The sequence below is a fragment of the Coprobacillus sp. genome (genome assembly GCF_984815275.1).
The window spans coordinates 1-57671 of record NZ_CFJNYH010000010.1; the positions used below are offsets into that span (position 1 = coordinate 1).

Sequence of the window (57671 nt, forward strand, 5' to 3'; positions counted from 1 at the left end):
TAAACACCCTCTTTTTCAAATGTACCATCTTGTTTTTGAGTCTCTTTATATGTATACAAATCAAAACCATACTCTTTAAATAAGTTTATTAATCTATCTTGTTTATCAAAAATAGTAACATATACTTCATAAATATTTTTTCTTATAGCATAATCTATAGCAATCTTAATAAAAGCCTCACCTATTGATTTCCCATTATCTTCAACCTTGAATGTAGATATCTTAACTCTTTTTCCTTTTTGAAATGGTGTATCAAAGCTACTATAGTCTTCCTTTTCATCTTCTGTTTTAAGCATTAAAAACGCTCCTAGTTTACCATTATCCTTATAAGTCACTCTAGCAATTTCATGTTTTAACTTTTTTTTAGTTAGCCAATCATTAAACCCTTTATAATCCTGTCTTAATGAATCGAAAAATGAATCTTCATTATCAATGTTATATAGATATTCTTTTTTGATTATTGCTGGTGTTTTCAATAAAATAGAATCATACTTATTTGATAACAAGCTTAGTGCCTTAGATATTGTAAGTACTTTGTCTGATAAACCTAACTTTTCTGACTTTTTTAAAATTCCTTTATCATTCGTTATTAAATAACTAACACAGTTTCTATACACTGTATATAATAAATTATTATCTATGTATTCATGCTCATTACCATTTTTTTCACATTTTGTAATAAACTCTTGTGTAACAATTGGAATATCCTCTAATTTTTTATATATCCCTACTTTAGATAAAATAACTTGTCTTTGACGTTCATCCTTATGCTTAGATAACTCATCAATAGACATTGGATGAACACATAATTTATAATCCATTGAATCCATAAGTAATCTAGAAAGTAATTGAACATCTGGTTCTAAAATCTTTTCCCCTTCTCGATATATTAAGATATTAGTATCTAATAGAATATACTCCATATCTAATTCACCCCTTCAAGTATATTATCAAAAATAAGTAATATTTTTTTCAAATCTTCTCCATCATATTTCATTCTATAAAAATATAATGGAACATTATAAGTTTTAGAAACATAAATAGCTTGGTTTTTCTCGCTTAAAAGTAGTTTATCTATAAATTCATTATTATATTTTTTTTGATCTCTATTATATAGATTTTGCAATATTAATTCAGAGCTAGATTCAATTAATACTATTGCCTCTAAGGATAATTGTTTAAAAATATCCTTATCCAATAAAATGATATTATTATTTGGTGCTTTTAAGCAAAAATGACCATTTACTATAAATATTTCATCTTTAATTTGTGAAACCTGTTCTACTAAAATATTTTGATTTAAGTTACTATCTTTCACATATTTATTTTTACCATATGATTCTTTATTCTGTTTAGAAATTAAATCACTTGCTGAATATGAAGGAATTTTTAAAATATTAGCTAATTGATTACATATAGTTGTCTTCCCCACACCATAACTTCCTGCAATAAAAATAATCTTTTTATCCATACCCTCACCCCTCTATGTTTATAATTATATCTTTTAAATCAACATTTTCCAATTATTTTAGCCTCTAAAAAAAATAATTATTGATGACTCATTTATCTCAATTTTTTCTATATATTTATCAATTAAATATTTAATGTTTTCATCCTTCACACTCTTTTCTTCATATACTACCTTACAATTTTTATTTTTTAGAAACTCTATAATTTTATCAATAATATACGCTTCATGAAAGGACATAGATTTTTCACATTGTTTTTTATTTGCTTTTGAGCATTTCCACATATAAGTTCGTACACTTTTATCTCTATTCAAATAAGGCTTTCTTATATAAAAAGCACCACATTCACCACAAATAATTTTTCTTGCTAAAGCTGTTTCATCTTTTCTTTTACGATAACCATTTGTTTTATTGTCTTTTATTTTTCTTTGAACTTCATCAAATATTGTTTTAGAAATAATTTGTGGATGACTTCCTTCAAGCAAGTATTGATTAAAACAATCATTTACATATCTTTTCCCTGTAATTATATCCTTGCAATATGTTTTAGGACCAATAGTTTGTCCTATATACTTTTCATTGGTCAACATATCTCTTATTTTTAAATAAGACCAACTTGTTTTTCCTGATTTATTTATATATCCTCTATTTTCAAAACTTTTTGCTATTTCATACTCAGACATCCCTTCTAAGTAAAGGCTAAAAGCCTCTTTAACAATATTAGCTTGATATTCAATTATCTTAATATTATTATTTTTACTACTATATCCATATAAATTCGTCATATATACACTCCCATTTTCAAATCCTCTTTTATATGCCCATTTAATTGCATCACTCTTAATTTGAGATTCCCATTGATATATGACTGCATATATCTCATAATTAAACATTTTATCTTTAAGATCATAAATCATTTTCCCTCCTTCATTTACTACTACATCATTTTCAATTAACAACCTAATAAACTTAATTAACTCTAAACTATCTCTAGAAATTCTTGCTAATGATTTGCAAAACAATATATCTATTCCATTATTTTCTATAATGTTCTTTAACTTTAAATAATTCTTTCTATTCTTTGTTCTTAATCCACTTCCAACATCATAAAAAATTCCAATAACTATATAATCATCATTATTATAAAGCAAATTAATATAATACATTACTTGTGCATCTCCACTTGTTTGTTGTTCTTTGGAATTACTACTTATTCTACAATACGCTGCTACTCTCTTCTTCATAATAACCACCTCACATTCCAACAAAAAAAGATACAACAAATACTCTTGTTGTATCAAATTATAACACCTATATAAAAATGACTCGCACAATTGTGAGTCACAAAATTAGATTTATTGGAGCACTGTGCCAGAACGGATGTCCAGAAATCACAGTTATCCCTCCAATTAAGTAATCACTAATTTTATTTGAAAATTTCGCCAATTATTTCATCTGACATTTTCATAATATAATTAGGAACCACATCAAATTTCTTTTCATCTAAAGATGTCATTTCGTTATTTTCAACATGATAATATTCAGTTAAATAATCCCAAAAGACTTGATTCTCAACTTTTCTCCCTGTAAGATTCACTATCATTCTTAATATTTGTAATTTACTTATAGACGAGTCAGTACTGTCATATAATTTTTTTAATTCATCCTTATTTTGAATGCGTAAAAGATATGTATCATAATCAAAATCTTTTATTCTTTCTTTTATGCAAATCATACCTTTATCTAGTTTGATTTTATTAGCTATTTCTTGCTTTTTACCGCTTATCTTTTCCATAGGTTTTACATCATTGTGCTCCAGTGAAGACAAAATATTTATTGCCTCAGTTTCACTAGGCTGAGTATATTGTAGGTATTTTCTTAGATTAACAATCCTTAATAATGGATGTAAGCTTTCTTTTTCAGCGTTTTTCCTCCAGTGTCTTATTGTATAACTTACACTATCCTTAGCAATTTTCTTTTCGACTAAATTCCCACCTGTATTTTTAACAAAATAGCATTTATTCTCTACTTTTTTAAACTCATCTTTATAAATGAAATCAACAATTATATCAAAATCATGAGTAAATAACAAAATTGATTTATTTTCAAATACTGCATCTTCTTTTGTAAATAAATAATATAAAATAGCAAACTTTTTATTGTTGTCAAATGAAGATACTGGGTCATCCAATATAATTAAATCATAGTCTTTGCTTGCCTCAAGTGAAAATAACATTAATGAAATAGCGTTTTTCTCACCAAAACTTAGACTCTTTTGTGTTATTAACTCACTAGAATTTAAAGGGTTTAGGACAGTTTTAAATTTAGCATCATCACTTTCAACAATATCAATTAAATAAGGTATACCTGATATACTCAAAAAATTATTAATATATTCTTTTTTGCTTTTTACTAATAAATTCAATTTATCAGAAAAATCTTTTGTTATTGATTCTAATTCCTTTGATTTAGCCATAATTTTACTTATAGCTTCATTTATATTTTCTACATCCGCTTTTACTTCATCAGATAATTTTTCAAAGAAGTTTGGATTAAGAATATTACTCTTTAAAAAATCAATCAAAGTATTATTTTCATATTTCTTTTTTACTCCTGATATATTAATTGACCTTAAATTACACAACTTAGTTAATTCTATATCACACACTGTAATAATCTCATATATTTTTTTCAACTCTTGTTCGCTTAAATCCTCATTATTGTTAATAACCGAATTCATAATATCTATATTCTCTTCTGTCATATACTTTTCAGTTTTAGATATTACCTCTTTAATTTCGATATTTTGTTTCAATCCCGTTGCATTTACTGAATTTTTAATACTTTCACTTGTATCAATGAAATCTGTCGGTAAATCATTTAAACAAAAAGGACATTTTTGGTTTTCTTCAATAAAATCTTTTCCAGCTTGAAACCATTTTAACCACATATGATTATTATTGCTTTCCAATCTTTCTTTATACTTCATTGCTTGTTCATCCAATAATTCATCTAAATCAGCAAGTTTTCTAGCTTTAACAAACTTAGAAGTACCTTTCATTATGTATTGAATACCGTTTGCTTTTGTCTTTTTTTTCTCGATAGGTACATTAATTTTTAATGCTTCTAATTCTTCAATGATTGTTTTTGTGTTCGTGTTATTTATACTAGCAATCAAGTCCACAAACATAGTATCTATTTTCTTTTTCCCAAATTTGTATTCGTCAGTATTAATCATTATTTCAAAACTATTATTTGCTAAATCATCTTTAAATAGATAATCATCTACATAGTCCTGATTAAATACAATTACACTTGAAATATCTTCACTGATAGAAACAGTAGGTTCAATTTCACTTCCATATGTTCTCAATTTATTCAAATCTTCACCTTTAACAGAAAGTTCAATACCTTTAGAAATTGTGCTTTTTCCTGAACCATTGATTCCATACTTAATATTTACAACATTTTTCTTTAGTTCAATTTTACCCTCAGTAATAACACCTAAATTTTCTACTTTAATCTCCATAATTTCCTCCACAGTTATTCTTATATAAACATTATAACGCTGAATTACAAATATTACTATTTTATTTGAATTATCTTGCGACAAAGATCAAGATTAATTAATTATTCTAAAAGCTTTGTTTATTACGCAATGCCTTTTTATATTAGTTCAATTTTGTAAAAGTTCTTTATTTGTTTATAGTAAGTTTTATCCTCATTTTTTTGTGATATACTTTAAAATCTCTAATTATTACAGAATACTAGAGGTTTTTTATTAAAAAAGGAGGACAAAATTATGTCAATTAAAGAAAACATCAAACTGGAAATTTTAAAGCGTTTGGAAGGAGGTGAACCCATTGATAATTTGACCAAAGAATATGGTGTAAGCAGAAGCTCTATTTATCAGTGGAGAAGTGATAATGCACCTAAATCTGTAGATAATTTCAACATATCTGCAAGAGAAATTTATCTACTTCGAAAAGAAGTAGAATCTCTTCGTCAAACTATAAAAATTTATGATGCAACACAATGTGTAAAATCAATGCCATTATCACAGAAGTTAGAAGCTATGAAAAAGGTAGAAAAGCAATTTACTCATGCTTCCCTGTGCAAAACACTGGATGTAAAAAAAGGGACTTTTTTAAATCATCTCTATAGAAAAGTTGAAATTTCGCAAATCCAGCAAACTGATGAAATATATAAAATAAAATTGCTAGAATTATTTAGCTTAACAGAAGGAAAACTTGGCGCTAAAAAGTTATCTGCATTAATGAAAAATGAAGGCTATTTATGTTGTGAAAAGCGAGTATCAAGATTAATGAAGGAATTAGATATCAAATGCACCAGAACAAAACGAGCTAATAGAATTACAATTCCACGAAAAGGCTCAAATCCTGCCCTTAAAGATTTATTAAAAAGGGATTTTTATCCTGAACATCCAAATAGAGTATGGGTTAGTGATTTTTCACAGTTCAATGTTGATTATGAGCAAAAATATTATATATGTGTTATTATCGACTTGTTCTCAAGAAAAGTCATTAGTTATTCTATCGCAAACCATTTAAGAACTGAACTCTTGGTACATACATTTGATCAAGCAATTGAAATAAGACAGCCCTATTATGAAGAACTGATTTTCCACAGTGATCAAGGTTGTCAACTCACTGAATTTGATTTTAGGAAAAAACTTGAATTAATAAAAGTAAAACAATCCTTTTCAAAACCCGGCACTCCATATGATAACGCAGTCATTGAATCCTTTTTTTCTTGTTTAAAAAGAGAACAGCTATATGTAGAAGAAATCAGTAACTTTGAAGATTTACTATATCATGTTGGATATTATATTGATTTTTATAATAATAGACGTCCACATCAAACTTTGGGGTACAAAACACCTGCACAAGTAGAGTCAGATTACGCTTCAAATCATGATTAACAATCAAAAAAAGGGGAGAATAAAATCTCCTTTTAAAAAATGGCAAATAAAAAACAATATTTTGAGTTGTCCAGTTTTTAGGTTCAAAATATCGTTGGTATCTCATTTGGTGGAGGCGGCGGGAATCGAACCCGCGTCCAAAAGCCGTCCCATATGAAGCGTCTACAGCTTATCTTGTGGAATGAATTTAACTAAGCTACGATCCACAAGCAGTCCTTCACTTAGCGATTCTGTAAATTTTCATGACATAAGTCCAGACTCCTTATATCCTTATCCTATGAGTTATGTTACCAGTTAAATAGCTATAGGCACGCTAAATAATGGCAGCTTTCTCGTCTATGTCGACTAAGCGAAAGCGTAATTAGTTTGTCTGTTTCCAGATATTTTTTTGTGCATGTAACGTGTGCCCACGGCTGCAACTTCATTCAAACTGACCCCTGTCGAATCCAAGACGCCCCCATTAATAAGCATGTTTCAATGCTTTTTCAATATCGCGTTTAGAATCTTTTTCTTTAAGATCCTGACGTTTGTCATATAATTTCTTACCTCTTGCTAAAGCAATTTCTACTTTCAGTTTAGATGTATTGAAATATAACTTTGTAGGTACAATCGTTAAACCATTTTCCTTAAGCTCTTTTTGCAATTTTTTAATTTCTTTTTTATGCAATAAGAGTTTTCTTTGACGAAGTGGTTCATGGTTAAAACGATTTCCTTGCTCATAAGGAGCGATATGCATGTTATCAATAAAAGCTTCATCATTTCTAATACGAATAAATGAATCTTTTAAATTTACACTTCCCTTACGAATAGATTTAATTTCTGTTCCTTGTAATTCTATACCAGCTTCATAAGTATCTAATATAAAATAATCATGATAAGCTTTCTTATTTTGTGCAACGATTTTCATACATATCAACCCCTTTCTATCTTCTTTTTCTTGGAAATCTCTTTGACTTATTTATTTTACCCTTTTTTCTAGGATTTGTCTTTACTTTTTTGTCGTTTATCTGAATTGTTTTCTTCTTTTTAATTCTAGCTTTCTGACCTACCAATTCAAAATCAATCGTACGGTCTTTTTTACTACAAGAAATAACTTTGACTTTCACTTTGTCAGATAATTTGTATGTCTTTCCTGTCATTTCTCCAACTAGCATTAAATTCTTTTCATCATAATGATAATAATCATCAGTCAATTCAGTCATATGAACCAAACCATCTATTGTATTTGGTAATTCAACAAAGAATCCAAACTGTGTAACAGAAGAAATCATTCCTTCAAATTCTTCACCTATATGATAAGACATGTATTCAGCCATCTTCATATCAGTCACTTCACGCTCAATATCAATAGCTTCTCTTTCTCTAAAAGAAGATTGTTCAGCCAATAAAGGTATAACTTCTTCAAAATGGGCAGTTGCTTCATAGTTTTGATCAAATAAGAAGTTTCTAATACATCTATGTACCAATAAATCCGGATAACGACGGATTGGTGATGTAAAATGTGTATAATACTCATCCGCTAACCCAAAATGTCCTAAACATTGTCTATCATATCTTGCTTTTTGCATACAACGTAACAATAAAGTAGATATAATTGTATGTTCTTCTGTTCCCTTAGAAGCATCAACAATTGCACTTAATTCATTAGGATAAACATGTTCCAATGAACCTTTTATAGTATAACCTAATGGCTTAACAATAGAAACAAACTGTTGAAGTTTCTTCAATTTAGGATGCTCATGAACACGATAAATAAAAGGTAAATCCATCCATTTAAAATGTTGAGCGACAGTTTCGTTAGCACGTAGCATAAACTCTTCAATGATTTTATCTGATGCGCCACGAGTTCTTGGAACAATATCTATAGGTTTCCCTTTATCATCAACAAGCACTTTAGCTTCATTAACATCAAAATCAATGGCACCACGCTCATCCCTTTTGCTTCTTAATAGTAGTGCAAGTTCCTGCATTAAGAAAAATAATGGAACAACCTCTTGATATTGTTGTTGAACATGAACATCACCATCTAAAATCTTATTCACATTATTATATGTCATGCGATATGAAGAGTGAATAACTGTTGGTTGTATATCATGATTCACAACTTCACCATTGTTATCAATCTCCATAATACAACTTATTGTATAACGATCAGTATTTGGATTTAATGAACAGATCCCATTAGATAACTTATGTGGTAACATTGGAATAACTCTATCAACCAAATAAATCGAAGTTCCACGTTTAACAGCTTCTTTATCTAAAGGCGAACCCTCTGTTACATAGTATGAAACATCTGCAATATGTACACCTAACTGATAATGACCATTAGCTAGTTTCTTTAACGAAATTGCATCATCTAAATCTTTAGCATCATCACCATCAATAGTTACAATCATTTCACTTCTTAAGTCTACACGATTTTGAATATCTGTGGGATCAATTTCATCATTAATTGCCTCAATCTGTTCATACACTTCTTTTGGAAACTCAATATCAACATCATGAGCATGAACAATAGATAAAATATCTACTCCTGGATCATTACGATGCCCAATAACTTTAACAATATTCCCTTTAATCTGTGGCTTATATGTTTTAATTTCCACTACAACCTTATGTCCTGGAACTGCCCCATGAAGATGGGCAGAATCTACGAATATTGGTTGATTAAATTTTGCATCATCAACATCTACATAACAATCCCTTTTACCTCTTTTCACTTCACCAACATAACGCATTTGTCCACGCTTAATCACACGAACAACACGACCTTCTTCACGACTCCCATGTGAAGGTATTTTTTCAATTAATACCGTGTCTTTATCAAAAGCATCTTTCATGTTGTTTTCATGAATATAGAATTCTCTTTCTTCATCTACTTTGACAAAAGCAAATCCTTTCTTATTCATTTGGACTGTACCACTATAAAAATGTAACTGATTAATTAAATAATAATCATTCAATCGACTTCTCATAATAAGACCTTCATCTTCCATACTATTGATTAATTTAATAAAAGTAATATAGTCTTCTGTAGAAGTCATACCAAAATGTTCAGCTAATTCATCCATTTTTCTTCTTGTATATGTTTGATCTTCTAATAATTGTAAAATTTCTTCTTTCATAAATTCACCTCCTTAGTTAGTTTACCCAAATCAAATAAAAATAGGACACATAGTGCCCTATTGATTTAACCCATTCTAATTAAAATTGCAAGCACGAAGAACGCAACTGCAAGTCCAACTGTCATTCTAGAAAGTACCAAATCAGCTCCTCTTTCTTTCTGTTGAGCAAAAAGATTAGAACTTTGTCCTGTTAAGGCATTGACGATACCATCAGATTTACCACTTTGTAATAGGCATACAATAATGAGAGCAACTGAAACAATCATTAATAATATATTTAAAATCATTTGAGTACCTCCTTTTCTTAAAACTTTTTATACACTAGCATTGCTATGATACCATAAGCCTTATAAAAATACAATATATTTTTATTGAAGTTTTCTTAAAGAGAACAATACTTTAAAAGACTTTTATTTCCTTCATAAATATTTTCATTAAGATTGGTGCACATACCAAATAGAAACACAAGTTTCCTACTGCATGAAATGTATCAAATAAAATACCTGTTGTATAATAAGCAAAAAACAAACCTGGTCCTCCTATCATTAACTGCTCTAATGAAACAATAAAACCAAAAACGTATCCCATAAAAAATGCAAAAATAGACATCACTAAAAGAGAAGGGTCTGTTTTTATTTTTTTATAAAAATCAACTATAATCTCAGTTAATAAACAAATAATAATCCATGCAAAAATCTGAAAAAATGTCCACGTTCCCATCCCTAAGAAAACATTAGAGACAACAGTTGTTACAATCGTTAATTTAATACCAAAAGCCAAGCCAAAAATCATTACTGATATAATAATGATAGATGTAACAGGCTTAAAATTAGGAAGTGCTTGAAGTGCTATTCTTGAAGCTATATTAACTGCTGCAAGTATGCCAATTAAACTAATCTCTTGAACTTTACTCAGCTTTGTCATAAATCCATTCAACCTTATCATTAACTTTTAATTGATATTGTCCAGCTCCAACACCAGGATACTCTCCATTCACTTTATACTTCCATCCTGACATAACTCCATAATCTCTTTCTGAGAGACCACTAATTGCTTTGACATATACAGTTATCCCCGCTCCAGTCGTTTTGAGAGAAATGCCTTTATTGGTGCATAATGTTTTTAATACATCAAATGCATTTTGATTGTTATATTCAATAACTCCTGCTGCTATAGTTCCATCAACACCAACAACTGAAACATTTATACCAGTCTGAGATTCATTTTGTTGTTTATTATCTGATGGTGGGTTCTGTTGTGATTGATGAGTATTTTCCACAGAACTCTTATTAGTGGTTGATGGTTGAGTAGGCTTTTGTTCATGAGAAGACTGATCTTCGCTCTGATTTTCTTTTTCAACAATCTTTTCTTGATCTTGAGGAATTGATTCTGTTATTTCTTTGCTAGTAGTTAATGTTTTTGTTGATTGAGCATTCATATTATATAAAGTTATAATTCCAATCAGCATAAATCCCAATACAACAAACTGTATAACATACTTTTTTGTTTTATTCATTGCTAGCCCTTCTTCCTAAATATTGATATAGCAACTTTTAACATTCCTAAAACAACGACACCACCAGCAACAATCAGTCCATATTTAAAATATGGATTCTCATTACTTACTTCTTGTTTGTTTTCAACAGTATATTTTTTCTCCAATGGTTGACTATTGTCTTGAGTTTTTGACAAATCATTTATTTCAAGTAATTCATGATTATTTGATATTTGTTTATTAATCTGTGGAGACTTTATAATCAAATTCTGAATTGGTTTCTTTGATGAAGAACTTTCCACATTATCCTCTTGCTTTGGGATGTCTTGACTTGGTTTCTCATCAGGTTTAATCGAATCTTGTAAACTGAGATATGTATGTTTAAGTTTTGTCATAACATTACCATTATAATAATTTCCTAATGTCCAAGCTGCCTGCTGAGTTGCAAATTGATTATATATTTGATTATTCCAGCCAAAAGTTCCTTCACTATTTTGAAACTTTAATAAGATATCAACAACATCCTTATGATAAATACCATTGTCTAACCCTCTTTTATCATAACTAATAAGTCCCAATAAAACATTTGCTTGCGTATTTGTATTTGGAAAAACATCCCAATCATTTTTCTCTATTCCAAATGTACCATTTGATTGCTGTTGTGATTGAAAATACTGAATTGACTTTTGTAAAACTGATTGATATTTTGTTTTATTGACCAACGATAAAGCATCAACTACCCACCCTGTTGTATCTAAATCCTCAAAACCAGGATATCCAAATGCTCCATCTTGATTTTGCATTAATGCAAGTTGATCTGCAGCAATATCTAATTTCTCTGAATTGACTGCATATAAAGCATAGACACACCAAACTTGAAAATTAGCAGTAATAGGCGTTTTCTTTGAAATTGTGCCATCATTTTGCACATATGATTCTAAAAGTGCAACCAAGTCTTTTCCATTGACATTTCTTGGATTTTTATTTTCTGCTAACAAACTTAAAATGATTTGAGCCAATTCAGATTCATATAATTCTTCGTATTTCATAGATTCTAAATCCAAAGTTTGAAAGTCTTTTATATTCAATCCTAAAGCTTCAATAGATATATAATCATAATAATCATCTATAGTATCCTTATTTTTATAAGATGAATAAAGAGATTGATAACTTTGTTTTCTTCTTTTCATATTCTCTTGATTATTTTTTTCAACAAGCTCTTCATATTCTTGTTTTGCATGTTTAAAAAAATCACCATTCATATAACTACCAATTGTTAATGCTGCTGTAGCTGTTGTTCTGGCATTAAATGAACTTTTTGAAAAACTTCCATCACTTGCTTGATAATCTAATAGATAATCATATGGATGATTTCCATTCACACTATATTTCATGCCTTTAAGACCTGTCTCATCATATGCAAGTAAGCCTAAAATTGCTGATGCCTGAGTATCAGGGTTTCCACTTCCATATTGATATGCCTTATATCCACTATCATCTTGCTGCAATGACTTCATAAATTGTATTGCATGCTGTATAACACTTTCGTATTTGTTCTTATTAACTAAACATAGGGCTTGAATAACTTGTCCTGTTGTGTCAACATCTGTATATCCATAGCCACCAAAACCTCCATCACTTGCTTGTTGTGAAACAAGATAATCACAAACTTTTTCTAGATGTGATGATTCAACAATATATAATGCCCACACAACCCATGGCAATGTATACCCATCAATTACCCAACCTGCATTTTCTAAAGAGCCATCATCTTGTATGTAAGTTTCTAAAGTCTCTACGACATTTATTCCATTAACATCTCTTGGGTCAATGCCACTTACTGACATAGCAATAATACTTTTTGATAAATCAGAGAATTTTAATTTTTTAAAATCTTGATTTTTTAAATCAAGAATTGAAAAATAATCTTCTACTTCTAATCCAAGTGCCTCAACAGCCATAATTTCTTCTGGTGTTGTTAATACATGACTTTGCTGATAATAATTCTTAAGCTTGAGATAAGCCTCTGATTTTGTATTAGCCGCATATGTAAAAGTTAATGTACTGCTTAATACAAATAAAAACGTTGATATAACTAATAATACTTTTTTCATGTCTTCCTCCCTAATAAATAGGTCTAGACTAAAAAATAGGACGCACTCGTCCTAGGTCATTCTAGAACTACTTTATACTCCGTAAAGTGTATTCTTAGATGTTGGCTTGTATTCCGGCTCAAGTTCTACGTCTTTGCGTCTTCCCAGTTTCCCAGTGACATGCTTGCATTAACTCCCTCTTACGGCTGCGGGACAGCTCAGGTTTTCCACCTGATTCCAATTTAATCTCATATTGTTTATATGATAACCAACAAATTTATAAACTTTTACGTGCTCATTATATAATATCCCTCTTATTTAATAAAGAAAAAGAACGCAAAATAACTCATTCTTTCTTAGTTAATAACTTTTTATATGACTTATCTATCATAAAGGCACCTAAAGGCGCAGTGATTAAAATAGCTAAAACAGCAACTGTCAAAACGATATGACCACAAGACAATCCCATAGCCAGTGGAACTCCACCAATTGCAGCTTGAACTGTTGCTTTAGGAGTATAACCTATTACACAAAACAATCTTTCCTTTACGTTTAAGTCTGTTTTTATAAGACATATCAAAACTCCAATCATCCTAAAAAGCAATACACCTAAAATTAAGATAACAGCAGTTATTCCTGCAGACAAAGCATAGGAAATATCGACAGTCACTCCAACGAGAACAAAAAGAATGATTTCTGCAGCAACCCATAATTTATTAAACTTGATAGATAATCTTATAGCCATAGTTTCTCGCTTTTTTTGCAAAGCAATCCCCATTCCCATAATAGAAATTAATGCTGAAAAAGGAATAACAGAAGAAAAATTATCCTCTAATGAAACAAGAACAAAGCCTAGACATAGCAAAATAATCACTTTCGCAGTATCTCGAACATTTATTTTCTCAAAGAATTTAGCCAAAATAAAACCTATAACACAGCCAATAATTATACCTAATAGAATTGAGATTGGAATATTAATAAAACTTTGTATAGATACTGAATTTCCTTGTGCTAAGCCTGTAAAGGCTGAAAACATAACAATCACAAAAACATCATCAACTGAAGCTCCTGCCAAGATTAATTGTGGTATACTCTTTTGAGTTCCATAATCTTCTTCCATTAACTTAAGCATTTTCGGAACAATAACTGCTGGTGAAACAGCACCAACAACCGCTCCCATAATTGCTGCATCAATGACTGAAATTCCTAATAACTGAGGTGCAAGTATAACCATTCCTATCATTTCAAAACATGCTGGAACAAAACACATGAATATGGCTGGACGTCCTACTTTTTTAAAATCATTGAGATCTAAGGATAAACCTGCTCTCATAAGAATAATAATTAATGCAATTCTTCTTAAATCTGATGATATATTTAAAATAGAATTATCTATCAGATTCAACACATATGGTCCTAAAATCATTCCAGTTAAAATCATTCCTAGTAGACTTGGTAATTTCAGTTTTTTACAAATCCAGCCTGTAAACATTCCTAATAATAATATATAAGCAATACTTAATAACATAAATTTCCTCCTTTATCATACAAAAAAACTGATGATTTCCACATTAAAAAAATGCAGAAGTCATCAGCATGTAGCGGTTTTAGTTCTTAAACTAAGGGAGACATTCATTCCCTTGCTATAGTATAAAGGTCTTTATATGCTTTTGTCAATATAGAAAAAAGGAATAAAATCATCATTTATTCCTCCATAACAACCACACTAAATTTTTGATCTTTTTCAATGAGAGTCACTGTTGTTGTATACTCTTCAACATTCAAAATAGAATTCAGTTCTTCAAAATATACAGTTATTTTTATATCATAATAACTATAATCTTCAAGACCTGATAAAGCAACATTTGAAGGTTCATTAGAAATAATACTATATTTAATGACTTCTTGTGTATTTGTTTTGTTTGTAATCAAAGTATTTACATTCTTATAATATGCAGCTTTTGCATAAGCAGTAAAATCATCTTTCTTATCCGTATAAAAATAATCAATTCCACCAATTTGATTCACTACCTTATTAGAGAGTGTAAAATAATCTGTTATAAAATATGCAGCAACCAATTGTCTAATATCTTCTTTTTTATTTCTACTGACTGCAGTTTTTAACTGATTATATATATTACTCATTAAAGGGGTTTCATGAGCAACTTCTTTGTATTCGATCGTTTGTTCAGGTTTATTTGTTTTAGGAGTATTATCTTTATTAATAAAGAATACTAATGAAAAAACAATAGCAACCACTATCAGAAAGACTACAGCGTATTTCTTTTTAGCTTTTTCAACAATACGACGATATGGTTTTGTATCTTTAATGGATGGCAAATACTCACTCTTTATAAAGATATTCATGATTGTTAATACTGGTTTGTATTTACGATCAATCATATTTGTTGCTTCAACAAAGACTTCAAAGAATAACATTAATGTTAAAAAGAGGATTGTGGCAGCAATCTTATCATATAAATATATATATGAGCATAATGAGAAAAGAATTGTCACAGTATATAAAATCAAAACACTTTTTGTTTGACCTAATTCTAAAGAGAACATTAATTTATGATGTAAATGATTCTTATCTGCTTCACTAAAACTTTTATGATGAACCTTTCTCCTAATAATTGCTATAATTGTATCCATAATAGGAACCATTAATACAACAATAGGAGCTCCTAATGTAAAGAAAGATGAACTTTTATACCCAAAACCTAACAATGAAATAACTGCAATCATAAATCCTATAAATAAGGCTCCACAGTCACCTAGAAATACAGAGGCAGGATGAAAATTATAGACTAAGAAACCACCAATAGCTCCTGCTAATAATAGAGATAATGATGAGATATCTGTACGACCATAAGTCAAAGAGGTTAATGAGATTGTCACAAGAACTATAATTGAAATACCACCACATAAACCATCTAATCCATCAATCAGATTAACTGCGTTACTTATCCCAACAATCCATCCAATTGTGACTATAATAGCAATCACATGTGATATATTTGATGGGAGAAAAGGTATAATTGCTCCCTTTAATGAAATATCACCATAAATAATAACAACCAGTGCTGCAACAATTTGTCCCAACATTTTAAGTTTAGGTGATAAGTCATGAATATCATCATAAAATCCAGTTAAAAATATAATAAAACCACCAATAAGAATTGCATTAATTTGAGTATCTGTTTTTAAGAATATCATAGTTCCAATTAAGAAACTGGCATAAATAGCATAACCTCCTGTTCTTGCTATTGTTCCTTTATGAATAGTACGTTTATTTGTATGAGCAATGATACCAAGTTGTTTTGATATTTTGCTGACAAATGGTACTAGTATAAGACTGACAATAAAAGTCATAATAAATGATAAACAAATTTCTAAACTCATATCATTGCTCCTTTCTCTATGTATTATAGTACAAAATGAAAGAAATTTATAGAAAATCTTTTTTACGCTTAAATATTTCAAGTAAAAATGCTATAATGTGGTTGCACAAGGAGGAAAACGAAAATGCATAAATTAGGTATTTCTGTATACCCAGATAAAACACCACGTGATGAGGTATACACATATTTAGAAAAAGCTGCTCAATTGGGATATAGCAGAATTTTCACTTGTTTTTTATCTATTCCTGAAGATCAAAGGGAAACATATTTGGTTGAATTTAAAGAATTCATGGATAAAGCTCATGAATTAGGATTTGAAGTTGCTGCTGATACAAATCCTGAAGTTTTTACTTTAATTGGAGCAACTCCTGATAACTTAAAACCTTTTTATGATTTAGGACTTGATATTATTAGAATGGATGGAAACTTTGGGACACAAGGAGATATTCAATTAACACGTAATCCATATGGTATTAAAATTGAATTTAATGCAAGTATGGATATGGGTGTTGAACTTTTAATTAATAAGGGTGGAAACAAAGACCAAATGACTATGTGTCATAACTTCTTCCCAGAACGTTATACTGGTATGGATTTTGACTTATTTATGGAGTATAACAGTTATTGGAAAGAATTAAATTTACACACTGCTGCATTTGTTTCATCAAATAATGAAAATACAATTGGACCTTGGCAAGTTTTCTGTGGATTACCAACAGTTGAAATTATGAGAGGTTTACCAATTGATTTACAAGCTCGTTATCTATTAGCAACTGGCGATGTTGATGATATTCTTATTGGAAATTATCCAGCAAGTGATGAAGAATTAGAAGCTTTATCTAAAGTTAATCTTCAAGCAATTGAAATGAAAGTAGATGAAGCTGAAGGTATTTCAGATAATGAAAAAATGATTATGTTTGATTATGCACCACATTGGGATCGTTATGATCATTCTTCATTTATGTTACGTTCTTCTATGCCAAGAGTTTGGTTTAAAGAACAAAAGAGTATTCAAGATGCATCAGTTGCAACTGCAACTGATAAAAATATTGAATCACAATCAATTCCTTATAGAGATCCAGGTAAAAAAGTCTTTACACGTGGAGACGTCTTGATTGTTAATGATAACCTAGCTCATTATCGTGGTGAACTAGAAATCGTACTTACAGAAATTCCAAATGATGGTGAACGTAATTTAGTTGCGACTATTAAACCTGAAGAGTTAATGCTATTAGATTTCATTAAACCAGGACATCATTTTAAAATTTTAAAATAGAAAATATATAGGTCTGAGATAAAAATCTCAGACCTATTTTGTAATATGACTTTCACCATTTTTATAGTTAATTGTAACGCCAGGCTGTACATTATAGACAAAAACATTAAATTCAATATCTAACCCTTGATCTTCAACTGACATTGCTTCCATTAAAACACCATCTGCGACTAAATTATCATCTTCATATATAGGTGTCACACGATACAAAACATGATTGCCTGTCTCTTTCACATAATCAGCAATCTGATTTTCAAAAGGTAACATTCCTTCGGTGTTCATATATCTTGTTCCTGTAATTAAATTCTTTTCATTAGCATTTTCACCAGTCAGCTGATAACCAATCAGATGACATCGATTATACAAATATTTTCCATCTATAAAATCATATTTTATTGTTTGCCAGCCACTCGGTTTTACCTGTCCAATAGAACCTCTTTTTTCTATTGGCATCGTCTTTTCAGATACATTTGCATAAGCCACACCACATCTTCCTAATTCATCTAATTCACTATATCTTTCAAAAGATTTTGTTGTAAGATCATCTTTTGTAAAATAAGGTTCATTGTCATTGACAACAACATATGGCTTACCACTATAGGTTTCAATATCATCACTTTCTATCTTCATTGGAGAATGAAAATCATCACTCCAATATTCTGTTGTAATATATCCACCTATGACAATCAATCCTGCAATAACTAATTGAATTAATCTTTTTTTATCTTTCTTTTTCATCCTTTTTCCTTTCGATAAATCTCTTTTGTAACTTCATGGGATGATCCCTTAAACATTTCCTGTTTAACCAATTGGAATTTTGATAAATCAATATCTAAATAATAATCACACGGATAAATCGTATTCCATCTATATAATATCATTTCATCAATATCACAATCCTTAACACTGACATTCTCAATCAAACAATAATGATTTTCTCCATGTTTTATAAAATCATTATCAACAATCACATCATCTAAAGTATCTTTATATAATTGATAAGAATATTCATTCATATAGATTCTTTCTTTTAATGCTTTTATATTCTCTCTAACAATACGATCTTGTGTTTGCCTTCTTTGATGAAACATTAAACCCATATCATTATCTACACATGCAATAATTTTCATGATTTCACTTCCCAACATTTATTTTATTATATGATAAAAAGATATTCAACTAAAAGTCAAATATCTTTCTTTAGATAAAATATCATATTATTGTATTTATATTTGGATAATGATTGCTGATTTCAAAATCCTAAAAAAGGAAGGAAAATAGTCAATACAATTATGATATCTTAACTATCTATATAAAGCATGAAATATTTTAATTAAATTTTCATCTCTTTGCTTTATGGCTTCAACATCTTTTCCATTATGATAATCATAGAATCCCTGTTGGCATTTAACACCATATTCATGTTTCATATAGTGTTCTTTTAACTCTGAAGGAATTTCGTGGCTATCACATAAATCTTTCATTAAATAATCACTAATATGATAGAAAGTATCTAATCCTCCAAAATCTGCAACTTCTAATGGGCCTAAACAGGCATATCTAAAACCAAGGCCATATTTCATCACATCATCTATTCCTTCTTTTGATATAACTCCTTGTTCAACAAGATACAGTGCTTCTCTTAATACTGCAAATTGAATCCTATTGGCAGCAAAGCCTAAAACATCTTTGTTGACAATAACTGGCTTTTTATCAATTGAAAGACTTAATTGATAAATAGCATCGGCAATTGAATCATGAGTTTCTTTTCCTTTAATAATTTCAATTAATAGCACCAAATGACACGGATTAAACCAATGCATTCCAATAAATCTTTCTGGCTTATATACAGCACTTGCTAATTCATTAATAGAAATTCCTGATGTATTTGTTGCTAGAATACATTCATCTTTAACAAATTGAGAGATATCTTGATAAAATGATTTTTTTATTTTAAGATCTTCAATAATGCTTTCAACAACTAAATCACATTCTTTAAAACAATCTTTATTTGTTGTATAGGATAAATGATTGAACAAATCCTGTGATTGCTGACTAGTCAATTCTTGTTCATTAAGTAATATAGAAACATTATCTTGGATATGTTTTTTTGCATTTGATAGTGCTTCTTCATTGAGATCATAAATAATAACACTATAATGATATTTTGCAAAAATTTGAGCCATAGAATATCCCATTGTTCCTGCTCCTGCAATCACAATTTCTTGTATGTTCATCTTTAAATCTTCATTTCTAATAATGCACTTCCAAGAGTTTTTCCGTGCATATCAATAGCTAATGATCTTGTTACTCCACCACCTAAGGCATCTTCCATAACAAAATTTAAAGCTCCAATACTCTCTATTTCATATCTAGTTATTTTTCCATGAACAATATCTTTAAAATAATCCTTTAATTTTTCTACAGTGACTTTTTCTTTAATAAGCTTATAATCCTCTTGCTGATAAGCAATAACAGAAATAACTGATATATTTCCTTTATCTCCGGTTCTTGAATGAGCAATCTCTTTAAGTAACATATTCTAAACCTCCAAATATCCAACAGTAATCTCAAAATGATCTGTTGGAACCAAAATAGATGCAATACTAATAATATCTTTTATATTTTTAGTTGCGCCACCACCACCAGATGGTCCATTTGTATACAATGCTTCTACCTCATTACCAACAATCTGAGCCTGAGCATAATCTTTTACACGTGCTGCCACTCTTAATCTTAATTCAAATGACACTCCCTGTAACAATTGATTTGAAATATGATCTTGATATAATGAATTCAGACCAATATAATCATATCTGATTTCATCTGCATTAAATCCAATCATTTCAAAGCGATGTTTTAGAACCTCTTTTGCAAGTTGCGCTTTTGCAAGCGCATTGCATCCCCCATAACTTATCTGGCCTTCACCAATGTAACAATCATGATAACCTACACTTGTTTTGTAATAGCCATTAGGTGCATGTCCGGTTGCTCCAGATATCTTAACAATATCTTTTTCTAGTTGTTCTACTTTTACATGTGAAAAATCAGCAATGACATCAGGTGTAAAATATTGAACTGGATCTTGAATTTCATATAATGTTTGTTCCTTCACTGTTTCAGTTGTCACTATACCACCAGTATGAGGTAATTTCGTTACAATACCATCTCCAGTTTCATCTACTTCTATAATTGGAAAACCAAGATTCCACAATTCTGGAACATCTTTATAACCAGGATCTGCGTAATACCCTCCTGTCACTTGTCCTGCACATTCTAATAAATGACCAATCCATGTTCCTTTACCTAATTTATCATAATCATCCATTGCCCAACCAAATTCATAGACCAACGGTCCTAATGCTAATGAAGGATCAGCAACTCTTCCCGTAATAATAATATCAGCATTATTTTCTAGAGCCTCTACTATCCCTTTGATTCCAATATATCCATTAGCAGATAAGATATCTCCATCAATAGCCATAAGAGGTTGTCCTGTTTCCATAACCTGATAATCCATATAATTCTGCAATTGGCAACTAATATCATCACCTTCAACATAAGCAATCTTAATATGTGTTAAATTTTTCTCTTTAGCCATTTTTGCACATTTTCTTGCTGCAGCCGCTGGATTAGCAGCCCCCATATTCGTAACAACTTTAACTTTATGTTCTTTTAATGCATCTAATATTTTTTCAAATCGATATTCAAATAATTCATTATATCCTAACGCTGGATGACTTTGTTTTGCTTTTTGAGCTAGTGAGATTGTTCTTTCAGCAAGACATTCAAAAATAATATAATCTAACTGCCCTTGTTCAATTAAATCAATAGCCGGCTCAATCCTATCGCCAGCATACCCAGCTCCACTACCTATACGTATTTTCTTCATATGATTCTCCTAAGTAGTTTGTAACTACTATTTTGTTTTCCTTAATATAATCTTTTATATCTTGATGACATAAAATTGATAATTCTACAACTCGATTGAGAGAATAAGAACTTTTTTCATATAATTCTAAATCACAATTTCCTGGATGAGTCATAATTTCAATATTTTTATTCTTATATTTTTCTAATATATCAATCAATCCCTCAACTGATATCTTTTCATTCACAAATTCTTTAACAAATAAATAATCACTATATCTTCTCACAGGTAAATGATATTCTTTGGCTAATCTTTCTGTTGCAAGATAATTATCATGAAAATCATGCATACCATGATGACTATCTAAGTGACTTGGCTTACGCCCAAATATTTCAATATATTTTTCTATCTGTGCTTTAAATTCAAGATAGACTTCCTGAGGATCAAACATATGTTCTTGCAGCATTTCTGGCTTATAGAAATACCCAAATTCATCAGTAAGTGTCTGATTTTGTGTGAGAGACTTTCCTAGTGTTAGTGTCAGATGAACACCGACAGCTAGATTAGGACAATCTTTTAATAATTTTTTACCATATTCAACATATTCCATATTGCATAAAGCTGTTGTTGAACGAATAATTCCTCTATGATATCCTTCGATAATACCTTCAGTTACTGCCTTTGTATAACCAAAATCATCTGCATTTATAATCACTTTCATATAAGAGAAAAGAGCACTGTTAATCAGCACTCTTTACCTCCTCATTTGCTAATAACTGTTTATCATATGCTTTAATGAACGGTAAAGCAATAATAATATCTAAAATCAATAACGCTAACCAAACAAGTATAGACTTAGGATCCATAGATGCCAACCATGCTTGAAGTGGTCCTGGTACTGTAAAAGGCAATGTCACAAAGAATTTTCCTAAAAAGCCACTATCCATTAAAAAATAAACAATTGCAAAATTTAAATTATTACAAATTAAGAATGTAATGAGTGTAAATGGATTTAAAACTGTTGGTAATCCAAAGATTAAAGGTTCATTAATATTAAAGAATGCTGGAACAGATGCAATTTTACCAATTGACTTTGCTTGTGAAGATTTGCAGAAAACAATAACAACAATAACAACTGCAAAATATGATATCCATCCACCATAAACACTATTAACTGCTCCTGCAAAAATACTAGGTAATTCTTTACCAGCAGCATAAGCTTCTGCATTTAAAGTTAATCCTAAAGTTGTTAGTGGTGTTGTCACAATACCAACCATATTCCCACCATGAATACCAAAGAACCAAAATGTTGTCATTAAAACATTGATTAATAAAATTGATGGTAATGATCCTGTTGCTGAAATTAATGGTTGGAATGCTGCATAGATCAATCCAGGAATACCAGTTCCAAATGCTGAAGTACACAAAATGTTTAAAACCATAAAGAAAATCAAATTAAAGATTCCTGGAATCAATACATTAAATGGTGCAGCCACATTAGGTGGTACTGAAGATGGTAATTTAATAACTAAATTTTTCTTAATAAATAAGTGATTAATTTCAATAACGGCTAATGCAATAACAATAGCTGTAAACATTCCTGAAGCACCTAAATTTGTTAATGGAATTGCTGTGACACTTGTCTCTCCAGATGCAAATGCCTGTGGTACCCCTGAAATACATAAGAAAACTAGCAAAGCAGAGATAACATTTGAAATAGCATCCATTTTATATGTTTTACATAATTGATATGAAACACCTAAAACGACATAAATAGAAATTGCTCCAATAGTTAAATAATATGGAGTCAGTAATGTGCCAGCATTTGCTGCTGCCCAATCACGCCACATACATAAAAATGAGAAAAAGAAGTTTGTTGGTTGCATTGTTGCATTAATAGGTGGTTGAGCCAAAAGAATAGCAAACCCTCCAATAATTGTAACGGGAACCAAAACAGTTAATCCATCACGAACTGATGCTAAATGTTTTTGTTGTGATATCTTTGTTGCAACTGGTACAACATATTTTTCTAATAATTCTTGGAATTTAGCCATAAACCCCTTATTTGTTGTTTCCATAAGTTTCCTCCCTTATCATATGTCATTTTTGTTAACCGGTTTCATTTGACATAAATAGCATATCATTTTATGAATGGTTATGCAAGAAAAATATTTATATTTTGAATATTCTTTCATTTTATATTAAAATATGCTATACTTTATTTGGAGGTACTTACTATGAAAATTGGTTATCATAAATATAAAATTACACCTACTGGTGCTGTCCATATGGCTGGATATGGACGCCAGAAAAAATCAACAGGCATTCTTGATCCTATAGAAATCAATACATTAGTGATATCTATTCAAAATCAATTCTTTATTCTCTCTATTCTTGATTCTATTATTATGGAGAATAGTGTGATTATTCCAGTAAAAAATGCAATAAGTGAAAAGTATAACATCTCTCAAGATCAGATTATTATTGGTTGCATTCATACCCATTCTGCACCCGCTTATTTTAAGCCTTTCTTTGAAAATGTTGAAATTGAAGAAGAACTTCAGCAATCTCTAATCATTCAATTTATTGATAGTATAAATCAAGCTATGACATCATTAGAAGATGCAACTTATCAACTAGAAAAAACAACAATTAAAGGGTTGTATGGAAATAGGAATGAAATGAATGGCTATTCAAATAAGGATGTCATTGCAATTCATTTTATCAAAAACAATGAAACTCTACCATTCTTTACACTCTTATCAATGGCTTGTCACCCAACTATTCTTAATGGAACAAATTTAAAATTATCCGCTGATTTAATTGGTGCAATTCGCTTACTCTATCAAGAAAAGTATCAGCATGAATGTATGATTATTAATGGCTGTTGTGGAGATGTATCAACTCGTTTTTACCGTCAACTTTCTGGTGAAGCAGAACTAACACGGGTTTCTCATGAAATAATAGATCAATTCAATAATCTTAATGAAATTTATTATCCTATGACTCAAATTCAATCTTCACATATTGTTCAGGAATATACTTTTGATGGGAGGACTCATGAATTTACTCAAATGAAAATATCAGAACTTCAAAAAACAATTCAGGAGCACCCCGATTCTCAAGATGCATTTATGGCTGAAACATTATTAAAGAGTCTATTGCTAAAGGTTAAAATGAGTCCTATGACATTATCTTTAAAATCTAATATTGTTATTATGGGTAAAGTTATTTTTATATCTTTACCTGGTGATATTACAGCGATTTTAGGAAAAAGAATTCAGGATGCTTTTTCTGATTATCTTGTTATCTTAATTGGTTATTGTGAAAACTATTCTAATTATTTTGTTTGTGAAGAAGACTATGGGAAATATTTTGAAACATATATTTCTAGATTAAACAAGGGAAATGCTGATACTTTTATTCAAAGTATTATCAATGAAACAAATCAGTTAATTAATGCTTAATTCGTAAACCTCATTCAAATTGTTCTTTCATTGAATGAGGTTTATGTTTATAATATAAGGGAATGGAGTGATATTATGAACCCTTTTGAAAAGATTGAACTAAAAAAAGATACATTCACAAAAAAAGAGATGATTGTCTATAATATATTACAAAAAAATCCTGATCTTATTTTACGTGGATCAATAACTTCTCTAGCTAAAGATTATCAGGTTTCACAGTCTACAATAACACGTTTTTGTCAAAAAATTGGTTATGATGGTTTTAATGAATTTAAATTTGATGTTTTTAGATCAGAAAAACAAGGTAGACAAGAACAAAACAATAATCTTTCTACTATTGATTCTTATTGTCGTTTATTAAATATTTTAAATGAAAATATTGATAATGAAATGATGGAACGATTTGCTAAAAGTATTATTCATGCAGATACAATTATTGTCACTGGCTCCCACAAAAGTTCTTTACCTGCGAAGATGCTACAATATAATTTATTTAAAATACATAAAAAGGTTATTTTTTTAGCAACAGATGAGTTTCATGATATTGATCAAATTGCTAATAAGAATGATCTTGTCGTTGTTTTTACAAATAGAGGAAATGGATTATCTACATTTAATAATATTAAAGAAAAAAAAGAAAAAAACCAATTCCAACTTGCTTTTATCACTATGCATGATAAACTTTTTGTCAAGAAAATAAGTGATTATTATATTTGGTTACCTTCATCATCTAATCAAAACTTTGATCAATATTTAGAAAATCAAATTGTTTTTTTTGTTTATGTTGACTTGTTAACTTCTCAAATAGCAAAACTTATTTAAAAGGATTATAATGATTAACTCATTATAACCCTTTTTTTGTTTATATATTTCATAGTTATAAATCAAATAACTCTTTTAATTTATGAGCAACACCATCTTCGTGAACAGTTAAACAAATGCTTTCTGCTCTTTCTTTTATAATATCAATAGCATTTCCCATTGCAATTGCGTGTCCTACTGTTTCAAACATTTCTACATCATTTGGTCCATCTCCAAAACAGTAACTATCTTTGATATCAATGTTTAATAATCTTAAAACATCTAAAATCCCAGTTGCCTTCGATACATTTTTTGCATAAATTTCCATACTATGATTATCAGGATGCAATTCATATTGAAATGCCCCATAACAAGATATAGCAAAATCTAATTCTTCTTGATCTTTTACCCAAACTTCTATTTTAACAGTTTTATGCATAATTTCCTCTTCATCATAATCAAAACAAAAGTTCTCAAAATCTATATTACATTTTTTATAAAAATCTAATAAACATTGAGAATTTCTATCTAGACAGCAAACTGTTGATGTTTGTAAGACATATTCAATATTCTTTTCTTTAAGCTTTTGACATAATTCTTTGACATCTTTATAGTTAAGAAATCTTTTTTCTAAATCATGATTCTGATATTTAATATTTGCCCCATTAGCAAGAACATATCCATCAAATCCAATGTCTTTCACATTATCTGCAATATATCCATATGGTCTACCACTCGCAACAAAGCACAAATGTCCTAATGCCCTTGTAGCAGCAATAGCTTTTTTAACATTATCTGTAATCCCACCTAATTCATTTGTGTATAAAGTTCCATCTACATCAAAAAATATAATCTTCTTTTCCATATTAATCTATCCACCCATAATATTGACATGCTTTATATATTCCATCTTTATCAGCATCATCTGTAACATAAGTTGCTTTGGCCTTCAACTCATCAATAGCATTTCCCATCGCAATTGATGTCCATTCTCCAGTAAACATGCTCAAATCATTTTTCTCATCACCAAAAACAACCACATCTTTATAGTCACCACCAAAATGATCAACAATCGCTTTTATACCAATAGATTTATCTCCAGGTTCCACAAATAAGAATTCTTTATGAAATCGACACCATGGTAATTCTTTTAAAGATTCTAATTGATCTTCTTCAGGACTATAACAAGCAATATAAACCTTATATATTTCATCATAATCTCTAGGATCTAATCCCTCTTTAACAACCGTGTCCATATATATATCATGTGTAAAATCATAAAAACGCTCATCTGGAGCAAGTCTTCTTGTTGCATTATCTGGAGAAATAGCCCAAATAAATCCCTTTTCCTTACACTCATCAATTAATCGTAAACATTTGTCATAATCAAGTGGTTTAATTTCTAATAACTTGCTATCTATTGTAATTCCATTTCCACCATCACTAACCATATTTTTAAAACCTAATTCTTCCATATGATTCTTTGCCATCGCATAACTTCTGCCTGTTGCTATTGCTAAAAAATGTCCTTGTTCTTCTAATTTCCTTAATGCTAATTTTGTTGATTCAGGAACATACTGATCACCTGGTGTCCCAACTGCTAATGTTCCATCTATATCAAAGAAGAAAAATTTTCTTTTACCCATTTTTTTCACCTCGTGCACCATTTTATCAGAAATTGAAAAATTATTCTTAAATTTGCAGGATAAGAAAAAAATAATGCTCTTAAGCATTATTTTAAGTATTGTGTATTTTCTAACATAATTCCGCAACCTTCCGCAACACAATCAAGTGCATTGTCAGCTACGAATACAGGAACTCCTAATCCTTCTTCTAAATATTTATCTAAATTATGAAGTAAAGCTCCTCCACCAGTTAAGAAGATACCTTTGTTAACGATATCAGCTGATAATTCAGGTGGTGTTTGTTCAAGAACTTGTTTTGTTGCTCTTAAAATAGTTGAACAGCATTCTTCTAAAGCTTCTTGAGTTTCTTTAGCATTTAATTGAATTGTGTGAGGTAATCCTGTTACTAAATCTCTACCTCTTACATCTAATATATCTTCAGCAGATGCACCATATGCTGTTCCGATATTCACTTTAATTTCTTCAGCAGTACGATCACCAATTAATAACTTATATTTATCTTTAACATATTTGATTAATTCTGCATCCATCTTATCACCAGCAACTTTTAAAGAAGTGCTTGTGACAATATCACCTAATGATAGAACAGCGACATCTGTTGTTCCCCCACCAATATCAATAACCATATTTCCTGATGGTTTAGAAATATCTAATCCTGCTCCAATAGCAGCAACCTTTGGTTCTTCTTCAATGTAAACTCTTTTTGCTCCACATCTTAAAGCAACATCCTGGATAGCACTTTTTTCAATAGAAGTGATATTAGAAGGACAACAAATTAAGATTGTTGGTCTTGAGAAAACTCCTTTTAAGTTTAATTTATTAATAAAATGAGTAATTAAAATTTCAGTAATTTGAAAGTCTGCGATAACACCATCTTTAAGAGGACGAATAGCTTGAAATTTACCTGGAGTTTTTCCTAGCATATCTCTTGCTTCTTCACCTACAGCGATTGGTCTATTTGTTTCAGTATTGATTGTTACAACAGAAGGTTCATTTACAACGATTCCTTCACCTTTAACATAAATAAGAATGTTAGCTGTTCCTAAGTCAATACCAATTTCTTTTGATAATTTCATAAACATTCCTCCTATAAGCATTTCTATTGTAACATTTTTTGTGGTAAATACAAGAAAAAAATAATAGCGATTGAAAATCGCTATTTAATCGTATTTAAGGCCTGACCAAGATATTTTTCTGGGTTAAATAACTGATCTTCTTTTTGTAAAATGAAATGTAAATGATTCTTTAAATCAGCTTCATAAACATTCTCTCCACTTGTCCCAATAACGTCTCCTTGTTTCACAGTTTGATTCAATTCAACAGATACTTTAGATAAAGATTCATATGTTGTTGAAATCTTATCACCATTTGTAATTGTTACAATCCAACCGAGAACAGGATCATTTGTTTTCTTTGTTACAGTTCCGCTTATAGCAGCAAGAATATCAAATGCTTCATTCTTATTAGAATAATCAATTCCTTGGTTAGGTCTATATACACCTTCAAATAAAATTAATGACTGTTCCTGTTTTGCTGCATCATCATCTTTATTATAAAAATATCTAACAATTCCTACACCATCTTTAACAGGTGCTTTGAGTGTTTCAATTGTTTTTTCTTCTTTCTTATCTTTGTTGTCTTTATTTTCTTCAACTTTAACAACTGATTCATCCTCAAAGTCACTTGTGTGATTATCTAAAATTCTTTGCACAACACCAATACCACCTAAGAATACGGCTAATGCTAATGTAATCCCAAGTGCTTTTTTGTATTTAAATGATCTTTTCTTCATACTTTCACCTCAATCTAAGTATGAACAAAAGTTACGAGTCTATACGTTTAATTTCAACATTTTGATAATAATGATGAAGAATCTCTTTATATGACTTATTTTCTTTAGCCATTGCTTGTGCTCCATACTGACTCATTCCAACACCATGTCCACTTCCTTTGGTTGTAAATTTATAACCTTTTGACGTTAAATCAATTTGGAAACAGGATGATGCTAATCCAAGTTTTTCTCTCACTTCTCTACCGGTATAAGTTTTTCCATTAACTGTTACATTTTTAACATATCCACTTTCTGTATGAGAAGTCACCTCAATATTAGGAGATTTAACTCCAAATGCATTAGCCAATTGTGTTTTGGTAAACGTCTTATATCTAATATTTCCAGGGTCAATCGTTAGATCCCAATGACTATCTACTGATTTTAAATACGCAACTTCACCATTAAAATAATCTTCACAATTAACAGTCTTCCCATTACTGCTTGAAAAAAACATTGCTGATATATATTTTCCTTGATAAGTCATCACTTCATAACTTGTTTCTTTGACTGCTTTTTCAACTTTTTCTTTATTCTCCTTATATTGATTTCCCCAATTCTTTTTCATTTGACTATCAGTTAAAAAGACTTGAGAATTTGTAGTATTATCTACATTCATTTTTCTAGATAATACAAATGTACGGCTAGCAACAACTTGTGCTTTCAAGGCCTCTTCTTCAAAACTTACAGGCATTTCTCCAGCAACAACACCAACCAGATATTCCTCTAATGGAATTTCTAACGTTTTTGATTTTGTCTTCACTTTAACGATATAATCTTTTTGATTATTTTGTGCTTGATAGTTAGATTTTATGAAAGTTATTGCATCCTGATAATGTAAACACCCAATCATGAATATCAATACAAAAACAAAAAGAAGCTTAGCATATATTGTTTTCATAATATAATATATGCTCTGCTCCTTATTTTAGAATTGAAAACTCATAGAACCAAAAGTTAAAACAAATGATGCAAATAAATATCCTAAGGCTACTGAAGTGACAATATAAAATATGTAAAATTCTCTAATCTTTGTTCTTTTTATATATTCTTCAAATTTAAAGCAACTCATACCAATCATTGCCAGGGCAATAGAAATAATATAAACAACAATATTAACAATATGATAAACCATATTCTTCACCTCACTCATTTTTCATATTTTACTATAAACCATTATACAATAATGATACTTCTATTGTATAAGTTATAACTTAAAAAGTAAAGTCAGACAATTGAGATATAGATATCAGTCTTTATCTATCATTTTCCTGATTATTTATAAAAACCATTCTTTTCCTCTTTTACATTAGAGTCATAATTTAGTACAATAACTACATAGGAGGATATTATTATGGAATATTTTGATTTACCTCATACAGATCTGAAAGTATCAAGAGTAGCATTAGGTTGTATGAGAATTGCAAATAAAAGTGTTGAAGAAGTTGAGGAATTAGTGAAGACTGCTTTAGATGAGGGAATTAATTTTTTTGACCATGCTGATATTTATGGTGGTGGAAAATCTGAAGAAATTTTTGGACAAGTCTTAAGTAGGAATCCTGAATTAAGAAAACAAATGGTTATACAGACAAAATGTGCAATTATACCAGGAAAAAGATACGATTTTTCAAAAGAGCATATTATTAATAGCGTCTATGCTTCATTAGAAAGATTACAAACTGATTATGTAGAAATCCTACTATTACATAGACCAGATGCTCTATGTGATCCAAAGGAAGTTGCTGAAGCATTTGATGAATTATATGAATCAGGGAAAGTGAAATATTTTGGAGTTTCTAATCATACTCCATTCCAAATTGAACTTTTACAAAAGTATACGAAACATCCTATTATTATCAATCAATTACAATTGTCCATTGTCCATTCTGTCATGATTGATGCTGGTTTAAATATGAATATGAAAGAAAATTGGGCTCAAGATAAAGATGGTGGTGTTTTAGATTATTGTCGTCTTAAGGATATAACTATTCAGCCATGGAGTGTTGTACAAGCTTCATGGGCTGAAGGAACATTTTTAGATAATCCTGATTATCTAAAATTAAATACTGTCATGCAAAGGCTTGCTGATGAATACCATGTAACAAAGAGTGCTATTGCGATTGCATGGCTATTGCGTCATCCTGCATGTATGCAACCTATTTTAGGAACAACTTCAATAAAACATTTAAGAGAAAGTGTTGCTGCCTGTAATATAAAATTGACAAGGCAAGAATGGTATGATCTGTATCTTGCAAGTGATAAGCCTCTTCCTTAAGGAGATATATGAAAATAGAACTTTTATCATTAGATGAGATTGACCCTTGCCAATTAGCAATTCATGCTAATGATCCTTTGGTCAATCGCTATTTAAAGAATTCTTTTCCTTTTCCATATACATTAGATCATGCAATGAGATTTATAACTCATTCTTTAGAACATAATGCTTTGGATTTTGGAATTGTTGTTGATGGAATTTGTATTGGTTGTGTAGGTGCTACATTTCATAAAGATGTTTTTATAAAAAATTGTGAAATTGGTTATTGGATTGGTAGTCAATATTGGGGATTAGGAATTACAAAGCGAGTTGTTAAAATGTTTTGTGATTATCTCTTTAGTCATTTTACAATTACCAAAATATATGCAGAAATCTATAGTGAAAATATTGCATCATGTCACGTTTTAGAAGCAAATGGATTCCAAAAAGAAGGCTATTTAAAAAAACATGTCTATAAAAATAATAACTATCATGATCTAATTATATATGGATTAAGGGAGGAAGAATATGAGTATTAAAAAATCTAGTGTTAATGATGTACAAGCAATTATGAAGCTTGTGCATCAAGCACAACTTTATTTTAAAAACAATGGTATTGACCAATGGCAGGATGGTTATCCAAAGGATGAAAATATCTATTCTGATATTGATAAGGGACATAGCTATGTTTTGTTTCAAAATAATATTATGGCTACTATGTATTTTGCTTTTGAAGACGATCCATGTTATAAAGATATTGATGGTCAATGGTTAACTAATAATCAGACTTATGCTGTCATACATAGAATTGTTGTTGATGAAAATTATAAAGGACAAAATCTTGCAAAACAACTTCTTGATTTTGCAATTGAACAATGTCTTCAAAATCATATTTATAGTATTCGTATTGATACTCACCATGATAATCAATCTATGCAACGTTTTCTCACTAAAAATGGATTTGAATCATGTGGCCAGATTATGCTTGAAAGTGGTGCACCACGTATTGCGTTTGAAAAAATATTGAATAAATAAGAAAAACCTTCATATATAAGAATATGGAGGTTTTTATATGGAATATTATATCAATGAACCCTATCCATCAATTGACAATTTAGACATGAATATTGCCTATGGACAAATCCTTCTTTCTAATATTGGTGGATTACAATGTGAAATGAATGCTGTCAGTTTATACTTCTATAACCATGTTATTTTAGAACAACTTTGGCCTGAACTATCACAAGCTATGCATAAGATTAGTATTGTTGAAATGCATCATTTAGAGATTTTTGCCAAAATGTGTTGTCATCTTGGGGTTGATCCTCGTTTATGGGATTGTCAAAATGATTTTTTAGAATATTGGTCTCCTGGATATAATGTCTATCCACGTCAGATTAACACAATGCTTGAAAATGCCATTATTCAAGAACAAAATACGATTCAAATTTATCAGCATCAGGCTTCATGCATTCATGAACCTATTATTCAAGATGTCTTAAATAGAATTATTAAAGATGAACAATTACATGTTCAAATACTTGAAAGTTTTCTTTATGAATATAACCACAACTTACAAACAGATATTTAATCTGTTTTTTTTGTTTTACATGAAATTATTAATATGAACTTAAATAATATTTTTATCTATTCTAAAGGCTCTTGATAAAATCTTCCTGTTATTCCTTCTGATTTTACTGTATTAATAAATACCTTTGAATCTAATGCTTTTACAAGATGAACAACATCTTTGACTTCATCTGCTCCAACAACAGTATATAATAATGCTTTATTTTCTTTTAAATAACATCCCTGTCCCTCTAAACGTGTAACTCCATGATGAGTATAACTCATTAATTCTTGTTCTAAGAGTTGAGCTTTGCTTGTAACAATAAACAGAGTAACTCTTTGGTCTCTTTGATGAAACCTTTCTATAATTTGTGTTGATACAAATTGGAAAATAATAGAATACATAGCTTCTTCGAATCCAAACAACAATCCAGCAGCCATTAAAATAACAACATTAATTCCAAAGACAAAATTCCAAGATGGTTTTTTTAGTTTATTTGATAAATAAACTGCAATAAAATCAGTCCCCCCACTAGATGCTTTTCCATATAATGCAATAACAATCGCTATACCATTAAGAATTCCTCCAAATACAGATACTAGCAATGGGTCATATGTAATTGGTGCAACTGGAATTAAATCAACAAGAAATGAATTTAAAATAATCATGATAACTGAGTAACTTGTAAACTTCTTTCCAATCATTTTAAATCCAATAAAAGCTGGGACTGCATTTAAAGCAATATTTATAAATGAATAAGGTAAACTGACTCCTAAAAATTCAAGGGCAGATCTCTGCAATAATAATGAAAGACCTGTAAATCCTCCTGGAATTAAATTTCCTGCTCTGACAAATGATTTGATATTCACTGACATAATCAGTGAAGCTATTAAAACACAACACATTGAAGTTACGTGCTTTTTCCATTCTTCTTTATCTTTTGTTTTTGCGTAAACCATACTGCTCCTCCGTTAATACGCAATCATTATACGCTTGTACAAACATGAATACAATATGATTTTTTTCTTTTTATTAATCCCAAAATAAATTATATAAATTTATTTTTTAACAAATTAATAATTGTACATACAAAAAGACAATAAAGGAAATTCCTTTATTGTCTTAATCTACCTTCTCTTAACAATTGTAAGAGTTCTAAGTTTTGTTTTGCACTTCCTGTATAATTTTCAATACCATTCTTTCTAGCTAAATCACGACGTGATGCAAAAGAAGCATCTACTCCTATTTGTGTTAAGGCATCTACTAAAGAGTCTCCTCTATATGTCGGATTAGATAGATAACGCATTGTTCCTGTAATACTTTCATTATTAACCCAACCTAACCCATTTCCTATTAGGTAAGGATTTCTTGCTCCTGCAACAATTCTTGTAATTGTTCCATGATTCATATATGGAATCAAAGGTATGCTACTTTCTGAAGAAATATAAACATGATCGAATGTCACATGATCACCTACTTCATAATTTGTTGTAGGTTGTTCTGGCTGTTGTGGTCCTTCTGCTTCAAAGTTATTAAAACCACCTGCTCTGATTTCAGCTGGAAAATCCCTATAAGCAAAGTTTCTATCAACTGGAGCATTGATACCTTCAACAAAACCATTATCTGTATATTGCCACATATCAAAACCTTCAGCACCTAACTCTTCAGCATAACGTGCTACCCATCTTGTATAACGAGTAAAGAATGCACCAGTTAATTTAGAAGTCCACCAGTAATATGAAGCATAGAAACCTGGGAAATAGTTATTCTTAGCTAATTCATCTGCCCATACTCTACAGTTTCTTTCAATTTGTTCATTTGTTAATCTCCCAACTCTTGGATCTTCTAAATCAAGATAAATTGGATATTCCATTTTATAATCTTGGATTAATCTCATAACATGTTTAGCTTCTGAAAGTGCTTCTCTTTCATTTGTTGCATAAGAATATAGGTAGACTCCAAAAGGAATACCTAATCTTGTACATTCATCAGCATTTCTTTTAAAAGTAGGATCATCTTGTCCTGGAATGTCTTGTCCATAACCACATCTTAAAATTGCAAAGTCAATGTGTTTTTGTACAAGCTCCCAATCAATCTGTCCTTGATATTGGGATACGTCAATACCATCTCTAACCATTGATTCACCTCCTTCAAAATACTATATGTTCATTTTTTTATATTGTCTTTACATTTGCCTCAATTTTTATACTTTCTTATATATATGATATGATTTGTAATTTATGAAAAAGAATCATATTCTTATGTATAATCTATCTTTATTTATACTAATAACCCAATATATTTCTTCTTTTAACAAATATTGGTGGTTCATTCTACAAAATTTTATGTTATAATGAGAAGGCGAGGTGATCAAATGAAAAAATTAGTTTTAAGTTTTTTAGTAATATGCTCTATTTTCACAATGACGGTCTCATCTAATCAAGTTGGTGCTAATGATTTTGCTGGTAATGAATCAAAGTACATAAAGTTATGTTCTTCATCTTCACTTAAAAAATCAGATAAAAAAACTTGTGAAGAGTTCAATGAATATCTTCGTAAAAAAAATAGTAATTTAAAAAATGAGATTAAGGAGACAAAGAAGGAACTCAGTGATACAAATAATGATATTAGTCAGGTTTCTTCTAAAATCAATACTTTAAATTCAGAGATTTCATCTAAGGAAAGTGAAATTAATTATCTTCTTTCTTCAATTGAGAAAGTAAAAAAAGATATTACTAAAAAAGAAGAACAAATGAAACAACGCTTATATGTTATGCAAACAACATATAATTCTAATTGGATGCTTGATTTCTTATTTGGAGCAGAAGATTTTACAACATTCTTCTCTCGTCTCACAAGTCTTAATGATATTACATCTTATGAAAAAGAACTTGTTGCAGACTTAACAAAACAAAAAGAATCACTTGATTCTCAAAAAGAAACATTGCTTAATGCTAAAGCTGCATTACAATCACAAAAAAACACACAATTAGCTCTACAAGATAAATTAATTGATTTGAAAGCATCACAGCAAAAAAATATTGCTGATAGCCAAGCAGAAGCGAAGAAAGTATCTGCGGCTCAACAAAAGATAGATGCTGCACTTGAACAATTGATGTCACAAGCCCCTAGTGGTGGTGGAGGATCATATGTTCCTGGTTCTTCAGCGAAAGGAAATGCTATTGCCCAAAAGGCTTTAACTAAACTTGGTGCACGTTATTGGTGGGGTGCTCCTGGTGGTGGTTTTGGAGATGGTCAGGGATTGGATAATCCTAATGCTAAATATTTCGATTGCTCAGGTTTCGTTGCATGGGCTCATCGCCAATCAGGCGTCAAAATAGGACGTACAACTGCTGCTGGTTATTCAAGAAGTGGTAAAGCAGTGACAAGAGCTCAATTACAACCAGGTGATGTCATTACTTTTAGTTATGGTAGCGGTGTTGCTCATATTGGTATTTACATCGGTGGTGGAAGTTTTGTTCATGCTGCTGGTAATGGTTCTGGAACAAGAGGACAATATGCAAATCAATGTGTTAAAACTTCACAATTAGCTGGATATTGGGAAAAATATGTTTATAATTATAGACGTTTGTATTAGAAAAGATTTGGGTTAAGATAAACCCAAATCTTTTTTTACCTCTACTTTTAATTTTCTTAATATTTCATAACTATCGTCAAATTTACCTTGATCAACACCATTAAGAGGAAGTTGGATAACTTCTTTAATGCCTTCTCTATTAATAACACAAGGCACTCCTATATAAATATCTTTGTGTTTATACTCATGATCCAAATATGCACTCACACATAAAATCTTATTAGTATCATTAAATATAGAATTAATCAATTTATTTAATGATAAACCAATTCCATAATATGTTGCCTTTTTTCTTTCAATAATTTCATAAGCAGCATTTCTAACATCATCATAAATTTCATTTAAATCATTCATATCTAAATTCTTTTCATCAACATATTCTAATAGTGTTTTACATCCTACATAAGTATTTGTCCAAGAAATAAAAGACGAATCACCATGTTCACCTAAAATATATGCTTCAATGTCATCGCTTGAAACACCAATATATTCACTCAGTAAATATCCCATTCGTGCTGTATCTAACAGCGTTCCAGTTCCAATAACTTTACTTTTATCTATACCCATAACTTTGTAAACAACATAACTTAGTATATCAACAGGATTACTTGCTACTATGACTATACCGTTAAACCCACTGCTCTTAATTTTTAAAGCAATATCTTTTACAATATTGGTATTAATTTTTGTTAATTCCAATCTTGTTTGCCCTTCTTTTTGATTTGCACCTGCACAAATCACTACAATATCACTATCTCTACATTCTTGATAGTTACCAGATTTAATTTTCATTTTATTTGTACTATATGGAATTCCATGATTTAGATCCATGGCTTCACCTTTTGCCTTTTCCTCATCAATATCAATAAGAACAAGTTCATCTATTCCTCCTGTATTCATAAGTGAATAGGCCATACTCATACCAACCATTCCTGTTCCAATTAGAACGACTTTTCTACTTTCTTTCATTATTTATCACCATATATATTATGATGAAACTTTTTTCTCTTTATACATTTATTTCTAATTATTGTATATTGCACATTGCAATTTTTTTAATTTAAAAAAGGAGATCAGTTTATTTTTAGTATATTAATTTTTCTATAAATTATTTAAATGTCTTATTATGAATTATTTATATTCTTTTTGAATAATAAAACAAAACTCATACCTATTAAAGTAGAAGCAAAAATTGAAATCATAAAGAAATGTGGCTTGGTAATAAATGGTAAAGTAGCGATTCCACCATGAGGAAACATCTGGCTACATCCAAAAAACATAGATAGTGCACCAGCTATACCAGAGGCAATAATACAAGGGAAATGAATTCCTCTTTTATCATTAATCATATATGGAATAGCTTCTTCACTTACAAAGCATAAACCTCTAACCAAGCATCTCCATTTCCCTGACTTTTCTTTTTCATTAAATAGTTGTGGATATACCATAATAGAAAGCCAGATAACAATTGGAGGAATCATTCCTGCAACCATAACCGCTGACATGAAATCAAATCTTTTTAATAAAATACCTATAATTCCTATACTATATGCTATCTTATTTATTGGAGCACCCATATCAATTGACATCATTGCTCCTAGAACAAAACCTATAATTATCAGAAGTATTGGACTTAATACTAAAATTTGATCCTGATATTGATAATCAATTGCTCTTTGAGGTAGAAAAGTTAAAATAATCGTCATAATAGCAAAACCTGATAATGGCAACAAATAATTTGGAACAAGACTATCCATTAGCTCTGGAATATATGAAAATAATTTCTTTAATCCTAATACAAGATAACCAGATACAAATCCTATAACTATCATTCCAATTATTCCTAGATTGTGATTCATATAAATAAACGATGAGAATAATGCTACCGTGAAACCTGGTACTTCACTTATGCTTTCTGCTATAAAAGCAGAAAATAGGCATCCTGAAAACATAATGGCTAGCCATGGGATATTTTCTAGATTTAAATTCATAAACCATCCTAATTCTGCATCATTATATATGTAATATGATTGATCAATGCCTAACATAATCATTATTTGACTAATAATACCATATATCATTAGAATTGGTATAAGTCGAGAGACTCCATTCATAAAATGATTATAGATATTTTTAATTTTTTTATAACTTTTCTCTACTTTCTTTTTATCCTTTTGGAGTCGTTCTTCTTCATTATAATTCATAGCTTGTTCAATTAAATTTTGTGGTTCATGTATTCCTTCAGCTACAGGTACTTGAATTATATTTTTATTAGAAAACCTTGTCATTTCAACTTTTTTGTCAGCTGCAATTATAACAGCTTTTGCATGTTCAATATCTTTTTTAGTTAATTTATTTTTAACACCACTTGCACCGTTTGTTTCAACTTTTATTTTAACACCCATTTTTAATGCTGTCTCTTCTAGTGATTTAGCGGCCATATATGTATGTGCTATTCCTGTTGGACATGCTGTTACAGCAACAACATCAAATTTATCATTTTCTTGTTTATTATTTTTTATGTCTAATTTGCTAGTTAAAATATTAATAAAATGTTTAGGTGTTTGAGCGTTAATTAGATTTTTAATAATTTTATCATCCATGAGTATTTGACTTAATTCTGCAAGTATCTCTAAGTGATTCGTACCTCCCTCCTTTGGCACTGCTATCATAAAAATTAGTTTAACAGGAGTTTTATCTAAAGAATCAAAATCAACACCATCCTTATCTACCATTGCTACTAATGATGGATACTTTACCGTCTCATTTTGTGCATGTGGTATAGCAATCATGTGGCCTATACCTGTACTTGATAATTTCTCTCTAGCCATAATCGCTTGTTTGAATTTTTCTTTATCTGTAATATGATGACATTCGAAATGCTTATCAATTAATGTATCAATAACTTCTTCCTTATTGGAACTATGTTCATTTAATATGATACTATCTTCTTTCAATAGATCTTTAATATTCATATTCTACCTCATGGACTTCATTCAATAAATTGAGAACTTCACTCTCCCTTGCTAATTCTTCTGAGAATGCACTCGCACTTCCTGTTGCCACTCCCATTCTAAATGCATGAACATAACTCTCTGTTTTCATATAGCCTGCTATAAACCCAGCTACCATTGAGTCTCCAGCACCTACTGAATTCTTAACAATGCCTTCAGGAGCATCACTCATATATACTTTTCCATTTTCACAAATATATATAGCGCCTTCACCAGCCATAGATATAAGGATATTTTTTGCTCCCATATCTTGTAATTTCTTACCATATATTATGATATCTTTTTTATCAAAAAGTTTCACGTGAAACATTTCTTCTAATTCATGCTTATTTGGTTTAATTAAAAAAGGGTTAAGTTCTAGTACTTTTAATAATAAGTCTCCAGTTGCATCTACAACAACTTTAACCTCCTTATCTTTTAGATAATCCATAATTCTATAATAAATATCATTGGAAAGGCATTTAGGAATACTTCCAGATAAAACAAGAATATCTCCCACTTCTAAACAATCTAGTTTTTGGTAAAATTCATTTAAATGATATTTATTGATCTCTGGACCATTCCCATTGACTTCGCTTTCTTCATCACTCTTCATTTTAAAATTAATTCGCGAGTAACCATTTTCTATTTTAATGAAATGTGTCTGTATACCAAAATCATCTTCAATTCGTCTTTTTATCTCTTGACCAGTGAAACCAGCTATGAAACCAAAAGGTATACTTTTAATTCCAAGATTATTTAAGACAATTGAAACATTAATACCTTTACCACCTGGTAATATCTTTTCTGAATTTGTTCTATTAACTTCACCTATCTTAAAATGATCAACATGAACCAAATAATCAATAGATGGATTGAAAGTTACTGTATAAATCATATTTTTCCTCTCCTTTACTATACTTTTATTATACTTTATTCAAAAAGAAAAATGAATATATAAATATACTCATTTTTTATGATATTCTTGATACACAATATTCTTTGATATTTTTCTTTGTTTTGATACTTCCTTTATAGCATCTTTTGTAGACATTCCTTTTGCTATATATTCACTAACATGTTCTTCTATTGACTGTTCAAAAACGACTTCCTCAGTAGATTCATGACATCCCTCAACAACAATAACCATTTCACCCTTCATATCATCTACAACAGTTAAAATTTCCTCTATAGAACCTCTATTAATTTCTTCATATTTCTTTGTTATTTCTCTACATAATGCTATATTTCTATTACCAAAAATATTAAGCATATGATTTAAGGTTTTTTTGATACGATGTGGAGCTTCATAGAATACTATAGTTTCTTTATAATTCTTTAAATCTTCTAATTCCTTTTTCTTCTTTTTATCTTGATGATCTAAAAAACCATAGAATAGAAATGGCTGAGGAGTTATGCCAGATACTACTAAGGCATTAAGACAGGCATTTGCTCCAGATATTGGTACAACATTATAGCCATTTGAAATAACTTCCTTCACTAGTTCATAGCCTGGATCACTTATTGCTGGATATCCTGCATCACTAACTAAAGCAATATCATATCCATCTTGTAACAATTGAATGATTTTAGGGATAGATGTAACTATATTATGTTCATGATGAGAAATTAGCTTTGTTGTAATGTTAAAATGGTTCAAAAGTTTAATTGTATTCCTTGTATCTTCCGCAGCTATAAACTGTACACTCTTTAAAGTTTCAACTGCTCTATATGTCATTTCACTTAAATTACCAATAGGAGTTGCTACTAAAAATAAAGTAGGTTTTTTGTTTTCAAAACTCTTCTGTCTAATCATCATCTTTTTCTCCAAACATTCTTCTGACTTCCTTTGTATAACTTCCATCTTCCTCATGAGCATATAATGGAGATTCGATCTTAACTCCTTTATTTCCTTTGTACATTCCTTCAATTAAAAATATATGTGACTCTTTACCAAATTTAGGATATACAAATCGTATACGTTTAGGCTCAATATCATATTTTTGCATAATATTTATAATTTCAATCATTCGATCTGGCCTATGAACCATTGCGAACCGACCTTTATTATCAAGTATTCTAGCAGCAGACTGAATAATCTCATCTAAATTGATTTTTATTTCATGTCTTGCTATTTGAAGATATTCATTCTCATTGATATGACTTCTCTCTCCTACTTTAAAAAAAGGAGGATTACATACAACAAGTTTAAATTTCTCACTTGTCTGTACATAGTCTTTAATATCATTATGGATTATAGTAATTTGATTTTCCAAGTGATTCAGTTTTACATTCTTAATTGCAAGTTCTACAGCATCTTTTTGAATTTCAATACCAATAATTTCTTTATCTGTTCTTCTTGATAATAATAGTGGAATTGCAGCGTTATTTGTTCCAAAATCAATAATTTTATGTAAATCTTTATTAAGAGTACAGAATGATGCTAATAAAACAGTATCCAAAGAAAAATTAAACATATCTTTTCTTTGGATAATTTTCATATCATTATATGCTAGTAAATAATTAACGACCTCGTTGCTCATTTTTATGATCCTTTGGTGGTAAAATTTTGATATCGTTTAATGAAACAAATGAAATATTTCCATCATAATCAATTTTAACTAAATCACTAATAACATTTAAGCCAATAACTTTAACTATCTTATCTTCAAACCTTACTCGAGATCCTAATTTTGGAAAACGTCTTTTCTCGATTGTATATGCTTCATCTTCATATTTTAAACAGCATAACAATCTGCCACAAGCCCCAGATATCTTATCAATATTTATTGCTAACATTTGATTTTTAGCCATATTAATTGTTACACCATCAAATTCTCCTAAAAATGAAGAACAACACAATGGTAAACCACATGAACCAATTCCACCAACAATTTTTGATTTATCCCTTGGTCCTATCTGTCTTAATTCAATTCTACATTTAAAGACACTTGCTAACTCCTTTAAAAGTTCTCTAAAATCCACACGACTCTCAGAAGTATACATAAATATAACTTTTGATGCATCTAAAGTATATTCACAATTGACTAAATGCATATCTAACTTATATTCATTTACAATTGTTTTACAAATTTCTAATGATTTCATTGCTTTTGTTTTATTAAACTCAAACAAATCAAGATCAGCACGATTTGCTCTTCTTTTTACTCTTTTTAACTCAGTATCTAAATTAAACTCAGAAATATCTTTAAGTTCAGATATTAATTCACCTAACTCTAATCCTCTAATTGTTTCAACAACAACTTTATCACCCTTATGTACATCTAAATCAGTTGAAAAAAAATACGATTTACCAACATTATTAAAACGTACAAGCGCTAATTTTTCTTCCATATTAATTCCTTTCTATATATTACACATCATACTATCCATTAATAAAAGGACATTTGCATTCGTGCTTAATAAATATTCTGTATTTAAAACTAAATCTATTTTCTCAATAATATTTTCTGGACTATCTTCAATCTTTTCAAATAAACTCTTATATGAGGAATAGGTAAGTTCCATAGATTGTTTCACGTGAAACAAATCCCTTAACCCTAAAACTAGCATATTTAAGAAAAGTTGAATTGATGCTTTATCCTTAAAATCTTTTAACAAATGAGTCTCAACATTAATTAATAAATTATCCCTATGAAAATACATATCCTCAATAAAATGATAAACTTCAAGTTTTAACTTATCAAATACCTCAGATTCAATATATGGTTTACATTCTTCAAATGTTTCAAACAATTCAGTTAAAACATTAATATCATCAGTCGGTATATCAGCTTTTATCAGTTCTGCTTTTAGCAAAGATTTAGAATTAGGTAATAATTGTATAACTTGGCATCGAGACTGAATAGTAGGTAATACACGATTAATATTTTGGCAAGTAAAAATCGCATAAATACCGGGAATTGGTTCTTCCAATATTTTTAATAGGCTATTCATTGCTTCTACAGTAGAATTTTCAATATTCTCCAACATATATATCTTTGCTTTACCCTCAATAGATGATTTAGAAAACTGCTCTTGAATATTTTCAACATCACCTTTTTTTATTGATTCATCTCTCCCTGTAAGATATATTAGATCAGCATAATTATGTTGACCAATACGTCTACAATCATTGCAGTTATCACATGCAAGTAAATCATCTTCACAAATCAAACTCTTAGCAATATAGTGAGCAGGAAGACTAGCATTCTTTCCAACTAATAAGAAAGCATGGGGTATTTTACCATTTTGAAAACTCTTTGTTAATATCTGATAAAGTATAGGTTGTTCTTTCTTTAAATTATCTTTTAAATTCATAAAATTTCTCTTATCTTTTCAAGGACTTGAAATAGAACGTCTTCAATATCTTGGCTAGCATCAACTTTCACTATACGCTCAGGAAATCTATTACAAATAGTTAAATATCCTTCATACACTCTTTCATGAAAATCAATATTTTCTAAGTCTAATCTATTAACTTCACGTTCCTTATTTGCATAAACTCGTTGTAATCCAGCTTCAGGTTTAATATCAAAAAATACAGTACGATTAGGTAAAATATTTTCAGTAGCAAATAAATTCATATTATAAACTTCATCAATACCAATTCCTCGTGCTAATCCTTGATATACCATCGAACTATCAACAAACCTATCACAAATAACAATTTCACCTTTCTCCAATGCAGGAATGACTTTTTCTACTAAATGTTGGCGTCGACTTGCAGCATATAATAAAGCTTCTGTTTTTCTATCCATATTTGTATATTTTACATCGTGAATAATATCACGAATTTTTTCTGCTATTTCGACTCCACCTGGCTCTCTTGTTAAAGTAACTCGATAACCTTCTTTATCTAGAACTTCTTTAACCATTGCAGCAATAGTCGTTTTTCCACTACCTTCGCCACCCTCAAAAGTTATAAATTTCCCAGACACTAATAACACCTCGTTTCTTTCTCTATTATATAAAAAAATAGAGAAGATATAAAGCATTATTTCTTTAATCGTCTAGAGTATAAATTTTAATACAATACATAAAGCAACACCAAAAACATCAAATATTGAAATCATCAATATATTAAATATATTTAATGATAAATTAATATGTGTCAATGGTTCAAATGCATTAATAATAAATATAGTAATTGTTGCAAAAAGCAATCTAAAAAAGATTGTTGTTATTTTTCTCATAAAAAAATCACCTCATTAATTATATGAGATGATTTATAGTTTCTTTCTTCCTTCTAGAGATTTCAATAGAGTTAATTCGTCAGCATAATCCAAATTCCCCCCGATTGGGAGTCCATTTGCAATTCTTGAAGCTGGTATGTTTTGTTTAGCTAATAACTTAGCCAAGAATAACGCTGTTGTCTCCCCTTCTCTTGTCGGATTTGTAGCAATTATGACTTCTTTGATATTTTCATCTAATCTATCGAATAAAGTCTGAATATTTAAGTCATCTATTGTTTTTCCATCCATTATCGACATTGTTCCATGTAAAACATGATACAATCCTCGATATTCTTTTAGTTTTTCCATTGCAAATACATCCTTAGGTGATTCCACAACACAGATTGTCGTTTGATCTCGCTGTTGGTCTAGACATATTTCACAAAGTTCACCTTCACAAATATGACCACATCTTTGACAATATTGAATATTACTTTTAAAATCAATTAATGCTTGTGAGAACCTTTGTACCTGATCGTCATCCATTGCCAGAATATGATAGACCATTCTCTCAGCACCTTTTGTTCCTATTCCAGGTAACATCTTAAAACATTCAACTAACTCTTCAAAACTATTAGGATATTCCATTATAAGAATGCAGATACATCTACGCCATTAGTAACTTTATTGACTGTATCTTCTCTTTCATCATTAATCTTTTTAATCATTTGATTCAAAGTAATCATTAATAGATCTTGAACATCTTCTTGATGTTCAGTACACATCATAGATTGATCAATATGTAATTCTGTTATTTCAAGACTTCCTTTGATTTTACCAGTAATAATATCATTTTGAGAAGCAATATCAAATTCCTTCTCATCAAATTCTTTCTTTGCCTTAGCCACTTTCTTTTGCATTTGTTGGGCTTGTTGTACTAAGTTAGCAAAATTCATTTTTAATCCTCCTTAAACTCTACAATATCACCAAATAATTTAACTGCAAATTCTTGAGCCTCATTTAAATCAACATGATCTAAATCATGAGAATCAATATGTTTAAGAGTTAAATTATGTGGTTCAGGGAGTTGTCCTCTCTTTTTTAAATCAATAAACTGACTACGCATTTGAATCCATTCATCCTGCTGAATAGCTACAAACCGATATTCTTGTCCAAGTATTTCTGTTAAAAAAGAACTCAACTGTTTATAATTCTTATAATAATTAACGGCATTAACAGCTGGTTGGAATTCAAAAGCAATAATAAAACCACCTGGGCAAGCAGCAACAGCTGTACCATCACAAAGCATACCTGCACTCTTAGCTGTATTTAAGTTAGCCAAATAGCGCTTAATAATTGGCCATCTCTCTTGAATACTTTCCAGTATTTCTCTTCGTGCCTGTACAAGAATATTCATAATATCTGCACGATCTACTTTTATATCATTATCTATGCTTTGTTCCACATCCTCTTGTTTCTCAAACTCGAATGTAGGAATATCCTCTTGAATAATATCTTGAGATTCTTCTAAGATTAGCTCCTCTTCAATTAATGGTTCACCTATTTGTTCATCAATATCCTCATAGATAACTTGATTACTGTTATTTTGAGATTGTAAAATGGGTTTATCCATTTCAATAACTTCTCCCATTGCTTCTGTATTAACCTCTTGAGTTTCGTTCACATATTGGATAGATTCTGTTTGAGGAATATCTACTTTATCAATGAGTTCTCCATTTTTCGATTGAACTTGATTACACATTTTTAACAAGGCTAACTCAAAATATATAGCTGGATTAATAACTTTAGCATATTTTTCACTTGCATCCATTAAAACATCAATGAATGCAAATGCTTCATCACATGATATATAAGGCACTATCATATCTAAATAATATTGTGAAAGAACAAATAATATAGAACTATCACTTGTATTTCTATAGATAATAATATCTTTTAAAATATCAACTAAATCCAATGTTAATCTCTTAATATCAATACCATTTGTTTTCATTTCATCCAAAATAAATAATGATTTCTTCATATCTTTAGACAAAAGAACCTTTATGAAATCAATTTTATTTTCTAATGATACAATTCCATATATATGATTAACATCTTGTACTGTTAGATGTTGATCATTATATGCCAAACATTGCTCTAATATTGATAATGCATCTCTCATTCCACCATCTGCAAGCTTTGCAATCATTTCTAAAGCTTCATCATCACAAATATAGTTTTCTTGTTCAACTACGCTTTTCATACGATTAACGATTTCAGTTAAACTCAATTTCATAAAATCAAATCTTTGACAACGAGATATAATTGTTGGCAAAATTTTATGAGGTTCTGTTGTTGCAAGAATAAAAACAACATGTGCTGGTGGCTCCTCTAATGTCTTTAATAAGGCATTAAAGGCACCTGTAGACATCATATGTACCTCATCAATAATATAAACCTTGTACTTACCTTGAGTAGGAGCATATTTGACTTTATCAATCAAATTTCTCACCTCATCAACTCCATTATTACTAGCTGCATCTATCTCTATAACATCAGGATGATTACCTGAAGCGATCTCTTTACAATTCTCACATTCATCACATGGTTTTGGATTACCAGTACAGTTGATTGCTTTTGCTAATAATTTTGCAATTGTTGTTTTTCCAGTACCTCGAGGTCCACAAAACAAATAGGCATGAGCAATTTTATTTTCTTCAACAGCATGTCTCAATGTTGTAATAATATGTTCTTGTCCAGCAACTTCGTCAAACCTTTGTGGACGATAAACTCTATATAATGTTTTATATGCCATAATATCAACTCCTTTGTCAATTATAGCATATTTTATTTATCATCAAAAGATAATAAAAAGATATCTTCTTGATATCTTGATTAAAAACGATGTCTCTTTGATTTAAAATAATCGGAAATCAATTGACAACAGTCTTCTTCTAATATTCCAGATGTAATATCAGGATAATGATTAAATGTATGATTATGAAGATATTGAGAAATTCCGTGCCAACGTTGACCACTTGCTCCATACACGACTTTAGCAATACGGCTTTGAATAATAGCTCCACTACACATCATACAAGGTTCTAATGTAGAATAAAGAGTACAGCCATCCAAATGCCATGTTCCTAATATTTTACAGGCCTTTTGAATAGCTAACATCTCAGCATGAGCAGTGACATCTCGCTTTGACTCTTTTTGATTATAAGCAGATGCGATAACACAATCATCCTTAACAATAATAGCACCTATAGGAACTTCATCAATATCTTTTGCTTTTATTGCTTCTTGATAAGCTAATTTCATATACTCAATATCAGTCATACAAATTAATCTCCTTTAAAAAAGCCACTACACATAAACGGACATTCTTAATGCTGCTACCTTCCGGTCCTGACATGGTTCGAAGCCGCCTATTGTAATGGCAAGACTTATTATATCATATTTGATAAACAAATCAATATCTATAATAATTTATTCTTTTTCATAAATGATTGGTAATCTAAATTCCATTGATTATAGGCATTGTCCTGACGATGATCGATCAAATGATAATTCTCAATTAAATATTTACCTAGATACTTTGTCATCTTTTTAGCACCATTATAATTCAAATGATTGCCCCCATCCCTTGTGTCAGTTAGCCAATTAAACCCAGTATCATATTGATTAACATTAAAATCTATAAAAGGAACATTATATTGATCAGCAAGTTTTTGAACTGCCTTATGACGATCTATAGTTCCTGTCGTTGCAGAAGGATACCAAACCAATAGAACATCTGCTCCATGATTTTTGGCTAATTCTATTGTTTTTTTCATATACATTTTTGTTGTCATAGTTATTGTAGAATTCTTCTTATTTTTCATATACTTGAATCCTAATTTATTTGGCCTTGCTTTATTATGATAGATATATCCCTTTGACTCAACTCTTGAAATATAAGAAACCTTATTTGTAAAATCTTCTGTTTTTAAATTTTTCCAGCGACTATGATACTCAAATAATGGAAACTTATTCTTAAGAATATTATTAAATGCATCATCAATATCATCTGCTTCATTGCGAGTAAAAAGCTGATCAACTTCTAAAATAACAAGTTTAGGTTTTTGACAGGTAAAAATATCTTTTAGTAAATAATATGCAGAAAATATATTTTGTGAAGGTTCAGCACAAACGTAAGACGTGTAACCATGACTATTCCATAATTCTAAAGGATTCATGGCACTATACAAATCACTATTTCCTAATGCAAAAATATCTATGCTATTATGTCTTTCACCATAAAACCCTCGTGCATTTTCATATTTAATACCACTTTTTTTTGTATTATTTTTTGGTACAAAGATAGGCGTTATACACCATAATAAAACTCCACAGATAGATAAGAAGATAACAATTTTAGAGAAATCAATAATATTTTTTTTAACATTTTCTTTTTTATTCATATATCCTCCTAAAACTGTGCATAAATAAAACTAGCAATGTCATATCCTCTACCATATGCACCAAAAATAATAACAATAAATAATCCAGCAATATAGAAAGTCCACCTTGGAACAATATGCCACTTTGCAACACTTTCCCTTATATGAAATCCTTTTTCCTTCATAACTCCAACTATAAAAACAACTATGATGCCAAGAATAACAATTAACATATCTAAACTGCTTAAGCCAAGATGAGTTAATGGATGAATTTGAAAACTTATATTTCTAAAACAAGAAATAAACATATCAAAAGCAATAGACAAATTATCAGCTCTAAAAATCAACATCCCAATATTGACAATAAAAACAGTTCTCAAAATCTGGAAAACTCTAAAATAATTTCTTTCTTTACAAATATGCAATTTCTCTGATACCTTAATAAAAACAGGCTCCATAAACATTCCAATAACCATAATCGTATAATAATACATACCATACATAACATATTTTATACTAGCTCCATGCCACAATCCATTACATATCCATACAAAAAATAATGCCGTAGTGGCAGGCAAAAGCTTAGAAAAATACTCATTACAATGCTTTCTAACAAAGTGATTAAATTTTTTAAAAGGGTTTGACAAAGAAACGCTATAAAATACATAATCTCTTAACCAAGCACCTAAAGTTATGTGCCATCTTTGCCAAAACTCATTAATACTTTTGGCAAAGAAAGGCTGTCTAAAGTTCTCTGGTAAATTGACACTAAAAATCTGTGCACTACCTCTAACAATATCCATTGCTCCTGAAAATTCTGTATACAATTGAATCGTATAAAAAATAACTGCTATAATCACACTTAATCCCGAAAATTTTGTATAATCATTAAAAACATGGTTTACTAACATATTTGCTCTGTCTGCAATGACAATTTTTTTAAACATTCCCCATAGAATGAGTTGGGCACCCTGTGTTAAATTTACATAATGAAATGAATGTCCTTCAAACAATTGCTGAGCAACTTGATCATATCGTGCAATAGGCCCCTCTACAATAGTTGGAAAGAATGCTAAGAATAGAGCAACTCTTCCAAAATTTCTATCAGCCTTATATTTACCTCTATAAACATCAATAACATAACTTACTGCTTGTAATGTATAGAAAGATATTCCAAGTGGTAAAAATAATTTTAGCATTGGAATATGCATATTCATATGATCTAATAAAGCAAAATTGAGTACATCTCCAAAAAAATTAAAATACTTTAAAAATGCTAATGTTCCAATGTTAATCAATAACATTAAAATCATTACCATTTTCTTTTGCCATAATAATTTCTCTTTAAATGACTTCTTTTGATCTCTATCTAATAATTTCTTAACACTTTGAAATAAGTCATTAATTTTATCTAGCCATATTGCACTTAAATAAACAGTTAATGTTGTCATGAAAAGAAAAACAATTAACCATAAACGACTAGCAGCAATATAATAAAGATAACTTGCACTTAATAAAACCAACCACTTATACTTCTTAGGAAACACCGTATAAAGAAGAAAAGTGCTTCCTAAAAAGAGTATTAAATAAACATAAGTTGTATAAGCCATACTATCCTTCGTCTTGTAAACGTGTAATTAATGCATAAATTGTTTCAATAGATTTAAAATTTTCAGGCAATATATCTAAAGGTGTGATTTCGATATCAAACTCATCATTCAATTCAACTGTTAAATTCATAACATCTAATGAATCTAACAACCTATCTTCAATTAAATTTTTCTCATTTTCAAAATCAACTCCAGGTTTCAAACCCTTTAAAATATCTAATAATTCTTCCACTTTATTTTCCTCCCAATTCTTCATAATGACCCTTAAGCCATTTTCTATCAATTTTTCCGTTCTGATTATATGGCATTACTTTTACTTTGACAATAACATTCGGTTTCATGTAGTCTGGAACTCTCAACGAAATGCCTTCCATAATACTAATATCATCAATTTTCCCAGTATATATCAAAACAATCTTATCTTTCATTTCATCAAAAATAACTGCACTGCTTTGAATTTTATCTAAAGAATTCACAGCTGCCTCAATTTCTCCTAACTCAATTCGATAACCCATATGTTTAATTTGAAAATCTTTACGAGTTATATAAATAAGTTCACCACTTTCATTATACTTAACAAGATCACCCGTTTTATAAATGATTTCAGGATAAGCCTTATTTAAAGGATTTTGTACAAAAACTTCTTTTGTTTTCATTTCATTATTATAATAACCCATTGCCAAGAATGACCCTCTTACACATAATTCTCCTTCACGATTATCCAAGACTTCATGATTATTCTCATCAAGTAAGAATATATCACAATTATTACAGGACTTACCAATTGGTAAAATTTCATCATCTTTAAATTCCCTATCAATAATATAATACGTGCATATATCAGTTGTTTCTGTAGGACCAAATAAGTTTGCATACAAAGCATTTGGAATTTTGTGAATCCAATAATTTAATTGCTTGGTTGGCATGACCTCTCCAGCAAACAAAACTTTATCTACATAATCCAATGCCATATAATCTAAAACTTTTAGATTTGCAACTATACATAGTGCTGAAGGTACCCAATAAATGGTGTTTACCTTTTTTATGTTCATATACTCAATCAGTTTAATTGGAAATGAAAATAATGATTTTGGTATAATATGCAAAGTGGCTCCAGACATAATTGTGCTATACACATCAGAAACAGACATACTGAAGTAAAATGGTGTTTGACTCCCAAACTGAGTTTGATCTGTTATATCAAATGTTTCTTTATACCAAGTCGCATAATTGATAACACTACGATGTGATAAAATAGCACCTTTAGGAACACCAGTTGAGCCAGAGGTAAACAAAGCGTATAAAGGATCAGTATCGATCATCTGTTGTCTAATAAGAGATAACCCATCTTCATCAATATTAATATTGATGAGGTCTTCAAAATAATAGACTTTGTCATGAAGTTTTTGTGCAACTTCCTGATGTTGATAATCTGATACTAAAGCAAGTGGCTGTAAAGTCTCAAAAATCTTTTCAATACGATCTAATGGCATCATTGAATCAATAACCACATAGAAATTACCACTATAAACAACTCCAAAAAAAGCTGTTAAACTCTCTACTGTTTTATCCATAAGAACTGCAATAGGTTGTCTTGTTTTATGAAGTTCTAATAATTGAGTTCCGATTTTTTTAGAATATTGAATACATTCTCCATATGTTAATTCTCTATTTTGATCAGTAAATACTGATTTTGTAAAATATTTATTTGATGATTCTTCTAAATACTCTAAAATATTTTTCATCAATTCACCTACTTTCTCTTTAAGCATTTATAATATTAACAGACTCGTGTGTATATCTTGTGAAAAAATTTATAAGAATTTCTAAAGAAAAAGAATGACAAATGTCACTCTTTTAACAAATCTTATCTTTTCCACCCATATATGGACGTAAAGCCTTAGGAATATCAATTGTTCCATCTTCGTTATAATTATTTTCAATAAAGGCAATTAATGCACGTGTACTTGCAAGAACTGTATTATTCAAAGTTGCCACATAATAAGTTCCTTCCTGCCCTTTAGTACGAATACCTAAACGTCTTGCCTGAGCATCACCTAAAGTTGAACAAGACCCTACTTCAAAATACTTTTGTTGTCGAGGAGACCATGCTTCAACATCACAAGACTTTTCTTTCAAATCAGCTAAATCACCACTACAACATTCTAGTGTTCTCACAGGAATATCTAGGCTTCTAAACAATTCAACAGTATATGACCACATCTTATCATACCATTCCATTGCATCTTCTGGCTTACATAAAACAACCATTTCTTGTTTTTCAAATTGATGAACTCTGTAGATACCTCTTTCTTCAATACCATGAGCTCCAACTTCCTTTCTAAAACATGGAGAATAAGAAGTCATTGTAATTGGTAAATCATCTTCCTTAACAATTTGATCCTTAAACTTACCAATCATACTATGTTCACTTGTCCCAATTAAATATAAGTCTTCACCTTCAATTTTATACATCATTGCATCCATTTCTTCAAAAGACATGACACCAGTAACAACATCACTTCTTATCATAAATGGTGGAATACAATAAGTAAAACCTTTATCAATCATGAAATCTCGAGCATAAGAAATCATTGCAGAAGATAATCTTGCTATATCACCCATTAAATAATAGAAGCCATTCCCACTTGTTCTACCACTTGCATCTTTATCTAATCCATTAAATTTAGTAATAATATCAGCATGATATGGAATTTCATATGCTGGCACAATAGGCTCTCCATATTTTTGAATCTCTACATTTTCACTATCGTCTTTTCCAACTGGAACAGAATCATCAATAAAATTAGGAATTTTCATCATAATTTCTTTCAATTTTGGACCTAATTCAATCTCTTTTTCTTCCAACTCTTTTAATAATTTAGCCATTTCATTGACTTTTTCCTTATTTTGTTCAGCTAAATCTTTTTTTCCTTCACGCATAAATTGACCAATCTCTTTAGATAATTTATTACGCATAGCACGAAGTTCACTCGCTTTTGTTAAAGTTTCACGATAAACTTTATCTAAATCAAAAGCCTCATCTACTAAATGTAAACGATCATGTTGAAATTTTTTCTTCATATTTTCTTTGACAAGTTCAGGATTTTCTCTTAATTTTGCAATATCAATCATTTTATCTCTCTCCTTATTATAAAATAAAAACACCTCTTCAAGGGACGAATATCTCGTGGTGCCACCCTACTTCATATCAATATGATATCTTTATATGAGATAACGGTTCATCCGGAAGTGATTAACTTCTCTTGTTGGGAGATTTCAATAATAAACTATCCTGATTTACACCAACCATCAGTTCTCTATAATAACTCTATTATTTACTTATCCAACGCATCGATTTAACACATAGATTATACCACAACCATTTAGAAGTTCAATCACATTTACTCTTAAAATAAGAGTAAATTAAAAAATAGATATAGGTATAAACCCTATATCTACATTTATAGACTATCTATGATATAAATCCTCATCTAACATGTTCTCTTTTTTAGCAACAATAATAGATGTCGAAGAATCGCCTACTACATTTAAAGATGTCACTAGCATTTCAATAGGTCTATTAATAGCAAGAATCAATGAATAAGATAGTAAAGCTGCATCGTTTGTATATCCCATTCCAGTTAATATCGTAAATAAGATAACTGCTCCAGCTCCAGGTGCTGCAGGAGTTCCAATTGAAGCAATTAATGCTAATACAGCAATAATAGCCATAGATGTAAATGTAACATCATAACCTGAACTAGCTGCTACAAAAATAGCAGCGATAACTTGCATAATAGCAGTTCCATCCATATTAATTGTCATCCCAAGTGGCAATGTAAAGGATGCAATTTGTTCACTCACTCCCATTTCATCAACAGTTGTTTGTTTATTTAAAGGAAGTGTTGCAGCACTTGATGATGTTGAAAATCCAAATAAAGCAACTTTCGCTATTTTCTTCATAAACGGTTTAGGACTTAATTTAGCCATAACCATAATATAAATTGGATATGCTATAATCAAATAGACAAGTAAAGCTATTAATACTGTAATAACATATGCCAATGCTGGCTTTAAATAATCAATGCCATATGCTGCAAATGTCCTTGTTAATAAGCAAAATATTGCATATGGAGCAAATTTATTAATTATAAATGATAAACAAACAGAAATAATATCACTTAATTCAATAAATAACTTTTTAATTGTTTTTGTTTTATCTTTTAATTGATTCATTGCTAAACCAACTGATACAGCAAGAAACACTATAGCCAAAACACCACCATTATTTGTCAGAGCAGATATAAAATTATTAGGTACAATGGATAAAATAATAGCTAATGGATTTGTTCCAACAGTTCCTTCTTTAATAACAATATCAGATGCATTCACAGCATTAAATGCTCCAGTTTGATAAACCAAAGCTCCAATAATACCAGCAAAAATCAATGCACATATAGTTGTTATAAAAAAAGTTAGAATTGTTTTAGATGATATTCTTCCTAATTTTTTTGTATCTGTAATTACACAAATAGCTAATGCAATAGATACAAAAACCATAGGAACAATAATTAATTGTAAAGAATTCACAAACAGCTGACCAATAATATAAAATATACCTATAGCACTTGTAGCTCCTTCAACAGTAATATCTTGAAAAAAGATATTATTAATTGTAGTCCAAGTCTCTGATTGTCCATTGGCTATTAGATTCTCTCTTAATAAAATACAAGCGAATCCTACAATTAAACCACAAACCAACGCAATAATCATTTTCATTGCAAGTTTTTTTCCTTTATTTGCTGACTTCATAAATAACCTCCTAAAAAATACCCAAATTGCTAACATTATACTATATTCTAGCCATTTTTCAATAGAAAAAGTAGGATTTCTCCTACTCACTAACTTTAAATATTATTTCATAATCATCTGATAATCTATTTGATGATGTGATGAATGTTTTTATTGTCGTTTCTGCCTTTTTTTGTGCTTCCTCAATTAAGCCTTTCTCTTTGACATTTGTTTCCATTTTCTCTTTTTGATCAATCGCAAATTGATGATAATCTGTTATGCTAATCTGATTAAAAATATTCTTTGTTTCATCAAAAACTTCAATACTCTTTTCATCTATTTCATGAGAAAGAATTTTTGCTTTTGGAACTGTCACTGTTATCTTCTTACCACTTAATTTAACTTCCACAATACTCATATCAATACCAGCTTTAATCTTACCATCATATGAAATAATAAAACTCTTTGTTGTAAATGGAACAGTCCATCCATAAAATGTTGCCTGATTTTCAAATTTACCCATATTTGTATAATTATATTCAACAGTTGCTAATTCACTAATTTCATTAATCTGCTGTGATAACAAATCACTTGTCATTACTGTTGGTTTTTCACCACTAGGCCATATCTTCCCTACCAAAAAGAAAATAGCTGCAACAATCACAAGTATAATTATATTTTTAAAGGTCTGATTAATTTGAATCTTTTTTTCTTTTGCCATAATTCCACCCACTTTAGACTTATTGTATGAAATATCGCTAAATTTGTCAATTTATGTTTTCTTATATGCTAGAATAATAGTATATATGTAGGAGGTATTCTATGAATAAAAAATATATAATTGTTTTTATTTCAATAACTTTATCAATACTTAGTATCGGATATGGTTTATTTTTAAGATCAATTGATTCTTCTTTTCTAAGAAATAATAATCAAGTTATTGAAGAAATTGCATTAACAAACAATATAATAGATAAAAATTAAATATATATAAAAAAGAAAATCATTATAAAGAAGAAATAATAAAGTTGTATTTGTATGAATATAGAAATCAACTTTATTTACAGGTCTTTAAAAAAGATAATTCTTCTAGATATCATACATTTGCATTCTTTGATCCAATATCTTCAAATCAAACTATGTTATATTATTATAATATACGTATTGATAATCAAAATCTGGTTATTGTAGGTGGATATAATCAAAATAATTATATAGACCATTATAAACTTTATGATTCAAACATTAATGAAATTAATAAAATAATATCTAATCAAAAGTATATATTAGATATTTACACATGTGATACTGTGCTTTCTGCATCCGCATATGATTCAGATGGAAATCAATTAGAGTCATTAATAAAACATGGAATATATAATTACTAAAATTTACATTGAAATGAATAATCAATTATCTTTATAATAATATTAAATTCAAACATAAAAAACTACAGACTCATATTGAATCTGTAGTTTTCAAATATACTATTCCTTAATTTCATCAGAAGGTTCTTCATTATCCTCTTCAGCCTTTTCCACAACTTCTACACTAGAAACTGTAGAACCTTCAGCAACCTTGATCAAACGAACACCTTGGGTATTTCTACCAGCTGTCTTGACTTGATCCATTGGAAGTCTAATAACAATACCTTCACTTGTAATAATTAATAAATCCTCATCACCATTAACAGCTCTTAATGCAACAAGTTGACCGGTCTTAGCAGTTGTGTTGATTGTCTTAACACCTTTACCACCACGATGTGATTCACGATAATCATCTAATGGCGACATTTTACCATAACCATTCT

General features: G+C 29.7%; 59 protein-coding genes, 2 other RNA genes, 2 riboswitches and 1 other annotated feature (1 of these 64 running past the window's edge). Of the genes, 11 read left to right on the forward strand and 50 right to left on the reverse strand.

Features of this window, described 5'->3' with window-relative positions:
* From AC5M21_RS05140 to AC5M21_RS05155, 4 genes are all read right to left on the reverse strand, one after another.
* The coding region (locus tag AC5M21_RS05140; protein WP_493531474.1) for a GNAT family N-acetyltransferase at positions 1-923 on the reverse strand (923 nt) is incomplete at its 3' end.
* Positions 924-925: 2 nt separating this feature from the next.
* Positions 926-1471, reverse strand: coding sequence for an ATP-binding protein (locus AC5M21_RS05145; protein ID WP_117769118.1), 546 nt, complete (start codon positions 1469-1471; stop codon positions 926-928).
* 57 nt (positions 1472-1528) lie between these two features.
* A complete protein-coding gene (locus tag AC5M21_RS05150; RefSeq protein WP_493531475.1) occupies positions 1529-2713 on the reverse strand; it encodes a recombinase family protein in 1185 nt (394 codons plus the stop codon).
* Positions 2714-2895: 182 nt separating this feature from the next.
* A complete protein-coding gene (locus tag AC5M21_RS05155; protein WP_282767593.1) occupies positions 2896-5082 on the reverse strand; it encodes an AAA family ATPase in 2187 nt (728 codons plus the stop codon).
* A 189-nt stretch (positions 5083-5271) separates the two neighbouring features.
* Between AC5M21_RS05155 and AC5M21_RS05160 the strand changes: the two genes are divergently transcribed.
* Complete coding sequence (locus AC5M21_RS05160) at positions 5272-6411, forward strand: IS3 family transposase (RefSeq protein ID WP_117769115.1); 1140 nt, start codon at positions 5272-5274, stop codon at positions 6409-6411.
* A 107-nt stretch (positions 6412-6518) separates the two neighbouring features.
* On the opposite strand, the gene ssrA is transcribed toward AC5M21_RS05160, so the two are convergent.
* The 9 genes from ssrA to AC5M21_RS05205 form a co-directional block, all read right to left on the reverse strand.
* Positions 6519-6870: a transfer-messenger RNA gene (ssrA, locus tag AC5M21_RS05165) on the reverse strand.
* Between the two features lies 1 nt (position 6871).
* The gene (smpB, locus tag AC5M21_RS05170) at positions 6872-7318 is read right to left on the reverse strand and encodes an SsrA-binding protein SmpB (protein WP_054325213.1); all 447 of its coding nucleotides are present in this window, start codon (positions 7316-7318) and stop codon (positions 6872-6874) included.
* Positions 7319-7334: 16 nt separating this feature from the next.
* The gene (gene rnr / locus AC5M21_RS05175; RefSeq protein WP_054325214.1) at positions 7335-9539 is read right to left on the reverse strand and encodes a ribonuclease R; all 2205 of its coding nucleotides are present in this window, start codon (positions 9537-9539) and stop codon (positions 7335-7337) included.
* A 65-nt stretch (positions 9540-9604) separates the two neighbouring features.
* Entirely contained in the window at positions 9605-9826 is a 222-nt protein-coding gene (gene secG / locus AC5M21_RS05180; RefSeq protein ID WP_008789088.1) for a preprotein translocase subunit SecG, read from the reverse strand.
* Positions 9827-9938: 112 nt separating this feature from the next.
* Positions 9939-10463 (reverse strand): hypothetical protein, encoded by a 525-nt coding sequence (locus AC5M21_RS05185; RefSeq protein ID WP_008789087.1) that lies wholly within the window; start codon positions 10461-10463, stop codon positions 9939-9941.
* Positions 10447-11055: a DUF4430 domain-containing protein gene (locus AC5M21_RS05190; RefSeq protein ID WP_054325215.1), complete on the reverse strand. Its 609-nt coding sequence runs from the start codon at positions 11053-11055 to the stop codon at positions 10447-10449. The genes AC5M21_RS05185 and AC5M21_RS05190 overlap by 17 nt, the downstream gene beginning before the upstream one ends.
* Before the next feature lie 2 nt (positions 11056-11057).
* Complete coding sequence (locus AC5M21_RS05195) at positions 11058-13148, reverse strand: prenyltransferase/squalene oxidase repeat-containing protein (RefSeq protein WP_117769114.1); 2091 nt, start codon at positions 13146-13148, stop codon at positions 11058-11060.
* 86 nt (positions 13149-13234) lie between these two features.
* Positions 13235-13415, reverse strand: a riboswitch (cobalamin riboswitch).
* Between the two features lie 58 nt (positions 13416-13473).
* Positions 13474-14655, reverse strand: a complete 1182-nt coding sequence (locus tag AC5M21_RS05200) for a cation:proton antiporter (RefSeq protein ID WP_054688779.1) — start codon at positions 14653-14655, stop codon at positions 13474-13476.
* 47 nt (positions 14656-14702) lie between these two features.
* Positions 14703-14776: riboswitch (Fluoride riboswitch) on the reverse strand.
* A 55-nt stretch (positions 14777-14831) separates the two neighbouring features.
* Positions 14832-16532 (reverse strand): MraY family glycosyltransferase, encoded by a 1701-nt coding sequence (locus AC5M21_RS05205; protein ID WP_008789083.1) that lies wholly within the window; start codon positions 16530-16532, stop codon positions 14832-14834.
* A gap of 123 nt (positions 16533-16655) precedes the next feature.
* Between AC5M21_RS05205 and AC5M21_RS05210 the strand changes: the two genes are divergently transcribed.
* The gene (locus tag AC5M21_RS05210) at positions 16656-17807 is read left to right on the forward strand and encodes a DUF871 domain-containing protein (RefSeq protein ID WP_008789082.1); all 1152 of its coding nucleotides are present in this window, start codon (positions 16656-16658) and stop codon (positions 17805-17807) included.
* 33 nt (positions 17808-17840) lie between these two features.
* On the opposite strand, the gene AC5M21_RS05215 is transcribed toward AC5M21_RS05210, so the two are convergent.
* From AC5M21_RS05215 to AC5M21_RS05245, 7 genes are all read right to left on the reverse strand, one after another.
* Positions 17841-18545 (reverse strand): DNA/RNA non-specific endonuclease, encoded by a 705-nt coding sequence (locus tag AC5M21_RS05215; RefSeq protein WP_008789081.1) that lies wholly within the window; start codon positions 18543-18545, stop codon positions 17841-17843.
* On the reverse strand, positions 18542-18937 hold the full coding sequence (locus AC5M21_RS05220; RefSeq protein ID WP_017144022.1) for a hypothetical protein: 396 nt from the start codon (positions 18935-18937) through the stop codon (positions 18542-18544). Before AC5M21_RS05220 ends, AC5M21_RS05215 begins: the two co-directional genes overlap by 4 nt.
* Before the next feature lie 174 nt (positions 18938-19111).
* Positions 19112-20044 carry a 3-hydroxyacyl-CoA dehydrogenase family protein gene (locus AC5M21_RS05225; RefSeq protein ID WP_008789079.1) on the reverse strand — a complete coding sequence of 311 codons (933 nt, stop codon included), beginning with the start codon at positions 20042-20044 and terminating at the stop codon, positions 19112-19114.
* Between the two features lie 2 nt (positions 20045-20046).
* Positions 20047-20346, reverse strand: coding sequence for an AtuA-related protein (locus AC5M21_RS05230; protein WP_008789078.1), 300 nt, complete (start codon positions 20344-20346; stop codon positions 20047-20049).
* A 3-nt stretch (positions 20347-20349) separates the two neighbouring features.
* The gene (locus AC5M21_RS05235) at positions 20350-21699 is read right to left on the reverse strand and encodes an acyclic terpene utilization AtuA family protein (RefSeq protein WP_008789077.1); all 1350 of its coding nucleotides are present in this window, start codon (positions 21697-21699) and stop codon (positions 20350-20352) included.
* Entirely contained in the window at positions 21677-22429 is a 753-nt protein-coding gene (locus tag AC5M21_RS05240) for a carbohydrate deacetylase (RefSeq protein ID WP_017144021.1), read from the reverse strand. The genes AC5M21_RS05235 and AC5M21_RS05240 overlap by 23 nt, the downstream gene beginning before the upstream one ends.
* Complete coding sequence (locus AC5M21_RS05245; protein ID WP_008789075.1) at positions 22419-23756, reverse strand: PTS sugar transporter subunit IIC; 1338 nt, start codon at positions 23754-23756, stop codon at positions 22419-22421. The genes AC5M21_RS05240 and AC5M21_RS05245 overlap by 11 nt, the downstream gene beginning before the upstream one ends.
* A 159-nt stretch (positions 23757-23915) precedes the next feature.
* Here AC5M21_RS05245 and AC5M21_RS05250 point away from each other — a divergent pair, with 159 nt between their 5' ends.
* A complete protein-coding gene (locus tag AC5M21_RS05250) occupies positions 23916-25145 on the forward strand; it encodes a neutral/alkaline non-lysosomal ceramidase N-terminal domain-containing protein (RefSeq protein WP_008789074.1) in 1230 nt (409 codons plus the stop codon).
* Positions 25146-25220: 75 nt separating this feature from the next.
* The gene (locus AC5M21_RS05255; protein ID WP_017144020.1) at positions 25221-25967 is read left to right on the forward strand and encodes a MurR/RpiR family transcriptional regulator; all 747 of its coding nucleotides are present in this window, start codon (positions 25221-25223) and stop codon (positions 25965-25967) included.
* A gap of 55 nt (positions 25968-26022) precedes the next feature.
* Here AC5M21_RS05255 and AC5M21_RS05260 read toward each other — a convergent pair whose 3' ends face one another.
* The 6 genes from AC5M21_RS05260 to AC5M21_RS05285 all read right to left on the reverse strand — a co-directional run bounded on the left by AC5M21_RS05260 (position 26023) and on the right by AC5M21_RS05285 (position 30555).
* Complete coding sequence (locus AC5M21_RS05260; RefSeq protein ID WP_117769113.1) at positions 26023-26811, reverse strand: Cof-type HAD-IIB family hydrolase; 789 nt, start codon at positions 26809-26811, stop codon at positions 26023-26025.
* Position 26812: 1 nt separating this feature from the next.
* Positions 26813-27592 carry an HAD-IIB family hydrolase gene (locus AC5M21_RS05265; RefSeq protein ID WP_008789070.1) on the reverse strand — a complete coding sequence of 260 codons (780 nt, stop codon included), beginning with the start codon at positions 27590-27592 and terminating at the stop codon, positions 26813-26815.
* A gap of 86 nt (positions 27593-27678) precedes the next feature.
* Positions 27679-28668 (reverse strand): rod shape-determining protein, encoded by a 990-nt coding sequence (locus tag AC5M21_RS05270; protein ID WP_008789069.1) that lies wholly within the window; start codon positions 28666-28668, stop codon positions 27679-27681.
* A gap of 80 nt (positions 28669-28748) precedes the next feature.
* Positions 28749-29384 (reverse strand): M23 family metallopeptidase, encoded by a 636-nt coding sequence (locus AC5M21_RS05275; RefSeq protein WP_008789068.1) that lies wholly within the window; start codon positions 29382-29384, stop codon positions 28749-28751.
* Positions 29385-29415: 31 nt separating this feature from the next.
* Positions 29416-30321: a stage II sporulation protein D gene (gene spoIID / locus AC5M21_RS05280; protein WP_008789067.1), complete on the reverse strand. Its 906-nt coding sequence runs from the start codon at positions 30319-30321 to the stop codon at positions 29416-29418.
* A gap of 27 nt (positions 30322-30348) precedes the next feature.
* Complete coding sequence (locus AC5M21_RS05285; RefSeq protein WP_008789066.1) at positions 30349-30555, reverse strand: DUF1146 domain-containing protein; 207 nt, start codon at positions 30553-30555, stop codon at positions 30349-30351.
* Positions 30556-30774: 219 nt separating this feature from the next.
* Between AC5M21_RS05285 and AC5M21_RS05290 the strand changes: the two genes are divergently transcribed.
* From AC5M21_RS05290 to AC5M21_RS05305, 4 genes are read left to right on the forward strand one after another with little or no spacing between them, the layout of a single operon-like run.
* A complete protein-coding gene (locus AC5M21_RS05290; protein WP_302280536.1) occupies positions 30775-31695 on the forward strand; it encodes an aldo/keto reductase in 921 nt (306 codons plus the stop codon).
* Between the two features lie 8 nt (positions 31696-31703).
* Positions 31704-32213, forward strand: coding sequence for a GNAT family N-acetyltransferase (locus AC5M21_RS05295; RefSeq protein ID WP_008789064.1), 510 nt, complete (start codon positions 31704-31706; stop codon positions 32211-32213).
* A complete protein-coding gene (locus AC5M21_RS05300; protein WP_008789063.1) occupies positions 32203-32709 on the forward strand; it encodes a GNAT family N-acetyltransferase in 507 nt (168 codons plus the stop codon). The genes AC5M21_RS05295 and AC5M21_RS05300 overlap by 11 nt, the downstream gene beginning before the upstream one ends.
* Positions 32710-32746: 37 nt before the next feature.
* Positions 32747-33265 carry a ferritin-like domain-containing protein gene (locus AC5M21_RS05305; RefSeq protein ID WP_008789062.1) on the forward strand — a complete coding sequence of 173 codons (519 nt, stop codon included), beginning with the start codon at positions 32747-32749 and terminating at the stop codon, positions 33263-33265.
* A 56-nt stretch (positions 33266-33321) separates the two neighbouring features.
* On the opposite strand, the gene AC5M21_RS05310 is transcribed toward AC5M21_RS05305, so the two are convergent.
* On the reverse strand, positions 33322-34203 hold the full coding sequence (locus AC5M21_RS05310) for a YitT family protein (protein WP_008789061.1): 882 nt from the start codon (positions 34201-34203) through the stop codon (positions 33322-33324).
* Positions 34204-34358: 155 nt separating this feature from the next.
* The gene (locus AC5M21_RS05315) at positions 34359-35381 is read right to left on the reverse strand and encodes a glycoside hydrolase family 25 protein (RefSeq protein ID WP_008789060.1); all 1023 of its coding nucleotides are present in this window, start codon (positions 35379-35381) and stop codon (positions 34359-34361) included.
* Between the two features lie 237 nt (positions 35382-35618).
* Between AC5M21_RS05315 and AC5M21_RS05320 the strand changes: the two genes are divergently transcribed.
* Entirely contained in the window at positions 35619-36842 is a 1224-nt protein-coding gene (locus tag AC5M21_RS05320; RefSeq protein WP_160340781.1) for a coiled-coil domain-containing protein, read from the forward strand.
* A 12-nt stretch (positions 36843-36854) separates the two neighbouring features.
* On the opposite strand, the gene AC5M21_RS05325 is transcribed toward AC5M21_RS05320, so the two are convergent.
* The 21 genes from AC5M21_RS05325 to AC5M21_RS05425 form a co-directional block, all read right to left on the reverse strand.
* The gene (locus AC5M21_RS05325) at positions 36855-37811 is read right to left on the reverse strand and encodes an L-lactate dehydrogenase (protein WP_008789058.1); all 957 of its coding nucleotides are present in this window, start codon (positions 37809-37811) and stop codon (positions 36855-36857) included.
* A gap of 155 nt (positions 37812-37966) precedes the next feature.
* A complete protein-coding gene (locus tag AC5M21_RS05330; protein WP_054688794.1) occupies positions 37967-39817 on the reverse strand; it encodes a PTS fructose transporter subunit IIABC in 1851 nt (616 codons plus the stop codon).
* The gene (pfkB, locus tag AC5M21_RS05335; RefSeq protein ID WP_008789056.1) at positions 39807-40733 is read right to left on the reverse strand and encodes a 1-phosphofructokinase; all 927 of its coding nucleotides are present in this window, start codon (positions 40731-40733) and stop codon (positions 39807-39809) included. The genes AC5M21_RS05330 and pfkB overlap by 11 nt, the downstream gene beginning before the upstream one ends.
* Before the next feature lie 69 nt (positions 40734-40802).
* Complete coding sequence (gene rsmI, locus AC5M21_RS05340; protein WP_008789055.1) at positions 40803-41651, reverse strand: 16S rRNA (cytidine(1402)-2'-O)-methyltransferase; 849 nt, start codon at positions 41649-41651, stop codon at positions 40803-40805.
* Entirely contained in the window at positions 41644-42378 is a 735-nt protein-coding gene (locus AC5M21_RS05345; protein WP_054325219.1) for a tRNA1(Val) (adenine(37)-N6)-methyltransferase, read from the reverse strand. Before AC5M21_RS05345 ends, rsmI begins: the two co-directional genes overlap by 8 nt.
* Positions 42359-43189: a PSP1 domain-containing protein gene (locus AC5M21_RS05350; RefSeq protein WP_008789053.1), complete on the reverse strand. Its 831-nt coding sequence runs from the start codon at positions 43187-43189 to the stop codon at positions 42359-42361. Before AC5M21_RS05350 ends, AC5M21_RS05345 begins: the two co-directional genes overlap by 20 nt.
* Positions 43190-43201: 12 nt before the next feature.
* Positions 43202-44155, reverse strand: a complete 954-nt coding sequence (locus AC5M21_RS05355; protein ID WP_117769110.1) for a DNA polymerase III delta subunit-related protein — start codon at positions 44153-44155, stop codon at positions 43202-43204.
* Entirely contained in the window at positions 44152-44775 is a 624-nt protein-coding gene (gene tmk / locus AC5M21_RS05360) for a dTMP kinase (RefSeq protein ID WP_117769109.1), read from the reverse strand. Before tmk ends, AC5M21_RS05355 begins: the two co-directional genes overlap by 4 nt.
* Positions 44776-44847: 72 nt before the next feature.
* Positions 44848-45030 carry a pro-sigmaK processing inhibitor BofA family protein gene (locus tag AC5M21_RS05365; protein ID WP_008789050.1) on the reverse strand — a complete coding sequence of 61 codons (183 nt, stop codon included), beginning with the start codon at positions 45028-45030 and terminating at the stop codon, positions 44848-44850.
* 33 nt (positions 45031-45063) lie between these two features.
* On the reverse strand, positions 45064-45657 hold the full coding sequence (gene recR / locus AC5M21_RS05370; RefSeq protein ID WP_054325221.1) for a recombination mediator RecR: 594 nt from the start codon (positions 45655-45657) through the stop codon (positions 45064-45066).
* On the reverse strand, positions 45657-45965 hold the full coding sequence (locus AC5M21_RS05375; RefSeq protein WP_054688798.1) for a YbaB/EbfC family nucleoid-associated protein: 309 nt from the start codon (positions 45963-45965) through the stop codon (positions 45657-45659). Before AC5M21_RS05375 ends, recR begins: the two co-directional genes overlap by 1 nt.
* Positions 45966-45967: 2 nt before the next feature.
* Positions 45968-47827: a DNA polymerase III subunit gamma/tau gene (dnaX, locus tag AC5M21_RS05380; protein ID WP_008789047.1), complete on the reverse strand. Its 1860-nt coding sequence runs from the start codon at positions 47825-47827 to the stop codon at positions 45968-45970.
* An 80-nt stretch (positions 47828-47907) separates the two neighbouring features.
* Positions 47908-48354: a nucleoside deaminase gene (locus AC5M21_RS05385; RefSeq protein WP_008789046.1), complete on the reverse strand. Its 447-nt coding sequence runs from the start codon at positions 48352-48354 to the stop codon at positions 47908-47910.
* 17 nt (positions 48355-48371) lie between these two features.
* Positions 48372-48459, reverse strand: an RNA gene (gene ffs, locus AC5M21_RS05390) — signal recognition particle sRNA small type.
* 35 nt (positions 48460-48494) lie between these two features.
* The gene (locus AC5M21_RS05395) at positions 48495-49478 is read right to left on the reverse strand and encodes an SGNH/GDSL hydrolase family protein (protein ID WP_117769108.1); all 984 of its coding nucleotides are present in this window, start codon (positions 49476-49478) and stop codon (positions 48495-48497) included.
* Between the two features lie 8 nt (positions 49479-49486).
* Positions 49487-51067: an MBOAT family O-acyltransferase gene (locus AC5M21_RS05400; protein ID WP_160340782.1), complete on the reverse strand. Its 1581-nt coding sequence runs from the start codon at positions 51065-51067 to the stop codon at positions 49487-49489.
* A gap of 1 nt (position 51068) precedes the next feature.
* Positions 51069-51299 (reverse strand): acyl carrier protein, encoded by a 231-nt coding sequence (locus AC5M21_RS05405; protein ID WP_008789043.1) that lies wholly within the window; start codon positions 51297-51299, stop codon positions 51069-51071.
* A 1-nt stretch (position 51300) separates the two neighbouring features.
* A complete protein-coding gene (locus AC5M21_RS05410) occupies positions 51301-52812 on the reverse strand; it encodes an AMP-binding protein (RefSeq protein ID WP_008789042.1) in 1512 nt (503 codons plus the stop codon).
* 112 nt (positions 52813-52924) lie between these two features.
* Positions 52925-54202: a serine--tRNA ligase gene (gene serS, locus AC5M21_RS05415; RefSeq protein ID WP_008789041.1), complete on the reverse strand. Its 1278-nt coding sequence runs from the start codon at positions 54200-54202 to the stop codon at positions 52925-52927.
* Between the two features lie 37 nt (positions 54203-54239).
* Positions 54240-54431, reverse strand: a binding site (T-box leader).
* 107 nt (positions 54432-54538) lie between these two features.
* On the reverse strand, positions 54539-55882 hold the full coding sequence (locus AC5M21_RS05420; RefSeq protein WP_117769106.1) for a dicarboxylate/amino acid:cation symporter: 1344 nt from the start codon (positions 55880-55882) through the stop codon (positions 54539-54541).
* 82 nt (positions 55883-55964) lie between these two features.
* Positions 55965-56582, reverse strand: a complete 618-nt coding sequence (locus tag AC5M21_RS05425) for a DUF4230 domain-containing protein (RefSeq protein ID WP_054325222.1) — start codon at positions 56580-56582, stop codon at positions 55965-55967.
* A gap of 101 nt (positions 56583-56683) precedes the next feature.
* Between AC5M21_RS05425 and AC5M21_RS05430 the strand changes: the two genes are divergently transcribed.
* A complete protein-coding gene (locus AC5M21_RS05430) occupies positions 56684-56845 on the forward strand; it encodes a hypothetical protein (protein ID WP_181987824.1) in 162 nt (53 codons plus the stop codon).
* Between the two features lie 44 nt (positions 56846-56889).
* On the forward strand, positions 56890-57249 hold the full coding sequence (locus AC5M21_RS05435) for a hypothetical protein (protein ID WP_117769105.1): 360 nt from the start codon (positions 56890-56892) through the stop codon (positions 57247-57249).
* 99 nt (positions 57250-57348) lie between these two features.
* Here the strand turns inward: AC5M21_RS05435 and gyrA are convergent, their stop codons facing one another.
* On the reverse strand, positions 57349-57671 hold the 3' end of the coding sequence (gyrA, locus tag AC5M21_RS05440; protein ID WP_008789036.1) for a DNA gyrase subunit A. Its footprint extends 2146 nt past the window's final position; the window shows 323 of its 2469 coding nt (coding positions 2147-2469); its start codon lies off the right edge, out of view; it ends in the stop codon at positions 57349-57351.

Bases quoted from the DNA above. Each gene is read 5' to 3' on its own strand.
- AC5M21_RS05295 (WP_008789064.1), top strand. From the start codon at position 31,704: ATGAAAATAGAACTTTTATCATTAGATGAGATTGACCCTTGCCAATTA.
- AC5M21_RS05430 (WP_181987824.1), top strand. From the start codon at position 56,684: ATGAATAAAAAATATATAATTGTTTTTATTTCAATAACTTTATCAATA.
- AC5M21_RS05400 (WP_160340782.1), bottom strand. From the start codon at position 51,067: ATGGCTTATACAACTTATGTTTATTTAATACTCTTTTTAGGAAGCACT.
- AC5M21_RS05220 (WP_017144022.1), bottom strand. From the start codon at position 18,937: ATGAAAATTATTGCATGTGTAGATAATGATATGGGTTTAATGTTTCAT.
- AC5M21_RS05145 (WP_117769118.1), bottom strand. From the start codon at position 1,471: ATGGATAAAAAGATTATTTTTATTGCAGGAAGTTATGGTGTGGGGAAG.
- AC5M21_RS05185 (WP_008789087.1), bottom strand. From the start codon at position 10,463: ATGACAAAGCTGAGTAAAGTTCAAGAGATTAGTTTAATTGGCATACTT.
- AC5M21_RS05300 (WP_008789063.1), top strand. From the start codon at position 32,203: ATGAGTATTAAAAAATCTAGTGTTAATGATGTACAAGCAATTATGAAG.
- serS (WP_008789041.1), bottom strand. From the start codon at position 54,202: ATGATTGATATTGCAAAATTAAGAGAAAATCCTGAACTTGTCAAAGAA.
- AC5M21_RS05365 (WP_008789050.1), bottom strand. From the start codon at position 45,030: ATGAGAAAAATAACAACAATCTTTTTTAGATTGCTTTTTGCAACAATT.
- AC5M21_RS05320 (WP_160340781.1), top strand. From the start codon at position 35,619: ATGAAAAAATTAGTTTTAAGTTTTTTAGTAATATGCTCTATTTTCACA.
- AC5M21_RS05330 (WP_054688794.1), bottom strand. From the start codon at position 39,817: ATGAATATTAAAGATCTATTGAAAGAAGATAGTATCATATTAAATGAA.
- AC5M21_RS05215 (WP_008789081.1), bottom strand. From the start codon at position 18,545: ATGAAAAAGAAAGATAAAAAAAGATTAATTCAATTAGTTATTGCAGGA.
- dnaX (WP_008789047.1), bottom strand. From the start codon at position 47,827: ATGGCATATAAAACATTATATAGAGTTTATCGTCCACAAAGGTTTGAC.
- AC5M21_RS05375 (WP_054688798.1), bottom strand. From the start codon at position 45,965: ATGAATTTTGCTAACTTAGTACAACAAGCCCAACAAATGCAAAAGAAA.
- AC5M21_RS05285 (WP_008789066.1), bottom strand. From the start codon at position 30,555: ATGGTTTATCATATTGTTAATATTGTTGTTTATATTATTTCTATTGCC.
- AC5M21_RS05420 (WP_117769106.1), bottom strand. From the start codon at position 55,882: ATGAAGTCAGCAAATAAAGGAAAAAAACTTGCAATGAAAATGATTATT.
- AC5M21_RS05205 (WP_008789083.1), bottom strand. From the start codon at position 16,532: ATGAGTTTAGAAATTTGTTTATCATTTATTATGACTTTTATTGTCAGT.
- AC5M21_RS05235 (WP_008789077.1), bottom strand. From the start codon at position 21,699: ATGAAGAAAATACGTATAGGTAGTGGAGCTGGGTATGCTGGCGATAGG.
- AC5M21_RS05265 (WP_008789070.1), bottom strand. From the start codon at position 27,592: ATGGGTAAAAGAAAATTTTTCTTCTTTGATATAGATGGAACATTAGCA.
- rnr (WP_054325214.1), bottom strand. From the start codon at position 9,539: ATGAAAGAAGAAATTTTACAATTATTAGAAGATCAAACATATACAAGA.
- spoIID (WP_008789067.1), bottom strand. From the start codon at position 30,321: ATGAAAACAATATATGCTAAGCTTCTTTTTGTTTTTGTATTGATATTC.
- AC5M21_RS05210 (WP_008789082.1), top strand. From the start codon at position 16,656: ATGCATAAATTAGGTATTTCTGTATACCCAGATAAAACACCACGTGAT.
- AC5M21_RS05275 (WP_008789068.1), bottom strand. From the start codon at position 29,384: ATGAAGAAAAGATCATTTAAATACAAAAAAGCACTTGGGATTACATTA.
- AC5M21_RS05245 (WP_008789075.1), bottom strand. From the start codon at position 23,756: ATGGAAACAACAAATAAGGGGTTTATGGCTAAATTCCAAGAATTATTA.
- secG (WP_008789088.1), bottom strand. From the start codon at position 9,826: ATGATTTTAAATATATTATTAATGATTGTTTCAGTTGCTCTCATTATT.
- AC5M21_RS05270 (WP_008789069.1), bottom strand. From the start codon at position 28,668: ATGAAATTATCAAAAGAAATTGGTATTGACTTAGGAACAGCTAACATT.
- AC5M21_RS05255 (WP_017144020.1), top strand. From the start codon at position 25,221: ATGAACCCTTTTGAAAAGATTGAACTAAAAAAAGATACATTCACAAAA.
- AC5M21_RS05290 (WP_302280536.1), top strand. From the start codon at position 30,775: ATGGAATATTTTGATTTACCTCATACAGATCTGAAAGTATCAAGAGTA.
- AC5M21_RS05195 (WP_117769114.1), bottom strand. From the start codon at position 13,148: ATGAAAAAAGTATTATTAGTTATATCAACGTTTTTATTTGTATTAAGC.
- AC5M21_RS05410 (WP_008789042.1), bottom strand. From the start codon at position 52,812: ATGAAAAATATTTTAGAGTATTTAGAAGAATCATCAAATAAATATTTT.
- AC5M21_RS05395 (WP_117769108.1), bottom strand. From the start codon at position 49,478: ATGAATAAAAAAGAAAATGTTAAAAAAAATATTATTGATTTCTCTAAA.
- AC5M21_RS05350 (WP_008789053.1), bottom strand. From the start codon at position 43,189: ATGGAAGAAAAATTAGCGCTTGTACGTTTTAATAATGTTGGTAAATCG.
- rsmI (WP_008789055.1), bottom strand. From the start codon at position 41,651: ATGATTAGACAGAAGAGTTTTGAAAACAAAAAACCTACTTTATTTTTA.
- AC5M21_RS05260 (WP_117769113.1), bottom strand. From the start codon at position 26,811: ATGGAAAAGAAGATTATATTTTTTGATGTAGATGGAACTTTATACACA.
- AC5M21_RS05315 (WP_008789060.1), bottom strand. From the start codon at position 35,381: ATGGTTAGAGATGGTATTGACGTATCCCAATATCAAGGACAGATTGAT.
- pfkB (WP_008789056.1), bottom strand. From the start codon at position 40,733: ATGATTTATACAGTAACTTTCAATCCATCTATTGATTATTTGGTTCAT.
- AC5M21_RS05160 (WP_117769115.1), top strand. From the start codon at position 5,272: ATGTCAATTAAAGAAAACATCAAACTGGAAATTTTAAAGCGTTTGGAA.
- AC5M21_RS05250 (WP_008789074.1), top strand. From the start codon at position 23,916: ATGAAAATTGGTTATCATAAATATAAAATTACACCTACTGGTGCTGTC.
- AC5M21_RS05225 (WP_008789079.1), bottom strand. From the start codon at position 20,044: ATGAACATACAAGAAATTGTGATTGCAGGAGCAGGAACAATGGGATAT.
- recR (WP_054325221.1), bottom strand. From the start codon at position 45,657: ATGGAATATCCTAATAGTTTTGAAGAGTTAGTTGAATGTTTTAAGATG.
- smpB (WP_054325213.1), bottom strand. From the start codon at position 7,318: ATGAAAATCGTTGCACAAAATAAGAAAGCTTATCATGATTATTTTATA.
- AC5M21_RS05325 (WP_008789058.1), bottom strand. From the start codon at position 37,811: ATGAAAGAAAGTAGAAAAGTCGTTCTAATTGGAACAGGAATGGTTGGT.
- AC5M21_RS05150 (WP_493531475.1), bottom strand. From the start codon at position 2,713: ATGAAGAAGAGAGTAGCAGCGTATTGTAGAATAAGTAGTAATTCCAAA.
- AC5M21_RS05305 (WP_008789062.1), top strand. From the start codon at position 32,747: ATGGAATATTATATCAATGAACCCTATCCATCAATTGACAATTTAGAC.
- AC5M21_RS05230 (WP_008789078.1), bottom strand. From the start codon at position 20,346: ATGTTACTTAAAGAGATTGCTCATTCAAGAACCGGAGATAAAGGAAAT.
- AC5M21_RS05425 (WP_054325222.1), bottom strand. From the start codon at position 56,582: ATGGCAAAAGAAAAAAAGATTCAAATTAATCAGACCTTTAAAAATATA.
- AC5M21_RS05345 (WP_054325219.1), bottom strand. From the start codon at position 42,378: ATGAGCAACGAGGTCGTTAATTATTTACTAGCATATAATGATATGAAA.
- AC5M21_RS05190 (WP_054325215.1), bottom strand. From the start codon at position 11,055: ATGAATAAAACAAAAAAGTATGTTATACAGTTTGTTGTATTGGGATTT.
- AC5M21_RS05200 (WP_054688779.1), bottom strand. From the start codon at position 14,655: ATGTTATTAAGTATTGCTTATATATTATTATTAGGAATGTTTACAGGC.
- AC5M21_RS05355 (WP_117769110.1), bottom strand. From the start codon at position 44,155: ATGAATTTAAAAGATAATTTAAAGAAAGAACAACCTATACTTTATCAG.
- AC5M21_RS05385 (WP_008789046.1), bottom strand. From the start codon at position 48,354: ATGACTGATATTGAGTATATGAAATTAGCTTATCAAGAAGCAATAAAA.
- AC5M21_RS05310 (WP_008789061.1), bottom strand. From the start codon at position 34,203: ATGGTTTACGCAAAAACAAAAGATAAAGAAGAATGGAAAAAGCACGTA.